Source organism: Sphaerisporangium sp. NPDC049457, from assembly GCF_055586705.1.
This window is the reverse complement of record NZ_JBVJHR010000033.1, coordinates 1-45,321: the sequence shown is the minus strand read 5'-3', so window position 1 is coordinate 45,321 and position 45,321 is coordinate 1. Positions and strand designations below refer to the sequence as shown.

Genomic DNA, 45,321 nt, shown 5'->3' with positions numbered 1-45,321 from the left:
GCGGCTCCGCAGCACGTGGCCGACGTCCGCGACGTGCTCATCGATCATCTCACTGAGACAGAGATGGCGACGCTCGTCACCATCGGCGACAAAGTCGCCGAACGGCTGGCCGCACTGGAACACAAGCACTGACACCCGATCCCGGACCTCATCGCTCACGAAGTGCGTGCGTGTCAGACCGCTGCCTACAGAATCCCGCGGGCGCCGGCATAGCCTCTCCCGGTGCTGGTCGCCAGGCCCCCAGACCGGAGAAGAGCTAGAAGCGGGGCCAGGCCTGGGGATCCACCAGCAGGGACCAGACCGTTTCAGGAGACGCCGCGACCTCAAGCTCGTTGGTGAAGTGGATTGGGGGGCGGCTGGGGACCATGGCCTCCGACCAATTTACTGCTTCGAACACATCAACCTTCAGATGGTGAATGGAACGGGCGAGCGCTCATCAAAGCTCGCCGGGCACCGCGAATCGATAGAACACGCCTCCTATCGGGGCCACACCCATGAGGAGCCAGACCGCGTTCTCGAAGTCGCGGGCGCGGGAGAGGTCCCCGACGCGTACCGGGTCGTAGCCGGCGTCGCGGATGAGACGCTCGGTGATCTCGCGGGCGGCCTCGTCGGCGATGTACCAATTGCTCGGCCGTACTCGCTGCTCGCGCACTGCGCCGAACAACGATCCGAAGTTCATGTTGAAGCTCTTGGCCACCGGGCCGCGCGTGAAGGATTTCACCTCCTCGGCGTACGACGGAAAGTCCCCGTGGCGCGCGGGCAGGATGTTCGTCGCGTCGATCGCGATCTTCCCCTCAAGCCCCGTGACCTTGCTCAAGGCGGGCGAGATCTGATCGCCGGGCACTGCCACCAGGACGACGTCCGCGTCCGACACATCCCCGCCATCACGGCCGAGCTCTTCGACGCCGTGTCCTGCGGCCCGCCACAGGCCGGCCAGCCCGCCACCGATCGTTCCTCTTCCGATCGTGACAATCTTCATTTCAGTCTCCTTTTGGGATTGAACGGGTGTGAAACCTTCACACACCGCTGAGTGCCACCGAATCCCTGACAGCGTCGAGACCGGCGGCATGCGAAACAATGGGCTCATATCCGAGCTCGGCTGCGGCCTTGTCCGTCCGCAGGATGCACGGCTGCCCGAGGAACCACCGAACGGGAACCGGAACCTCGCGATCCGCCGTCTCCGCATCGAGGTCGGGGATCGGCGCATCGACGCCATAGATCGCGAACAAGGTCTCCATGAACTCGCGCAGGGTGACGCGGCGCCGGTCGGTGATGAAGTAGGCCTGGCCTGGCCGGCCCCGCTGCCATCCGAGCATGAGCCCCTCGACGGCGTTGTCCACGAACGTGACGTCGGTCGTGTGCCGGCCTCCGTCGACCCAGGCGAACTGCCCCGCCTTCGCCGCCGCGACCAGCCCTTCGATGAGGATGCTGCCGGGACCCCAGACGAACCTCGGACGGATCGACACCGTGGCGAAATCCGGGGCGTTCGCGTCGAGCACGATCTTCTCGGCAACGGCCTTCGCCGCACAGTAGGCGGCTTCCGAATCCGGCCGCAGCGGCGCGGTCTCGTCGATGTCCACCAGCGGGTCGCCGGCGAGGAGCGCAGCCTCGCTCCCGCAGTGGACGAACCAAGGAACCCGCGCGAAGCGGGACGCATCGACGGCTGCCTGGGTGCCGCGAACCGACACAAGCTCATGACGCTCACGGTCGGCCGCGACGTCCGTCTCGGCAGCGAGGTGAAACACCACGTCACTGCCCGTCACCCTGTCCCGCCACGTGGCCGGGTCGGTCAACTCGCCCCGGACGGGCACCGCGCCCAGCGCCGCCACCCTTGCGGCCGACGCCTCACTTCTGACCAGAACACGAACCGAGTGCCCCTCGTCGAGGAGCCGACGTACCAGCACCTGGCCGATGAACCCAGAACCGCCCGTGACGAACGCCTGCGCCATGAAACTCTCCTTCGCCGAGTGCGGGCCCCCTCGCCCGCCTTGGACGAGAAGGTGTCGTGAGGTGGAGCACTCGATAGCCCTGAAGGCATTCCCTCGGAAATATTCATGTTTTGCGGCCATGCCATAAAATTCTTGAATGGCTTCTCTTCGGGCGCTGGAGTGTCTTGTCGCGGTCGCGAACTCCGGGTCGATCACCCAGGCCGCGCGGCTGCTGCATTCGTCGCAGCCCGCCGTCTCCCATCAGCTCGCGACGCTGGAGCGCGAGGCAGGAACGCCCCTGCTCCGCCGCGAGCCCCGAGGGGTCAGGCTCACTCCCGCCGGGCGGGCCGCCTTAGCGGATGCCAGACGGGCGATTGAAGCGGCCGCCTCTGCGGTGAGGTCGGCTCGTGCCGCCGGCGAAGCGACCGGAGGGTCGCTGCGGCTGGCTTGTGCGCAGAGCCTGGTCTCCGTGCTCGCCCCGGTCATTCGCGAGTGGCATCGCCGCCACCCGGAGGTGGCGATCACCCTGCGTGAATCCACGTCGCCGGACGAGCTCCACGGCTTCATCGACTCCGACGAGGCCGACCTGGCCCTGATGCCCGCTCCCGTGCCCGGCCGCTTCACGACCGCCGCCGTCGCCGAGGAAGAGATCGTGCTGACGGCACCCACCGGCCATCCACTGGCCGCACGGCCGGCTGTGCCCTTAAAGGATCTTGAAGGTGCGCCGCTGGTTCACTTCGCACCGGAGAACGGCCTCAGCGCCTGGCTCGATCGCTCGTTCGCCCGCGCCGGGGTCCGCCCGGAGCCCGTCATGAGGACTGCGGTGACCACCGCGGCACCGCAGCTCGCTGCCGCCGGTCTCGGAGTCGCAGTGTGCCCCGTGAGTGCGGTCAGCGATGGTTTTCCTGGCGCAGTGCGATCGTTCTCGCCACGATGGGTCAGACAGTTGGTGGCGGTGACGTCCGCGGAACCGGATCCACTCGCCGCACGATTCATCCGCAACCTGCGCAATCACGGCGTGCATGTGCCTCGCGGCGTGCGAACCCAACTCGCAGCGGACAACTCGACGTGAGCGCGGGGACGTCGAGCGCGGCGCCGGTGTCGAAGTCGGCCTGCTCGGGCAGCGGTACGGCCCGGTCGGCGGGCACGACGGCGAACTCGGCGGCGGTGCCGGCGGGTCGACCGGCGGCCGCCATGAACACCGCCTCGCGATCACCGGCGCCGCCGGCCCCTTCACCGACCCCGACGGGTGCGCCTGGGAGGCACGATCGAACGCCGGCTCCCCGGCCGGTCGGTAGCCCCCGCATCCTGGCCCGCGATCCGCGTCCCACGCAGCGCTGAACCGGCCGATCAGCCGGGGTTCGCCTCAGGGGCCTTTGGCGGCGGAATGAGGATGGTGCTGATCGTGACCGATGGCGAACTCCGCGACGAGCTCGAAGCGGCCGCCCACCTGTGATCCGGCGGTGAGCCGGCCCCCGGTGCGTTCCGCCAGGCCGGTCAGTCCTGATCCGCCGGGGCCTGGTCGCGGAGCCGAGGGTTCGGCGGCTCCGTCGTTGACGACGCGCAGCCGTACGGCGTGGTCCGCCGGGGAGATGGTGATGGCGCAGGTCCGGGCGGTGCTGTGCCGTACGACGTTGGTGACCGCCTCGCGCAACACCGCGGCCATCGCGGTGTCCACCTCCGGCGGCAGAGGGCCGGTCTCGACGGTGACGACAGCCCGTATTCCGGCGGCCTCCAGAACGGTGTGCGCTGCGGCCAGTTCCTGATCCAGGCGCAACCCTACGGTCGCATTGGCCACCGCTTCCAGCTCGACCAGCGCCCGCTCGACCAGTTCGGGCAGCTCGGCCAGTTCGGCGCGGGCGCGTACCGGGTCGACGTCCAGCAACCGCTCGCACAGCTCTCCCTTGAGCGCCACCGCCGACAGGCTGAAGGACAACAGGTCGTGCAGGTCGCGGGCGATCCGGGTGCGCTCCTGGATGAGGGCTTCGCGAGTCAGGTCCCGCTGGGCCTGGTGCAGCAGGACCACCAGGTTCGACAGCCGGATCAGACCGTAGGAGACCCACGTGACGATGGCCATGGAGATCAGGCTCACCGCCATCCCCGCCGGGCCGGGCACCGGCGGCGGGTAGAAGAGAAGCGCGATGTACAGCGCCAACGTCACCCCGGTGATGACCAGGGAGCGGGGCGGCCGCATGCGGGTGAGCACCAGCCCGAGGAAGAAGGGCCACAGGCCGGCGAGGAAGACGAGCTCCCAGACCAGGTAACCGAACGGTATGACGGCGACACCCAGCAGCAGCCCGAGCAGGACGATCTGCTTGCGTGACGGCTCCATCAGCAGCTGGATCACTCCGGCCGCGCACATCAACGGCACCGTCAGGAGCAGCGTCCACGGCCGGTGGTAGGTCGCGACGGAGACGATCGACTGGAGCGAGGCCTGGCAGGCGAACAACGCGACCAGGGTGAGGCGCGCCACTTTCGGCGACTCGATCGGCGCGGGCGGAGGGGGCGAGACGCGGTAGCCGGCGGCCGTCGCACGGATGCCGGCCAGCGCCTGCCGGGCGGTGGCGACGGCCACGCGGAGCCGGTCACGTGCGATCTCCGGTTCGGCGTCGACGGCTTGCGCGAGCCGTTCCGAGGCCACCCGCAGGTGCGCGCCAACGGCCGCGCCCAGCTCTCCGCCGAGCCGTCGCCGTTCCCGCAGCAGCTCCAAGCGCGCCAGATCTCCGCGCGCCGCGTCCACCCTGGCCGCCATGACCGCCAGGGCGTACAGGCCGAAGACGATCAGTCCGTTGGTGGCCGTCTTCTCCGCTCTGATGACCGCCGTCAGCGGGTCCTCTCCGATCAGCAGTCCGGTCACGCCCGTGGCGGCCAGAATGAGCCCGAACAGCGGCCAGGCCGTCCGCCCTTGGAAGGAGCACAGCACCGCGACCGCGAGCGGCCACGGCAGCCACTCCCACTGCGTGCCCGCGACGGCGAACGGCACCGCGTACAGCATCAGCAGGGCTACCAGCAGGCCGTCGCGGACCCGGCGGCGGTGCCGCCCGGCCAGCAGCGCCACCAGCGGCGGATAGGGAGCCATCGTGAGGAGCCCGACCGGCCACGTCAGCCCCAGCTCCAACGCCGCCATCAGCCGGAGGGCCATGATCAGGCCGAGGGCGGCCCACATCATCGCCCGCACCAAACGCAGCTGCGTATCCCGGGTGTCGTCCGACCCGTCGTCCACCGGGTCGTTCTTCGCTGCCGAGGCGGCGGAGATCCCGAGCACTTACTTCCTCCATGCGGCCTGACGTCGCCGGATCGCCGGCAAGACGGACAATAGCGAGTCGATCACCGGTTACCACCCGCTTCACCTCAGACGGGTGGCCGAAAGGCCCGGTGGTACTGTTCGGCGTGATCAGGATTCTGCTCGCCGAGGACGTGGCGCTGCTGCGTTCGGCGCTGGTGGGACTGCTGTCCTTGGAAGACGACCTCCAGGTGGTCGCGGAGCTCGCCTCGGGCGGGCTCATCGTGCCGACCGCGCTGGAAGTCCAGCCCGACGTGGCCGTGCTCGACATCGACCTGCCTGACCTGGACGGGTTGACCGCCGCTGAACGGCTCCACGAGCGGCTGCCCGGATGCCGGGTGCTGATCCTGACCGGTCTGAATCGGCCGGGCCAGCTTCGCCGGGCGCTCGCCGCTCAGGTGGCGGGGTTCCTGCCCAAGGATGTGCAGCACGCCGAGCTGACCGGTGCGATCAGGACCGTCGCATCGGGTGGCCGGGTACTGGACCCCGCGCTCACCGCCGCGGCGCTGGAGGCGTCGGCGAGCCCTCTGTCGCACCGGGAGACCCTGGTGCTCCGCATGTCGGCCACGGGCGCCTCCCCCGGGGAGATCGCCGAAAATCTCTTTCTCAGGCCGGGGACCGTCCGGAACTACCTCACGTCCGCGACGGTGAAGCTGGACGCTCGGAACCGCGTCGACGCCATCAGGATCGCCACCGAGGCCGGCTGGATCTGAGAGCCGGAAGACATTCCCGGCAGGCGGTGACCGGACCGGAAATGCGCGTCGCTCCCTATGAGAAATTCACCTCTCAACCGGTGACGAACACGCTATCTGGCGATATGTCGCATTTGGAAATCTTCTCTCCAGGTCCTGGAACGACATCCAGGCCGGTGCTCCGCAGGTGCCGCCTGCGCGATCGTGAAGGAGATTTCGTGACATCAATCGAGAAGGTCGAGTTCAGTAGCGATGGGTATCGGCTGATCGGTGACCTGCATCTGCTCGAACCGGGGACCGGCCGCGGCGCGGTGGTGCTGACCGGCCCGTTCGCCGGGGTGCGGAACCAGGTCACCGGTTACTACGCGGAGCGGTTCGCGCGGCGCGGCTATGTGGCACTGTCCTTCGACCATCGCAACTGGGGTGACAGTGCGGGTGAGCCTCGCCAGCACGAGGACGCCTCCGCGAAGGTCTCGGATCTGCGCAACGCGGTCGGCTTCCTGGTAGCCCGGCCGGAGGTCGACGCCGGCAAGATCGCGCTGTGCGGGGTGTGCCTGGGCGGGATCTACTCGGTGCAGCTCGCCGCCTTCGATCCCCGGGTCAAGGCCGTGGCGTTGATCGCGGCCGCCTACAACAACCCGGTGCTGATCCGCGATCGATTCGGCGCCGAGAACTTCGCGGCGCTGATGACCTGGTTCGCGCAGATAGCGCAGCGGCAGTCCGACACCGGTGAGGTCGAGTACTGGCCCGCCGTCAACCCCGACGGCATGCCCGCGGGGAATCCAGGACCGGAGCCGTTCGAGTATTACGGGACCGAACGCGGGGCCCGTGCAGGCTGGGAGAACCGCTGCACCGCGCTCTCGGTGCTGCAGGAGCTCACGCTGGACGTCGACTCCTATCTGCCGCTGGTCTCCGCTCCCTTGCTGATCGTGCACGGCCGCGGTGACCAGGCCATCCCGGTGGCCGACGCGCAAGCCGCCTTCGCCGCCGCGCCCGAACCCAAGGAGCTCTTCCTGCTCGACACCGGGAACCACATCGAGTTGTACGACGACGACCGCTTCGTACTTCCTGCGATTGACTGGACCGTTTCGTTCTTCGACCGGAGCCTGTGATGCGTTACCGGCCGCTCGGCCGCACCGGGCCGCGGGTGTCGCACCGGCCGTGGATCCACCCGATCCTCGGTGCCCGCGATCTGGACCGGCTGACCGGCAACCTCGCCGCGATCGACCTGGAGCTGCCCGAAGAGGCGGTGAGCCGGCTGGAGAAGGCCGCCGCGATCGAGCTGGGTTTCCCGACGGACTTCATCCTGAACAGCACGGACTTCGTCTACGGGGCCGGCGGGAAACGCGTCGACGGCCGCCAGGTCGGATGAACGTCACGCCGGACCTGGCAGGGACGCCGGGTTCCGCTCGTTCCCGCTGACCGATCAACAATGCAGAGGAGCCTCACATGAGGTCTGTTCGTCATGCCCTCCTTACCGGAGTCCGCCGGCTGTCGGCGGCCACCACTATCGGTGCCGTTCTGGTCATCGCGCCTGCCACGGGCGCGTATGCCGATGATTGCGACCAGGCCTGCCAGATCGACTGGGCCTGGAGCGCCCAGCGACAGAACGCCCTGCCTCGCACCGCCTTCTACGACGCACCCAACCCACTGCCGTGGGCACCGAGCGGGACCCTGATCCGCGCGGAGGCCACCTCCGAGTACGTGGTGCGGAACAAGCCGGTCAAGGCCGTCCGCGTGCTGTATCACTCCCGTACCTCCCGGGGCGGGGACGTGGCGGTCTCCGGCGTCGTCCTGGTGCCGCAGGACCGCCCGCGCCCGGCGGGAGGCTGGAAGGTGGTCGTGGACGCGCACGGCGCCAGCGGCATCGCGACCGGCTGCGCACCATCACTGATGCGGGATCTGTACCACGGCGACCAGATGGTCCGATTCCTGGAGCAGGGATACGCGGTCGTCGCCCCGGACTACGCGGGCCTTGGCACGACCGGCCGTCCTGAACTGGTCAACAAGACCGCCGAGGCGGAGGACATCGCCGGGGCGGTGCGGTCCGCACACCAGGCGGTGCCGGGCTTGTCGGGCCATTGGGTGTTGTGGGGCCATTCCCAGGGCGGCGGGGCCGCACTCGGCTTCGCCGAACGCCAGCTGACGCGTCCGCTGCCGGGCTACCGGGGCACGGTCGTCACATCGCCCGCCGCCGATCTGCCCGCACTGGCCGCGCACGTCGCCACCACCGTCCCGTACGGCGGATTCGCCCCGCTGCTGGCCCAGGGCGCCGCGTACAGCGACCCGAAGATCGACATCACGAGGCTGCTGACCCCGGTCGCCCAGGCCCGCCTGGACTCGGCCCGGAACGGCTGCCTGGGTGTGGTCACCGCGGCGTACGGAGATCTGACCGGGCCGGCCCTGACCGGGCCGGGCTACTCCAGCGACCCGCGCTTCACCCGATACCTGCGCGACAACAGCCTCGGCGAGCAGCGCGTCGCGGGCCCGGTGCTGTTCCTGCAGGGCGGCGCGGATACCGTCACCCCCGAAGCGATCAATGCCAAGGTGGCCGCCGAACTCCGCAGGAACGGCTCCCATGTCACCTACCGCGTCTACGACGGCCTGGAGCACGACACCTATGGTGCCGTGACCGGGATCGACGACGGCGCGATGGACGACATCCTGGCCTGGGTCAAAGCCCGCTTCGCCACCTGAGACTCAGGGGCCGGCCACCCGGATCAGGCTGCCCCCCAGCCCCACCTCCCTGCTACGACAGGGCAGGCGGCGAAGGTCTCTCACCTCCACTCGAATCCACAGCGCCTCACGGCGCAGACCGAAGACCGTACAGTCCCACATGGCGGAGCCCGGTCGAGACCGCGATGTCGCGCGGGGCGGCCGCACGTTCCTCGGGGCGCCGGCTCAAGAGGTCGTGGTTCGCAAGGCGGTGCCGGCACGTACGATCTCGGCGGAGCACTGAGCTCGATTTATGCCACCGCAGGGCCCATACTGGAACGTAATGAGACGCAACCAAGCCGCGGTCCGGCGAGTCCTGCCTGGAAGTCCCTTCAACGTTCCTGTGCCCCCTCCGCCGCCTCTTGAGTGTTTCGTCGTACAGGACCTGGTGAGCCACGACAGATACGGTCTCGGCCGGGTCGTCGGAGTCGACGACGATGTCGCTGTTGTCGTCGACTTCGGGAGCGAGATATATCGCATCAGCGCTCCCTACGCCAAGCTCGTCAAGCTCTGAAGCCGCTTCCACAAGTTCCGCAGGGACGTTGAACCGTTCCCCGAGGTGTGGCGGGAGCCGGTCGAGCGCTGGGCGGCAGGGCTGTTTCCCGAACTGTCCGCGCGTCATCCATCGCTGCGGCCGACGATCGCCAAGCTCCAGCAGGACCACGTGATGATCGCGTTGCTGCTGGGGCGGTCGGACTACGCCATCACCTCGGGCGCCACACCGAGCAAGCCGGCCATGCACCTGGACGGCCTGTCCGCGATCATGGCGTCCCACTTCCGGTACGGGGGAGCGCGAACTCCTGGGCGTCCTGTCGACCCTGGGCCTCGACGTCGATCCGCGCGACCTCCTCGGACCACTCTGATCGCGGCCCTCCACCCGTTGTACCGCCCGTGATGCAGCCTCCCGGCTGTTCTCCATCACCTGCTCGCGCGGCGGGCGCGCCCATGGTGAACCGGACGCGCCCGGCGGCGAGCACGTCATCGTGCTCGGCATCGAGCCCTCCATTGCGCTCTCGATGCGAACACGGCCGGATGCTCTTGCCAGGGGTCCTGAGGCCCTGCCGCCCCAGCCGGCAGGCATTTAGGTCATCCGAATTAACACCATTTACATCAGCACAAAACGCGCCCTAGGTTTTGCGAAACGTTTCGGCCACCGTATCGGCCCGGTTCGGGCCGATCGCCCCAGGGCCGGAGTTCTATGACCTCGCTACGTGATGTCGCCGAGCGCGCACAGGTCGCCGTCAGCATCGTGTCCGCCGCGCTGAACGGCACCCGCCCGGTCGCGGCGGAGACCAAGCGGCGCATCGAGCAGGCGGCCGTCGATCTCGGCTATCGGCCCAACCTGCTGGCCCGCGGCCTGCAGAGCAAGCGAACCAAGATCTTGGCGCTGTTCTACCCCGCTCCGCGTGAGGGCTTCGGCGTGACCGAGATGCAGTTCGCCACCAGCGCCGCCGAGGCGGCCAGCGAGCTGGGCTACCACCTGCTGTTGTCGCCCGAGAGCGCCGACCCGGTCGAGGAACTGCGGCACATCACCGGCCTGGGGCTAGTGGACGGCGTGCTGCTGATGGAGGTGCGGCTGGACGACGAGCGGCCGGACTTCCTGTCCGAGGCCGGGGTGCCGTTCAGCATGGTCGTGCGCACCCGCGACCCGGGCACGATCGACTACGCCGACATCGACTTCGCCGCCACCGCGCGCGAGGCCGTGGCGCACGTGGCCTCGCTCGGCCATCGCAAGCCGGCCTCCTTCAACCACTCGACCGGTACGTAGGCCGCCCAGTACGGCCCCACCATCCGGGCGGGCGAGGAGTTCGCGGTGGCCGCCCGGGAGGCCGGCATCGCCTACGTGGCCGACCACCGCGCCGGCTCGGCCGAGGAGGGCGGCGAGGCGTTCGAGCGGCTCCTCGCCGCGCATCCCGACGTGACGGCCCTGGCCGTGATGGACCACGCGGCCGTCGGCGTGATCGCCGCTGTGGCCCGGCGTGGATGGCGGATCCCCGATGACCTGACGCCGATGCTGGTGCTCTCCTCTGAGCGCGTGGCGGAGATGTTCCACCCTAGGCTGACGGCGCTGGAGCCGCCCAGCGCTGAGCGGGGACGGCTCGGGGCGCAGATGCTCATCGACCGGTTACGGGGCGACGGCCCGCCGCGGCAGCGGCTGGTGCCCTGCCGGCTGGTGGCCGGGGACAGCTCCGCGCCGCCGCGTGCGGGGTCTGACATGGAGCTGGGCATGCACACGCTCACTGAGGGCCGTGGCCTGCTGTTCGGCGGGAACTACACCCCCGAGCAGTGGCCGGAGCACATGTGGGCGCAGGACGCCGAGCTGATGCGGGCGGCTGATCCGGCCTACCTGGGCTACGCCTCCGGCGTGCACGCCCCGGCGCGGACCGAGCTGGCCGCCGCGCTGGCCGCCGTCCACCACCTCAACCTGGGTCACGGCCTGGCCGTGCAGGCGCTGCGCTCGACCGCCGCCAAGGACGCGCAGATGTCCGTCACGCTCAACCTGCACCACGTGCGCGGGGTGTCCGAGCGGGACACCGACGCGGTTCGGCGCGCGGACGCGCTGGCCAACCGGGCCTTCCTCGGCCCGATGCTGGAGGGCGCCTACCCACGCGACCTCATCGCCGACACCGCCTCGGTGACGGACTGGTCGTTCGTGCGGGACGGCGACGAGGCCACGGCCCACCGGCCGCTGGACGTACGTGGGGTCAACTACTACAACCCCACCCTGGTACGCCAGTGGGGACGGCGCGGGCCCCCGGGAGACCGCCGACGGGCACCAGGACGGTGCCGCCTCGCCGTGGATCGCGTGCGAGGACGTCGAGTTCGTCAAGCAGCCCGGCCCGTACACCGAGATGGGCTGGAACATCGACGAGACCGGCCTGACCGAACTGCTGCTGCGCCTGCACCGCGACTACCCGGACATGCCCACGATGATCACCGAGAACGGCGCGGCGTTCGCCGACCCGGTGGCCGCCGACGGCCGCGTCCACGACGCGGACCGCATCGACTACCTGCACCGCCACCTGGCCGCCGTCAGCGAGGCCATCACGGGCGGCGCCGACGTGCGCGGGTACTTCGTGTGGTCGTTGATGGACAACTTCGAGTGGGCGCACAGGTACGCCAAGCGCTTCGGCATCGTACGCGTGGACCGCGAGACGATGGAGCGCACCTGGAGGGACAGCGCCCACTGGTACCGCGACGTGGTCGCCACCGGCAAGCTGCCCGCCTAGGGTTTCGCGCGCCACGCCCGACCCGAAGGCGTGGCGCGCGAGAGCCGGACCTCGACCCTGATGGTGTACCTACGTTCTTCGGCGCATTCCGAGCAGGCCGGAGCGATGCCTCCGAACACCGGCCAGCGACCGCCATGGTCCTCACAGCCGCTTCGCGATACTGGACCCGGGCTCCGACGAGGCACACCTGGAGTCCGACGGCTGCCGCGACCTGCTGCGCCATGACGGAAACCTGAGCCGTGTCGCCCCGGGTGCTGTGGCCCTTCTCGGGGCGTGAACCCGTCGGACGGATCAGGGCGTACGCGATCCCGCGCTTGTCCTCATGATCGTGCAGCCCCGTATGATCGCGCTCCGCATAGGCCGTGAGTGCCCGCTGCGGGGTGCTTCAGCGGCATGTGCTGCAGGTGGCGATGATCGCTGATCAACATAGAAGTCCAGGTCATATGAGTAGATGACCTGGTCTGGAGGGCGCGCCCTGCAGGATTCGACCTGCGACCGTCGGATTAGAAGTGGACCCCCACCCGGAGGGCCTATCACCTCTCCAACCTGCACAGAAACTTTTCTCCAACCTGCACAGAAACTTTTCGGCAACCGGCCGGCGGCCAGCCCCATCCCGCGCATATCCCACAACGGCCCCCAGCCCCGTCACCCGGTGGGCCGGGCCGAGGAACGAGGCCCGGCCCGTCGATCGCCCCCAACCCCGCACCGCCCCCAACCACCGTGGGGCGATCGTGAGGGCGGTATGTAGACGGCGGCCTGGTGGAGGTGCTACCAAGACCGCATTCGAAGCTTGATGATCGGCGGTGTAGACGCTCAGAACGGATCAGTAGATACGGCCGTGAGCCGCTGCTGTTGATCACCCGAGAGCCAGAGCGCCTCAGGCGGAGGCACTCTGGCTCACGACCACTTACATCAGATCTTGCATCGACCGAGTCTCAGAGTGATCCCGCACCGACGCCACTGCCAGGAGAGATGCCCCTCAGGAGTGAGGCGCCGGATGTAGCGACGAACGCGAGTCATCAGCAGGTACAGACTGTGCAGCAGCGCCAGGAGGAAGATGAGCGAGGGAAGGGATGGCAGCGAGGGAATGGACGGCATGGATGTACCTCCGTGAGGTAGGGGGTCCATCCGGGAGCAGCTCCTCGCCCCTTATGCACAGCGATGCCTTAATGCTTATGCTCTGCGCATACGATTAACGACGCCGATCGTTAATCGTATTGCGTTGCGCGTGCGCTAAGTACCTGTGCTAACGTAGGGGTGCTTAAGGTATCCGTTTCCCGGGTGGACCGGATGGTTGTGCAGGCGTTACTGAGCATTGGGCCGTTACCCCTAGCTCGGTAGCGCCTACACGTGTTTGTCCGACATCGTAGCGTAGAGCGCGTCTGCGTGCGCTTGATCTCACCGGATCGATCTAGTACTGATGCGAGAGTGCCTGCCACCGCCGGCCGGGACCGGCCTCCAGGCCGCATGCCCGGCCGACGGTGGCAGAGGCGGCGCGAAGCGTCGCCGTCTTGATCACCTATAAGCCCAACTCGGCAAGCCGCAATGCGCTTAGGCACTGAATCTCCTTTTCACTGCACCTTTCCTGTCAGACTCACGATGACGCGAGTCGTTGCCAATATTCGCAGGAACCCTATCGCAGGGGGGCCCTTTCGTCGAATGGGGAGATCGTGTCTAAACGGGACGTCGCACACATTCGTGCTGCCCGCCGATTATTGGGTTGTATTGGGCCGTATTGCTTAGCTGAACGCCCCCTTGCTTGGCCGTGTAGGGCAACCCCCTCGAAGGCGAGCCTCAGGGGTGCCTTCGCATCGTTTTCGCAGCTGAGTGGCCGGGTTCACCCACGGCTACGCCCCAGTCTCGACGCAGGCGTGGGCGGCGAGCATCATGGTGAATTGAGTGAAGGTGCTCAGTTGATACACCAGGCAGGCCGTGCGAGCTCCTGGCTGCGAACGGGCTTGTCATCCCGCCTGTCAGAAGAAAAGTTCAGTGTTAATCGAGCTACCAGCGATTATCCGCACCGGCCGCACAGAAATCGCCATGATGTTGATTTTTCACTCCAAGTGTCAATGCTCGCGTCAAGGTGTCGGGTGGGATGATCGTCTGTGATCAGGATGGCAGCCTTGGGCCGCACGAGCAGGTCGCAGCCCACGGATGCCTGTCCGCCGCGGAGCGCTCCTGCGCTCCGGGAGGACGGAAGGGGGCAGGTAAAGGGCTGGGGCACCTCCAAAAGCGATTAGTTTGCGCAAAGCCTCGTTTCGCTACGCTTAGTCCACAGTGCTTACATCGAGTGACATGACATCTAGGTCGACGCCGTCCTCAGTCCGTCGGGCCGACATGGCCTTGCCTCACCGTGCACACCGCAACTCCGATGGGAGGAACCTATCCCTGCCGGGGCAGGCCTGTTGAGTGCCACTCGGTTGCGTCCACGGAGGTGGTGTACAAGTAGTTTCCGCTGGTAGTCAGGGTGACGTCGTGAAATGCGGTGGCGTGTCGTCTTGTCGCTGCTGGCTGGGATGGGCTGACGCGGGCCAGAGCGGCGAAGGCTGCTTCGTTGCGGAACCGGTCGGGGTCTGACCAGGAAACCCAGCATTGAGCGGCGGTGATGACGCCGACTTCGTGCATGACCAGCAGGTGGCCGATGTGGTGCTGGACGAGTCCGGCAAGTTCTAGGTCGGCGGTGTGGACTTCTTTGGTCAGGTCGCGGATACGGCGGGCAGGCGCTGCATGACGGTACGGAGAGCACGCTCTTCAGGGTCGGTGGCGGCGGAGGGGCGCAGGCTGAGGCAGGCCTGGATCAGCGCGTGGCGGGTCAGGTTGCGTAACCGCTGGCGTTGCTGGTCGCGTGCGGTCAGGACCAGGGCCTTGAGCTGGTTGACCGCGGCGGTACGTGCCTGGATCGCGCTTTGCCTGGCGACAAGCACCAGGCGGGCGGCCTCTCGCGGGCCGTTGGTCCGTGGGGCAGCGGTGTGCTGCCGACCCAATGCTTCTCGAGCGGCCCGCCGTGCATCCAGCGCGTCGCTCTTGCCGCCGGGACGTCGTGTCAGGCGCTTAGGGCCGGTCGGACTCGATGACCTGCTGGCCGGCACGGCGCAGTGGACGGTCAGCCCTGCGCCATGGCTACGAGTACCTTCGATCGCCCACACCAGCCGCGGTCCGTATGCATAGGCGAGGGCCCGTTCCAGCAGCTGGGCGTAGCCGCTGGCGTCGGCGGGGACGGTGATGGCGGCTAACTCGCCGCCGACTGGGGTGACCAGGCTTGCGCTATGGCTATCACGGTGGGTGTCCACCCCAATGATGGCATCAACGGTCTCTGACAACATCGCCATGGCGACTCCTGTTCGCGCAGGTCGTTGCGGTGGGGCGCCGATCTGGAGACCACGCGGACACATCTGTGAGGAGTTACACCGGCAACGGCGGACAAGCTTCTGATCAAGTCAGCGAGGCGGGCCAGACCGGAACCGGTGATCTGGGCGACGAGTCACGCGCAGGGCACATTCGCAGGCGGCCAGATCCTTCCAGAGTCAGCCACGACCACCGGCACCGAGGCCTGGCAGTCCTCCGCTGGAGGCGCCATCGAAAGACCCACAGATCCTTCGGGTTGCTAGACCAAGATCGAAGGAGAAAGGCGATGGCCGTGGATGACAGTGTGGACCCCGCCGGCTGGCTGGCGAAGCAGATCGAGCAGGGCGCCCCGGATCTGTTGCGATCCATGGTGAAGACCATTGCCGAGACGTTGATGTCGGTCGAGGCCGATGGCCCGTGCGGCGCCGGGTACGGACGGCGTAGCAGCGAGCGGACGGACCGGCGTATTGGCTACCGGACCCGCGAGTATGAAATACCCGCGCCGGGACCGTGGAGCTGGCCATCCCACGTTCAAACGAGTTCGTGCTTCCCGACTGGCTGCTGTAGCGCCGCTGGCGGGCCAAGCAGGCGCTGATCAGCGTGGTGGCGACGTTGTACCTGCTGTGGGAGTATCCACCCGCCGGGTCGACAAGCTGGTGGAGTAGCTGAGAATTGAGCACATTCTCAACAGCCGGGTCTCGCAGATGGGGACGGTGCTGGACGAGCAGGTGGAAGCTTTGCGCAGGCGCGCCCTGGACGCCGACCCGTACAACTTCGCCTGGCTGGACGCGCTCGCCCGGCGCTGACCTGTTCGGCGGTGAGCTGGGCGGATTTGAGGACGATGGTGAGCGGGTTGCGCAGTAGTGGGCGCGGCCCGCCGCTGCCAGCAGGCACATGGGAGGGCAGCACCGACGGCGCTGACGAGGCCGCGCGGTGTGGGCGTCGAGATCACCAGGCTGGCCCCCGGGACAGGCGACGGGCGACCAGGCTGCGCGGCAGGTGCTGCCAACCAGCGCCGCACTCGGCCGCGATGACCTCGACGCCGATGACCGCGCGCCGTCTGCCGGCGTTGACTGCGGTGGCGACCAAAACTTGCAGGGCGTGCACCTAGCCCGGAAGCGAGCGTAAGGACCATAACGACATCCGCCGGGAAGTTTAGCGTCCGAAGCTACAAAGGTAGCGCGGCACAGTAGAAAAGCATCCAAGTTCCTGAAGGAGTGAGCTCGGCGGATCTGCACTCAAAAGGAGCTTTGCCTATCTACCAGTACCGCCCATCTGTAGCCGTCCGTGACCTACGAGATAAGGAGAAAAGGGCTCGGCCGCTATGCAACGTTGATGATAGGGGCCTCGCTTCGCGATTTGTCGCGCGTGGTAAACGTGACGAGTCGGCGATCAGGATCGGTCGCCGATTTAGGAGCCACAAGATGGAACGCGACGACAATGAGCCCCGATTCCATCTCCGTCGGAGAGCCAACAACTTGACCTTTCTCGATGACGGGGTAGATGATTGCTGCTCCTCGTTCGGGTGTCGTTAGGGCATCTGTCTCGCTATCCCCGATTGACGGTTCCGACCCCGCGATCCTACGAGCGATAGGCCGGTGCCTGGATTCGCTGATAGCGCTGAAGTATGAAGGCCGAATACGCTTCCGTTCAAAGAGGCTAAACGGCCCCATTTCGAAGATCGCAGATTGCGCTTGTCCGGATCGTACGTGTTGAGGGAACAGTAGGGCCCAATCCTTGACCTGCGCGCTATCGAGCCTGCTCAACCATCGAAGGTCCGGTCCTATAGTCTCACTGTCAGCCCAATAGAGAGCCGAGAGAATTTTCACCAATTCTTTGTGATCCATATGGCCGACGAAGCTCTCGAAAGAGGTGATCTCTGAGCTGCGGAAGTGGACCTTTTTGTAGATGCTCTCGAAGAAGTGCTTGCACTTATGGAGATTATCGCTTATATGCTGTCGCTCGGCAGTGCTTGGGTAACCGCGGGGCTCGATGGGGAGGCCCGGAGATCGTCGCTCTGTGAGGACCGCGTTGTACATCTTGTTGGGAGTCGTTGGCTTGAGTCCAGTCAGATGTTGCGCTACCAGCGGCGGTATATGTTTTGGCGTTACCTGTGGCCGCCCATCTATCATGTCCGCATAGCGACGTAGCTCGGCACGAAAGTAGTCCTCATCGAGTACGATCGCTTCGAATGCCTCATAGAGTTCGGGAGTGATGTACAGGCGAACCAGATCCTGGAACCCCTTCCGATAACCGAACCACCTGCCCATCTGCATAAGGGTGTCCGCTTGTTTGGTTAACCTCCGATAGTACGAAACGGTCAACCCTTCGACGGTAAACCCTCGCGCCAACTTGTTACCGCCGATCAGGATTCGCCACACGTGGTTTCGATCGAAATCGAGAGCATCCTGTTCGATGTCTTTGTCACTATTCACCACGATCACGGGATTGCCTGTATGGCCGATCCGCGATACGGCCTCCCCTAGATGCGGGAGTAGCTCGTCGAAGGTTGCCGGCGCAGGTATTCCTTTGCCTATTGCTTGAATGACCGGAGTAATATCCGCCTCGTATAGGGCGCGGAGACGCTCGCGCGAGCTGCTTGAGAAGTAGCCTGCGCGCCTCCAGATCCGCTGAACCTTCTCAGCCTGTTCACGGTGCACATCTCGCTGCATAGCTTCGTGGATCAGCATTGTATGATGACGGAACAATGGGAAACCGCAGTGTTCCCTGTAGACCTTAACTGCGCCTGTGAGGACATAGGTGTCCATCGCGTCGAGAATCTCCGAATCGTCACCCTCTGCTATGTCCGCAGTGAGCAAGCGAACGTGAGCCTTTTCATTTGAGTTAGCAAAGGTGCGTTCGGAAGGATCCAATTCGCTGTCGAGATCATGAAAATCAGAGGCGCCCATATAGCCAGGTGTGCGACTGAGGGATATCAGGAAGTCTTTTGGAAAAATGTCTTCGGCATCGCTCGGATCGATGAAGACGTTCGCAAACGGCGTAGCGGTGTAGCCCACATACTGGGCGCGGGGTAGCATTACCAATAGCCTTGAAATAAGTCGATTTATGGCAGTGCGCTGAACCTGATCGGCCTGCCACTTCCTGGGGTTACTGGTATTCACCGAAGCTTGATCTGATTCGTCGTCCACTATCAAGGTCGGGATTTCGCCTAGGCGTGCGGTTATCTTGTTCAAGTCATCAACCAGCTTGCCGAGAACCGTTGCGTTCTTCTTGACTACCAAGAGTCTTGCATCGCTATGAAATAGGTTCTCGGGCGCGAAGAACCGCCGATTGCGCTCTCTTTTCTCGAAGTCGAGCGCAGCGATGCCCTGACGAAGACTCTTGTAATCGAAGCGGTGGGTTGTTAGGCGGTGAACATCGGGGAATCCTGCGTCAGATGGACGGGTACCGTGTCGGACGAGCTTTTCGGTGAGCCAGTCCGGGTCGTCTTGATAGTCGACTGTGTCGAGGGCTTCCTGATTGGTAGGATCGATGCCCCGAAGGATATTCTCGTAGCCAACGAGCTCTAGGTCCAGACGCCTCTGTGTCTGAGCGCGAAGGAGGTCCGTTGTGCCAGTCAGAACAATGATCAACCGATATCCCACGTCGATCGCCTTGGCGAGGACCCCTGTGAAGTTCGCCGTTTTGCCACTTTGCACGTATCCGACGACGAGGCCTTTAGCTTGATATGCATCTTGTCGAGTGGGGTCCGAAAGGCGCTCGACCACGCGGTCGGTTGCGATATCGAGGGACGCGATGGCCTCAGGAGCCCATCCACGCTTCTCGTTGAGAAACCGGCTGTAGTGATCCCAGTAGAAGGATCGTTCTCGGCGGATTGACTCGGTGTACCAGGGATCCCACTGTTCGGCGATGGTAATAGGCTCTTCCACGCCAGCGATAGGGAAGCGCTCGCGAAGAAGGGCGGCCGTCTGGACGTCGACTTTCAACCGCAGAGCAACCTCTGCCCTGCGTTCTTCAGTGTTCGCGCTGGTGCCGTTCGCCCAAGTTTCGTTATCCTTTGCGCTGTCCCATGTGGCTAGGCGAAGGTGAAGTCCCTTACTCAGTGCATCGTCGGGGTGTGCGCCGACTAGATACGCGCGGAGCGCCACATCGTTACATACAAGTGAAGAATCCTCGTTAGCGAAGGTTGCTGCAGCGTGGAGGTCGCGGGGTCCGGTGGTGTCCATGAGGGCTAGTGCGCCCAAATAGGCCTTCCGAAATGCTTCGGTCATACGAGTTTCTCCCAGTTCAGGGCTTTAAGGAGGAAGTTGGGTACAGCATCGCCGACGGGCTGGTTCGTGAGATCCACTCGGTAACGGACATCGGGAATACGTTCCAGCGCCACTCCGATCAACCGTGTCGGAGTCAGGCTGGGGAAGTCATCGTCGACTGTGAAGACTGCGGAGACATCTCTTGGACGCCAACGAGTCCGGCAGGTCGCCCTGTATGGCTCACGCCATCCCGCGTCGTATAGGCGGGCGTCAAGGGCGAAGCGGTAGCCGTCCAGATGGTGTCGAACCAGGTCTATGAGTCCGGGCAGGGTGAGGTCGTCCGACGAGCCGGCTTTGGTCAGCTGATGAGAGACCAAGCAGAGTGGTCGGTCTCCGGTTGGACGAAGCTGTGTTAGAGAACCAATCCAATGAGTGCGTCGCTCAGCGCTTGTGGTTTTTACCTCGATGTCGTGACCACGCAGTCCGAAATCATGTTCCTCGCCTTCGGTGCCGCGCCATGCAATCAAGGCCTCTTGCGGTCCCACTTCTCGGCTTAGTCCAAGGAGCAGCATGAGCTCGCCGTACAAGCCGAGTTCTTGCTCAACTGGCAGTGTGTCCGTACGTGCGAGGAGTCGTCCGAGGATGCGAAGTGTCTCGCTTAATGCCGTTTCGATGCTCAATCCTTGGAGTTGAACCCGATCAGCGACTGCGCACAGCATCGGATAGGCATCGGTGAACAGGCGTGGATCGGTGACCGCGACCTCCCAAAAACGATCGACGCCTCGCTGAACTGACCGTAGCCGTACATGCTCTAATCCGGTCTCGAGATGTGGCTGACTGGTGCCAGCCAGAGCTCGGACACCAATCTCTTGTCGGTGGGGATCAATGAAGAGGGTCAGCTGCGGTTGTCCCGGTATCCAATGTTCGAACGGAATTGTTCGCTGAACGAATTCCTCGAAGCTGTCAGCGCTGATGTGCCGACTCGAGGGTATCACGGCTGCTCGCTTTTGGCCGCTGCAGTAAGGATCTCTTGATACAGTTCGACGTTGTCCTTATCCCTGGCGCCCAGATACTCGCCACGGAATAGATCTTCCGCGACGAGGTACAATAGCGCTTTTAGCAACGGGGCGTCGTTCACGCTTCGCCGCTCGCCTCGCGTTGGCGGGCGGTACTTTTCATTTAGCCATAGTGATCGCCGGTCCCGGTCGATCTCGAAGAAGTCCTCGGTGGAGAAGCGCTTCCAACGTATGTCGATTGGCTCCGCATCCTCGTCGAATGGGACCTCTCGCTCGATGGTCTTTCGTAGCTCAGGAGCGATACCCTTCCCGAGTGGCGCCATCCTCCGTCTCTCGGTGCTACGCTTCCGCGACTCGCGGAATGTCTGCTCGGCGACATCCAAATAGTCATGAAAGGTCGAACCATCATGTGCCGCCGCTCGCTCGGCCAACTGGGTGAATTCAGGACCGACATTGACTCTCGACTTTTCCGGGTTCATGGCGAATAGCCGAATAATGTCGTCGTCGATCTCCACCTCAACTCGAGCTAGCTGTAGCCGTCGGTCCATAGAGTGGATGCCGTGCCAGCCTCCACCTGCCTGAAGCAGGCGGTCGCGTCGGTAGAAGTAGATACCCTGGCGGGTTTCTGCGCCTCCGGGTAGCTTGAACTGAGGGGAGGTTGATCTGCCTGTCCAAATGTGACATTTGAATGTCAGCCTGGAGTCACCCAGTTCCGTCGAGAGTACCTTAGGGTAGCCTGCCCTTCCGGATCGCACGTAGCCAAACGGATTGATGCTACTCACAACTATCCTTGGTCCGGGAGCATCGGCATCGATGTCCTCGACGTCGATGCCGATCGAGATCTTTCCAGCCTCGATTATCCGATGGAAGACGAGCCCCAGGTGGTTTCGTAGAAGATTAGTCGTGCGAGAGATGAAGTCCTCGACCCGTGCTTGGTGGTTGGTAGCTGGGAACCCCGTGACATCGTCCCAGCGGACCACTGTTCCAGTTTCCATCCCTGCAATCTGCCAATCCCGCTCTAACTCCTGTTTGGCGAAGTCGGCGGGGATGATGTCGCAGAGGAAACCTTCGCGCTCCTCGTTCAGGAGCCAACGTCGGCCAACAGCGGCTGTACCGAGCTTTTGCGATACTACGGTCAAGCTGCGGGCTTGGCTGAAAGAAGCCGCCTTCAAGCCTAGCCCGAACTTTCCGAGATCATTGGAACCATACGCACGTTGTCCCCCCACTGTCATCGCCGCGTCGATTGTTGACTCGGACATGCCGTGACCGTTGTCGACAACATACAAGGCCCGTAGCCGGCCTTCCACCCGGACTAGGCGTATCAGAACGTAATTCGCTCCCGCATCGACTGAATTGTCCACTAAGTCCGCGATAGCGGTTTCCAGGGAGTGGTTGCGGCCGAGCCCAGCGAGGGCGCGAGGATCGGGGGGCAGGTTGATGGAGCCGACGGTCGGGATCTGATCGTGCCAGGTGGACATTGCTAGAACTCCCGCTTTGGACTGTAGAGGTTGACGTGCCGGAACGGCAGCCCGAGCTATGTCGACTCGGCCGCTCATGCCACACGACTTCCTCAAGCACATTGTGCGATGACTCGTCGCTGATCGCCGCCGGTTCTACGGACCACGACGCGACGCGCCTGTCCACAAGCTGGCGGAATCGCGAGCGATGGCGGATGAGACCAGATGATCCACCGTGTGGGAGGTCAGGCTGACGGTTCTGATGACACGCCAGCTCGCATGTCGTGGCAGGTGTACGGGCATAGCTGGGCGAGCTACTCGGCGCAAGGGGCTTCTGACGGGCACATTGAGCTGGACGCTTCCCTAGGTCAGATGGTTGTCAGACAAGCTGGCGATGCCATAGCTAGCGGTTGCCTCTGAGGCTAAGAAGTGGGATGGGAAGGAGCTAGGGGTGACACGACTTGCCACGTACCCGGGACTCGTCAGAGTCAGAGGCGAGGACTTGGTTGGAGCGACTACGCACTGCGAGGGCGATACGGTCCGCGGCCTCGGCAGGGTCCTCGTGTTCCCACACCCGGATGACCAACCAACCAGCCTCGGAGAGCTTCGTGTCGGTATCTCGGTCTCTAGCCTGGTTCTTAGCGATCTTGTCGCTCCAGAATTCGTCGTTGCGGCGCGCTGCTCTGTAGTGGTCAGGACATCCGTGCCAATAGCAGCCGTCGGAGAACACGGCAACTCTCGCTTTGGTGAAGACCACATCCGCACGCCGGTTCAAATGTCGCACGGGGGGGACATCCACTCGGTACCTAAGCCCCAGGTGATGAATAGCTGAGCGCAGCGCTAGTTCGGGCTTGGTGTCCCTGCTTCGATTGGCTTTCATCACGGATCGTACGGCGGGTGAGCTGGCCCACGAGGCGTTCTGGACATCGGGGCTGATCACAAGCTGCTGTTCATGAGCCAGGCGCCAAGCCTGAGCTAGATTCAGCGCCCTAGACGTCTCAGACACCTCACCGAGGTACTGCTCACGGGTCCGCCCGCGATCGGACCAGCGCAGATAAGCCCGGATGCGGCGCGTTCTGGGGAGCACCTTCAACTCAACCGACGCCCGGGCGGTACGACCGGCACCGAGGTCCACCAGTCGACGATCATTTCCGCCCGCAGCCCGATCCTGCTCGGCGGTGCGCGCGGCCCGGTCTAGTCCAGCCAGACCTTTCCAGGCCTGCGGAGGCGGTGGCCCATCCTTCCACCGTCCAGAGTCCGAAGGTGTCGGAACGATCATTTCGAGCGCTCAGCCTCCTCCAGTACTGTGGCCACCGCGCTGGCGAAGATCCGTCCAAGCAAGACCGGGACCGCGTTGCCGAGCTGCCGCATCTTCTCTCCCCGCGGGCCGGCGATCGTCCAATCGTCAGGGAACGTCATGACTCGGGCCGCCTCGCGGACTGTCATATACCGATGCGTACCGTCGTCCAGGAGCATTACCGACTCGCCTCCCGGCACGCCATGGACGCCGGCCTTGACCGTCTTCGCGGGACGGTCCAGTTCGTTAGGCGTATGTCCAGGATAGATCCGCGCGTCCGGCCAGCCGATGTGGTCAGTGAACCCGCCGAGGTAGTGCTCCTTCCGATCGAGGTGCTCGACTGGTGGAAGAGGCCTCTGGCCGTCGATTCCTTGGATGGCGTCTCGTAGTGTGCGCCAGGGCAGTGGCCGATCCTCATCACTTCGCACTAGCGGTTGCTGTGGGATTCGGGCCATCACCCGCTTCCGTACCTCGTTGGGGACTTCAGGGTGCCGCTCCCAGTAGGAGCCGTCGGCCATGTCCTCATGCAGGCTGGCCTCGCAGAAACGTGGCCTCACCAAGTCCTTGAACCGCTCGCAGTCAACACCCGCATCGCGTCGGAAGGCGACGATGATTACTCGGTTTCTAATCTGTGGGACGCCGTAGTCGGCTGCGTTTACGGGGAAATGCATGACTTCGTAACGCTCGTGCGCGTCCACGCTGTCGGTATCCAGCAGTTGGCGCAGTACCTCGTCGTGATCTCGCCAAGTACCCCCATCCTTTCGTTCCTCAAAGGGCAGGGAGAGTTCCCGCTTGATGTAGTCAAAGTATGGCCGGAAGGATGGGCGTAGGAGCCCCCGCACGTTCTCGCAGATGACGGCCTTAGGCTCCATCTCCCGGATGGCGCGGAACATGTGAGGGAACCCGTTGCGATCGTCCTCATCGCCCTTGGCGATGCCCCCTAGGCTGAAGGGCTGGCAGGGCGGTCCGCCTGCCAGAAGGTCGACGCGTCCCTTTAGGTGGTCGAAGTCGACCTTGCGGACATCACCGACAATCAGGGGTGGACGCTCAGCGGGTGCCGGGATGGGTGGACGCTCGCCATCCACTTCGTAGGGGTCCGCCTTGTTGGCGATCAACGTTTCGCACGCTCGCCTATCGAACTCGTTGAACAGCAGTGGCCGGAAGCCGGCGCGCTCGACGGCCATGGCCAGCCCTCCGCCCCCGGCGAAGAGTTCGACGCTGGTCCAGTCCTTCGCAGTGGATTTAGGCTGTTCAACCATGGCCGAAGCGTACCGCGGAGTTGACGATCTTGCAGCTCTTGCTCAGGACTCCCTTGGTGCTCTTTTACCTCACCAACGTAGTAGACCCCGAGAAGTACCAGCCCCGTGCGTATGCGACCGCAGGTTCAAGAGGTGCGAAGAGTTCGTGTCACAACCGACGGGAGGCGCCAGCCGCAGTGGCGACGCTGCCGTTCTCGGCATCCTCAGCGGATGAATCCCCTGCCCCGGCCGAGTGGCTGGGGAGAGCTGGCTGCGAGAGGGTGCCCTGGTCCCTTGCCGCTCAAGTCTATTCTCGACCTGCGTTCGTCGGCGGAGACTGAGAACGGCAAGGGAGCTGTCGGCGTAGTGGTGGGCGATTAGGGTTGGGAAACGCGTATTAGCCGTAGAACGGTGTGCCGGACATCGAGCCCAGCAACCTGGCCCAGACGGATGTGGCGGCGTTTCTCGCCTTCGTCGAGGCGCTGGCCTTGAGGGGTCGCCACGATGAGAAGCGGCCGGTGGTGCGCGTCTACCAGGGCGTTGATGCCGGCCCAGACTAGGTCGCGAAGAGTTTTAGGCGGGCCCCACATCATCAGTCGCCGCTCTTGTCCGTTGGTGACGAGGCATCGGTTCGGCTTCTCCTGGACGCTTCCGGCCACCATGCTCCAGCCGTCGCCGAGTACTTGTTGGGCGATCTGCTCAGGGCTGGGGAGGCGGACAGTGACCAAGCCCGCGTAGACGCCGATCCCGCTGCGCGCGCGGGCGTACTCCTTCATAGGGACGTCTTTGAGCCACACGCGGGCGCGCTCACGAGTGAGAAAGCGTGTGAGCTGATGGCCGATATGAGGGTCGTCGAGCCACCGGTCGTAGTGCATGGAGCGTTGCTTGTCAGTGAGGCCGTCCCAGTCCAGCTCGCCAGCTTGGCGGTAAACCTCGGCCACTACCTGCCGTCGTAGGTTGTCGGGGAGTTCGCTCATGTCAGTTGGTGAAGACCTCGGGGGCGGGGAATTGGAGGCGTGCTTGATCGAGCGCGGTCTCAAGGCTAGCGGCATCTTCGATCCACTCGCGCATGAGGCTTTCCACCCGTTGGTCGCTGAACTCGAAGCTGGTTCCGCGTTCGATCAGTCGCAGGGTCTCTATCTCGTCGGCGGCCGCCTTGCCGCTGAGGTTCAAGACGGCGGCGACGCGTCGGATATCGCTGACGAAGTCGAGGACTTCAACGTGGCTCTTGCCGGGGCGCAGACGCAGCCCGCGGCCCAGCTGTTGCACGAAGATACGTCTGCTGTGGGTGACTCTGGCGAAGCACAGAATATTGACGTCAGGTACGTCCACGCCCTCGTTGAGGACGTCCACAGCGGTGATGATGGGTATGTCCCCGTTGCGAAAGCGCATCAGGCGCAGTTGTCGTTCACGCTTGTCCAGTCGGGCGTGTACGGCGTGGGCGCCTTTCCATTGCGGGACCTGGCCAAGCAGGGAGGCCATCCGTTCGGCGTGTTCGATCGTGCGGCAGAACACCACGGCTCTAGGTTGGTGCGTAGTGCGCCAGACATCGATAAGTCGGTCGCGGATCGCCTCGTCACGTTCGGGGAGGAACAGCCGGGAGTTGAGGTCTCTGATCGTGTAGCTGTGTCGGCTCGCGGCGCGGACAAAGTCCCAGTCGATGTTGTCGGCGAAGAGGCGATAGCGGACCTCGGCCAGATAGCCCAACCGCATTCCCTCCTCGATACCAAGAGTGAAGCTCGGTTCGCCGAACCTGTCACGAATGTCGAACCGGTCGCCGCGCCAGGGCGTAGCGGTAACGCCGAACTGCGCGCTGCATTGAAGGAGATTGAGCAGTTCAGCCAGTTCCCCCGCTTGCCCGACATGGTGAGCTTCATCCACCATGAGCAGGGTGGGGCGATATCCGCTCCGGGCGAAACCCAAGGCGCTGGTGACGGTCGCGCAGGTGACCCCTCGGATATCGTCGGGTTTGTGATCTCCGGTCAGGAGCTGCGTGCGTGTGGTCTTGGGCAGGTGATGCCACAGCGCCCGTTCAAGTTGTTCGACCAGATCCTTAGTGGGGGCGACGACGAGCACCTTCGCAGCGGGGTCTCGCGCGAGGTGACGGGCGATCAGCTCACCGGAGACGATCGTCTTGCCGAGGCCGGTGGCCAGGATCAACAGCGATCTTCCGGTGTTGTCGATGTCGCCGACCATGTTCTCAAAGGCCTGGATTTGATAAGGCCGCAGCGTACGCGTGGGTAGACGGGGCAGGGTGAATCGCTCGTTGTCGTACAGGTCGAGCAGTTCCTTACCCGACCACAGTTCGACGCGTATGCCAGCCCTGTCGAGTTCGCGCTGCCGTTTGCGGGTCTGTGGACCGAAGTGGGCGTTGGTGACGAGTGCCGCATAGTCAGCCCCGTAGTACGCCTTGGCTCGGATGACCTCGTCGATCGCGCCCGGTGGGACCGGTCCACAGGACTTCCATTTAGCCTGGAACACCCACCGGTGGCCGGCCCTGGTGCCGATTAGGTCGCCACCTTGGTCGTTCGGACCGTCGATGTTCAGGACGTCGGCGAATCCCAAATGCGAGGCCAGCCGCTCAAGCTGTCGGGTAAACCCGTAAGGTCCGAGTTCCCGCAGAAAGGTGGGGTCGACGAATGACAGCGCCATGGCGGATTCACTCATTCCGGGTCACGATCTCATCGAGCATGTCGATCGCCAGGCGGGTCATCGACAGCTCTTTGCGCGTCTTGTGGCCGGTCTCGGCCAGGAACTCGCCGACGGTCTCCAGCAGCCGGGCCACTTGCGCTACCTGCCGGTCGCGGGCTTGGGAGTCGCTCCAACTCGCCCAGGTCGTCGAGAAGACCGCTCCGTCCAGGAAGATGCCCGGCTCCAAGCGCACCAGGACGCCGATAGCCGCAGCATCCAAGTAGTCGGCGAACCGCCCGTCGACCGTGGCTGCCATCCAGTCCAGTCGAGGGTCGACTCGGGACGCGTCCCGTTCGGCGCGGGTCTTAGCGTCGGTTGGCAGCGACGCCCACATCTCCCCCGGCCGGGTCGCGATGATGGGCAGCGCCAGTTCACGCACCCGTCGCAGGCAGGCCTCGGCACGGTCGCGCAAGGCCGAGTCAGTGGTGCGCTGGTCGGGGAACTGACGTGTGACCTCCGCCGCCACTGCAGTGATCTTCATGTCGCTGTTGTCGAGTACCTGCAAGACTTGTGCGATCTCGATGATCGCGTAGTCGCGGGGATCTTTGCCGTACTCCCGGAAGACCTGATGGTTGCCGTTGACGTAGACCTCTAAGTTCATTCCAGCGACCGTCCTGGAGATCACTGGCACGGTCTTGCCGTATGCGTCAGTGAGGCCGACGGTGGTCTCGAACACCCGGACACGACGCCTTCCAAAGTTGGCTAGATGAACCTCACCCTCTAGGTCGTGAACTGGCCGAGCGTGTTCGCGGTAGCGCGCGTAGCGCTGTTCCTCGGTCTCCACCGGGTCCGGTTCGAGATCGGGGTCTGCGGCGGTGCCTGGAGTGAAGAGGGGGGTCGGTGTCGCTGGGGGCAGCGGGTCGAGACCGGTGCGGGTACCTAGATCGTCACCTTCTCCAGCCGGCGCCGACCCGCCTGCGGGGCCTAGAGGGAGGGGTCGAGGTTTGCGTTGCCCGCCCCCAGTCTGCTCCCGATCCTTGATCTCGTCGTGCGCGGCCGCCGCCTCGTACCATTTCTCGTCCGTCTGGAACTCCGGCAGTCCGCGGTGGAAGTTTGTCCCCCACTCACGTGCCGTTTGGTGGGTGGCGTGCCGGCCGTCGCCGGGGATCAGGCACCGCAGGCCCGGGTCGTTCTGCTGGAATGCCCTGAACAGAAGACCCAGCGGGGAGTCGTTCTCTCCATACCCGCGTTCCTTAGCCTTGTTCTTTCGCATTGGTCCCTCACCGCGCAGATGCAGCACGGCGTCTCGCCACTCGCGGGTGTCTCGCTCGAAGTCGGTCTTCTGATAGACAGGCTCGACGTGGTCAAGGTGAATCTCACCTACTAGGCGTCCCTGGCTGTAGGGGAGCTCGATCGGGTACTCGTAAAGCGTCTCGCCGGTGTCGGGATTCTCCCAGGTGAACAGTGATTTGTCGTCGATGAGCAACTTGCGGCCGTGACGCAGGAAATCGATGCCGAACTCGGAGTCGTGCAGGTATCGTTGGACTCCCAGCCATCCGTGTACCCGACGGGGCCGAAGCTCCAGCTCCTCACTGTCACATCGCACGCACCGCTCCACGTCGAACTGCCGGTGCCATTGGCCGCACCGCATGCAGGCATAGGCGTCGCTTAGCTTGTGGTTCACTACCTGGACCGCACTGATCTCCAGCCCGCGCTGGCTGACCGTGCGGGACTTAGACCAAACGCACGGCAGCCTCGGCTCGATTCGCCTGCCGTGCAGATACAGTGGGATCCCCCTGCCAGCCAACTCGGCGTCGGGAATCTCGGGTATAGGACTCTTGTCACGCAGCAGGTAGGAGTAAACCCGCCCTAGCTTCTGCCGGACCGTCGAGACAGTGGTCGGCTTCTTCAACGACTCCAGCATCTTCTCGTTGAGTTCACGTACGGTGATCTCCGTACCATGCAGGGCCGGATCGTCCTTTGGCGCGTAGCGTAGGGGGACGTGGAAGCTGGCGCGCCGCTGCATCTCCCGAAAGTCGATCTCGGTTACCACCCAGTAGCTCTCGCCAGCCCGGGTGGTTCTGATCTCAGTCCGATTGCCCAGGCGGGCGGTCGCGATGTTGAAGCCCATGCCGAACATCCCCAGGCTCCCGAACCGCCCCTTCCCGCTGTAACCCGCGCGCAGGGCCTTCTCCAGCGCGCTGCGGGTCATCCCACGCCCGTTGTCCGCCACACACACCAGGGCGTCCCGTTGGGAAGTGCCAGCTTTGGGCAGCGTGATGTGGATTGCTGGCGGATCTGATGGGTCGCGATCGGGATCGGAGATGAACTCGTCGAAGGAGTTGTCGACCAGCTCGGCCAAACACTGCCAGGGCTGGTAGGGAATCTCGCCCAGGACCTCCAGAATCCGGGGATCCGGGGTGAGGTCCAGACTCTCCGATCCTCCCTCCTCGGGGTAGTCAGTCATGGTTCCTCCGTGCTCTTGGGCTTGCCGTGGCGTGGCCGCTGCTTTACGTGCGTCTATAGTGAACACGACGGCGCCGACATTTGAGGTCAAGTCGGCAGGGATGTGATTGCTCCCTGCGGCGCCTGGACCGAGCGCCGGGGGCTGTTTCGCTGCCGCGAGCTACAGGTTGGCTCGGGACGTCCCCTGCGATGGTCGGTTGAACACTGCGCCGTGGCCGTGCTGGCCAGGAGGGCATCCGCTATGGCGCGACCCGCTATGTCGAGAAGCTCTGAATGGCGGTACGACAGCGCATGCCGAGCTGTTACGAAACGTTCGTGGCAATCTTTAGCCTTGGCTTACCTCTGATGGCGGTTCTGGAGAAGGTGATCGAGGTTTGCGGCTCGGTCCACGAGGTCTGTTAGAGACTTGCGTTCGATGGCGGCGACGGCAACGCCCTAGTCTATGGCGGCGTCGAGGTCGTCCCGGCGAGCGTGGAGATGCCCAGGTCTATGTGGGCGAGTGGGCGTTGCTGGTGCGGTCGGGGCGGGTGTGGATTGGATGGTTTCGGTGGCGTGTTATTTGGCGCGGTCGTTGTCTTCGAGCCAGGTGAAGGCGGTGGCGGTGTAAAAAAGCCATTTGGTGTGGTCGAAGACGAAGTGGTGTCGGGGTTGCTGGGGTATGGGGAGTTTGGCGAGGGTGTCGGCGCCCCTCGTCAGGGCTTCGTCGGCTTTGTGGCGGTGGCCGATGCGGGCCAGGCCGCGGGCTTCTTGCAAGGGTGAGTTGGACTATGGCGCTGGTGTGGCCGGCGATGGCTGGGCCCCATGCGGGCGGCGGTGACGACTTCTTCGTGGCAGCCTTCGATCAGTGCGAACCACGCGGACGTCTCGTAGGCCCAGGCCATGAGTTCGCCGTGGCCGATCTGGCGATCCATCTCGTAGGCGGTGCGGCGGGCGGTTTCAGCTTCTTCTCGCTCGCCGAGGTCGTAGTGGACGCAGCCGAGGAGAGCGGTGAGCCAGCCGGTGATGACCAGGAGTTCGCGGTGCTGGTCGACAGTGATGTGGCGGAGAGCAGCCGTGTGATCTGGGGTCACGCGCTCCGAGATTCGGCGAGGCTGGCACCGAAGTGCGAATTAGTGGGGCACGTGATTAGCATCCGCAGACTTGCTCTATATATTAAGGGCAGCCCGCGTCATCCTGTGCTTGTCGGTGCTAGTGTTCCGCTACGACTACTGCTATAGAAGCGCCCTGAGATTGACCTCGAGGCCAACGGCTTCGAGTTCTCGGGCGACTGCGTTCTTCCAAGCCCCTGCTGGGTCGATCTCAATGTAGAGCATCCCATTGAGATCGCTCGGCAATTCGACGCTGGGCTCGTAGAGAATCACAGTCCTCGCTCTACCTAGTTTTCCGATGAAGAAGCCCAGTTCCAATATCACATTTTGTCTTGCGCGCAGTGAAGTGGCCCCGCTAACGGGTCCTCCCACATCATCAGCAGTCAGCAGTACGATTGCAGCTGTTGCGCCGGACACGTGCTTCTCGAACTTCTCGATTATCGTACTGCCACGATCCGGCTGCTCATGTAGGATGACTGGGGTGTAGCCAAGCAACCGCTCAGAAAAGCGGGCAACCTGCTGCTTTACGTGCTCGTTGTGGCCATGGACGATGAAGACGTCTCGCTGCTCGAAAAATTCATCTTGCTTGGCTATAGACATTTCCCTGCTCCGCCTCTGGTTGGGCGACGCAACACTTTGGACGATGCCTTCGTGGACCTTTTCGGCGCTTGGGAGAAATCGAACTACTCCACGCCCCGCAGGAGTGATTCGGTACTCTTGGTGCGAGATTTTCTCGACGAGGCCGCAGTCACGGAGTAGCCCCAACCGCACTCTAACCGCTGGGACGGAAAGGGGTTCACGGCCGTATGTTGAGCTCGTTTGGGCCAGACGGCTTGCTGTCATCGGACCAGGTTGGAGCTCGCGGAGAATCTCGCCAATGAACCAGACGTGCGTGTGCGCCACTACAGCAAGCCACATTGGATCGTCGCTGTCGAGCCAGGCTTGCGCAACCTTTGTGGCAGCCCAAATTTCAGAACCAGTGCGAGTGATCAATCCGAGCGTTCGAAGTGAATTCCGTGCTTGCTGAGCTGATGTTTTTGCAATACCACCCTCATGTCGGATGAGCAGATCAAGGTCTTTGTCTGATATTGACGGAATCGCTGAAGCTACAATATCGCGGATCAGTCTTAATGGTCCTTCGTCGCTACGTGGGCAGGGAAAGAATAGGCCTCGGGCTTCGGTTCTCGCATCATGTCCATGCAGCTTCAGCTTCAATAGCAGTTCCCCGACCACGCCCGTCGGCTGCTCAATGACTGCAGGCTCAGGATCGCTGTGTTCTGGTATTCCCAATCTGAGGCTTGCGAGCACCTCGCGGCCATGCAGAGTCAGGTGGACTGCGCCATCGTACTTCTCTACGCAGCCGAGCTGCTGCAGCCAGTTGGTTCGCTTGCGGAGCTGATCAAGGGCGGTCCACCCAACGCCGTATCGCTCATTTGCCAACTCGAGGAGAGCTTCGTGCGATTGTGGCTGCTCGACGATCATTTGGAGCAGCTCGCCGATAAGTCTCACGTGCCGATGGAGAAGCCGTATCAAATTATCCGGACTGCGTTCACCCAGCCACTCTCGTGCTTCAGGTGTAAGAAGGACTTGGGTGGGACTGCGTACCAAAAAGGTTTTCCCTAGGAACTTGATGAGATCTTTTGCCGGCACAGGACCTTCGACCCCCTCGATAGTAATCAGAGAGGAGCTGTCCAACGGGGTCCCGTCGATGGCTACCAAGATGCTCGGAAGTCGGGCAAGCCAGGTGTCCTGCGGCCCGGGTACTGATGGTGCCGACTGTGCCCGCAGATGCCAGGGAAGAGGGTCGAAACTCGGAAGGCGAGTCATGGGATGAGGTTAGCAAGTGGAAGAATTAATGTCCATATCCATCGGATTAGTGTCGGCAGCACTGTCATGTGCGCCTGCGGTCGGCCTATTCGTGCGCGAGATGTCGTTCCTGCTGAGCGCCTGTGCGTAGGTTGCAAGCATGGTAGAACGCTCGGTGTGGAGGAGCGGCGGGATCGGTTGCGGGCGCTGGGGGAGCTGTTTCGGCGGCTGCGTCGGGAGGCTGGGTTGACAGGCAAGGAGTTGGCCCAGCGGGCGCAGGTCGGGCAGCCGACGATCTCGCGAATCGAGACGGGGCAGCTTCTTCCTACACCGGAGACTGTTGAGCGGGTTTCGGCTGCTCTGGAGCTCGGCGAGAGGGACCGCGGCGAGCTTGATGCGCTGCTGGCGCGGTTGCGAGATGAGGTGTCGCGGCTGCGGGGTGGGCTGGCCGGCCGGGAGGCGGCGAATGCTGCCCGGGTTCGTTCGGCTCAGTGGATCGCGGTGTTCTCCTCGGCGATGATCCCGGCGCTGCTGCAGACAGCGGAGTACGCGCGCTTGGCGTTGGCGGTCGGCCGGGATGTGGATGAGGAGGACGCGGCCAAGGCGGCGGCCGTGCGGGTCGAGGCGCAGGCGGTGCTCTTTGAGGAGAGCCGGAAGTTCGCGTTCGTGCTGACGGAGGGGGCGGTGCGAACATGGCCCGGGTCCCCGTCGTTGATGCTCGCTCAGCTTGATCGGTTGGTTCAGGTGTCGACGTTGCCGCATGTTCGGCTGGGTGTGGTGCCTTGGAGGACTGAAGCGCCGGCCTTTCCGTTGCATGGGTTCACGCTCGTCGATGGAGCCGTGAGCGTGGTGGAGAGCCTGACGGGTGATCTCACGTTGACCGAGCCGGGTGAGATTGCGACGCATGAGGACGCTTTCGAGGCATTCGCGGCTGCTGCGGTGTACGGGGATGCTCTGCGGGATTTTCTGGGTGAAATCGGGGCGGACTTTCGGAAGTTGGCGGCCCAGTTAGAGTAGTGACGCATTTATGCGTCGAATTCCTTGAGGATGACCAAGGGCAGGTCATACGCTCGTGACGTGGGTGTATAGCCCTCTAGACGTTTGGAGCGTAACCATGAGCGCATGGCGCATGTCCCGGTCCTTCCTCGGCACTTCCCCATCGGTCAGGGAAGCCCGCCGATTCGTCACGACCTTCCTCGCGGGCTGGCCGATCGTAGAGTCGGCAGAACTCATCGTCAGCGAGCTGGCCGCCAACGCCGTCCGTCACACCGCCAGCGGCAGGTTCGGCGGGCAGTTTCAGGTGATGATTCACGCCCAGCACGACCGGGTCTGGCTGGGCGTCGTCGACGCCGGCGCCGCGCACGGCCCCAGCGTCTTCTCCCCGGAGGACGATGAGGAGGGCGGCCGGGGCTTGATGATCGTCGGCGCCCTGGCCGACACCTACGGCATCCGCGGCGACGAACGAGGTCGCACCGTATGGGTGCTGCTGCTGGTCAATGCGGGCAAGAACGCTCCGGCCGCACCTCTGCCGGGCTCCGAGGCGTCACGTGCTTGATCGGCTGCCCTCCCGTTGTGAGCGTGGTCCTTGTCGCGTGCGGCTCGCTGAGCGGGGTCTACGGTGAGTCCGCGCGGCGTGCCCAATCGCAGGTGGAACATAAGGGCGGTAAGCCTTCAAGGTGATGAACAGCTCAAACGCGTACTGTCTAGGGGAATAGACGACAAAGCGTCTAGGGGCCTAGACTCGGTGGAGCATCACCGAGAGGAACCGGCCGTGCCATCCAGCGAGCTTGAGCGTATCGCCGCGATCGAGGACCCGTACGTCCTGCTGCGCGCGGCCACCGAGCGGCTCAACGCCGCCCAGCAAGAGGTGACCGAGCTGGCTCGGCTGCGCCGCCGGGTGATCCAGGACCTACACGCCCAAGGCATGTCCTACGCCCAGATCGCCGAGGCCGCCGGCCTCACCCGGGGCCGGATTCACCAGATCCGGCACACCGGGCCGGCGCCGGAAGGGGCGTTCTTCGGTACGGGCGCAGTGACGGTGGTGACTCCGCTTCGGCTTGATCCCGCGACCGGGCGATCGGTGGTGGCGTTGGACGACATGCGGGCAGGGAGCCGGTTGGAGAATCTTGTCCGCGGCTACGGGCTCAGCGTGGTTTCCGACAACGTCTCGGTGGACGGTGACATCGACCTGAACCGTCCTGGCCTGCTGGTCATCTGCGGGCCGCGCATGTCCGCGGCGGTAAGCGAGTGCTACGACAAGGACCCGGTGATCCGGTGGGACCACGATGACAAGGGTTGGCTGCTGCGCGACACCCGCACCGGGACTGTCTACCGCTCGGGCACGCAGACCGACCCGCCTCGCGCCACGGACGCTGCGTATCTGGGACGCCTGCCTCGGCCGGACGGTAACGGCAGCCTTCTGATCATCGCGGGGATCCATCCCAATGGGTCGCTCGGGGTGATCCACCTGCTGGCTAGCGAGACCGTGACGCTGTGGGGGCAGGTGGGGGACCAGCGGTTCTCCACGGTGGTGGGGGTGGAGTACGACCCCGACAGCGGGGAGCCATTGAAGGCTGAGCTGGTCAGTCCGCTGTATCGCCACGACGAGGACTAGGGGTTACGCGACGTGCAGTTGACCTTCGCCACCGAGCCCGCCTATCCCGGCCGCTTGAACGAAGACTTCATCGCTGCCACACCGGATGCGGTCGTGTTGCTGGATGGCGCTGGAACGCCGCCGGGCGTGGAGTGCGGTTGTCATCACGGTGTGGCCTGGTACTCCCACACGCTCGGCTCCACCCTCGTCGCGTCGGTGACCCAAAGCGCCGGCACGCTGGGCGAGATCCTGGCCGATGGGATCAAGGTCGTGGCCGGTCTGCACGCGTCCAGCTGCGATCTAACCCATGCCGGCTCGCCTTCGGCCACCGTGGTGATGCTTCGCCGGACCGGCGAGATGCTGGAGTGGCTGGTGCTGGCCGACTCTGTCCTTGTCTTGGACGTTGCCGGGTCACCCGAGCCGGTGGTCGTCTGTGACGATCGGGAAGCGCGGGTTGGTGCGCGTTATCGAATCCTCATGGACTCACTGCCCGGCGGCAGCCCGGAACATCAGCGAGCGCATGTCCAGTACGTCGAGGCGATGCGCTGGCACCGTAATCGTGAGGATGGTTTCTGGGTCGCCTCGGTGGACCCTTCGGCCGGAGATCAGGCACAGAGCGGCGCCATGCCTGTTGGCGAGGTTCGTGCGGCTGCTGTGCTGAGTGATGGGGCTTCTCGGTTGGTCGACCGGTTCGAGTTGGCCACCTGGTGGCAGCTGCTGGATCTGCTCGACTCCTCCGGTCCCGGTGAGTTGATCGGCCGGGTGCGGCAGGCCGAGCGTTCTGATTTGGAGGGGCGTCGCTGGCCTCGCGGCAAGGCGTTTGATGACGCTACGGCCGCTTATGTCACAGCTCTCGGCGACGGTTAGTAAGCGACACGCCACTTTGCGTCCATGCCCCTAGACAACCGGGCTTCACGCTGCCTATCTTCTTTTGCATAGCCCCCTAGACGGTTCGTCTCAGCGATTCCGCTATAGCTGTCTAGGGGGATCGACAGGAGATGAAGCGATGGGTATCCGAGGTGCCATCCCGATCCGGTTCGAGGATGTGTTCCCCAACGGCTGCTTCATGGTCGGTGAGGTCGACCAGGTCAAGGACTTTGAGGCCTCCACCGCCACCAAGCCGGTCTACGCCCGCGACAAGACCACGGGCGAGTTCGTCTGGCAGGTCACCGTGATCGACTGCGACCCCGATGCTCGGGAGAAGACGGTCAAGGTCAAGATCACCTCGCCGGTCCAGCCGGTGCCTCCGGCGCCGATGCCGGGGTTGCCGTTCATTCCGGTGGAGTTCGGCCAGCTCGCCGTTACGCCGTACGTCAACGGCAACGGTCGGCTCACCTACTCGGTCAAGGCGCGCGAGATGCGCGCTCCGCGCAACGTCAGTTCGACTCCTGCGGCTTCGGCCGCGGTCAAGCACACCAACGTCTCTGGAAAGGAAGCCGCCTGATGGCTCGCCGCAGGACTGCCCGCATCAGCACGATCACGCTCAACACCGGCAGCGGTGCTCAAGCGATCAACCACCCGTACCCCGCCCGCACTCCGGTCCTGGCCCTGGACTTCGGCGCTCTGTCGGTCCTGGTCACCACTTCCACCGGCGACGAGGTCACCGCCACCGACCTGAAGTTCGCCCGCCAGCTCGCCCACCAGGCCCACCAGTTCGCCACCTCGGTGGAGCGCTGCTACCACGGCCTGCCCAACGGACGCGGGGCGGCTGCGTGAGGGACAACCAGCACCAGCCCTACACCCACCTGCGAGCCGCGATCGACGACGGGATCACCTGCCTGGACGTCTCCTTCTATACACCTGACCTCGCAGTATCGGTCTTCTGCATCGACCATGAGCGGGCCTGCCTGGACATCTCCAGCGCCGATGGCCAGGTGAGTATCTCCAGCACCGGCGGCGGCCCTGTCACCCGGGCCGACATCGCTCTGGCCCGCGAGCTCGCCCACGCGGCGGCGCGCTACCTGTCGGAGTGCGAGCGGCTGCACGCCAAGCGCCACCTGCCTCCAGCCGCCCGCGCCGAGGCCTGACATGTGGTGGGGCCGCTGGAACTGGTACTTCCGGCGGCCCCTCATCTCCCTGGACACAACATCAAGAGAGGGCTCTAGCCTAATGTTCAAGAAGCTTCCCGGCGATGAGACGGCACGCCTGGTCTCCACCACGCCGGACACCGCCGTCGTTTTCCGCCCGGCCGTTGTTCAGACTCCGGCCATCCTGACCGTCGCCATCGCCGTCTGGCGCATGCTCACCGGCGTGATCAGCCTGGTCTGGCGTCATCCGATCGCGCTGACCATCACCGTCGGCCTTGGCGTGATCTGGACCCGGTACGGCTACCTGCACGTCCTCGCGCTCGCGGGCCTGGCCGTCGCGGCTTGCGTCTCCTGGGCGCTGGTCGACCGGCCATCGTTCCTCCGGCTGGTTGGCTGGCCACTGCTCGCCTGGTGGCGGTTGGTTTCGGTCTACCGGCGTCACTGGCAGCCGGTGATGATCGTTTCCGGTCTCGGGCGGTATTTGCGAGGGCGCGACTGCCTTCCCCGGCTGCTCGCCGTCGCATGCACGCCGTGGGCGGACCTGGTCACGGTGAAGATGCTGTCGGGGCAGGCCGTCACCGACTGGATCGACCGCACCGAGCATCTCGCCCACGGGTTCGGTGCCATCTCCTGCCGGATCACCGTCCAACGCTCCGGCAGACTCCTGCTCACCTTCCCGCGCAGCGACCCACTCGCCGTCCCGCTTCCAGCCCTCCCCATACCTCAGACTGCCTCGGCAGGGCCGGTACAGGTCGGCATGCAGGAGAACGGCCACCCGTGGCTGCTCAAGCTGCACGGCACCCACGTCCTGGTCGCCGGAGCCACCGGGGCAGGCAAGGGCTCGGTGATCTGGTCAGCGATCCGCGGCCTGCTGCCCGCCGTCCGCGCCGAACTGGTGCAGGTGTGGGCGCTGGACCCCAAGCTCATGGAGCTGTCCTACGGGCGAGAGATCTTCGGCGACCGCTACGCCGCCGAGCCCGACGCGTGTGCCGATCTGCTGGATGCGGCGGTCAAGGTCATGCAGGAGCGGGCGGGCCGGTTCGCCGGCGTCCAGCGCAACCACACGCCTACCGTAGAGGACCCGTTCGTCCTGGTGGTCGTCGACGAGGTCGCCTTCCTGACCGCCTACCAGCCCGACAAGCACCTTCGCCAGCGCATCACCGCTGCCCTTGCCACCTTGACCACTCAAGGGCGAGCGGTCGGTGTCGGCGTGCTGGCCGCGCTGCAGGACCCGCGCAAGGAGGTCATGAACATCCGCAACCTGTTCCCCGACAAGATCGCTCTGCGGCTGGACGAGTCCGAGCAGGTGGACATGGTCCTCGGCGACGGAGCCCGCGATCGGGGCGCGCTGGCCGACCTCATCTCACCCCGCCCGGAGGTTGGGGCTGGCATCGGATACGTCCGCCTGGAGACCAGCCCCGACCCGGTACGCGTTCGCGCCGCGTATGTCTCCGACGCCGACATCCGCACGATGGCGGCCGAGTTCGCCCCGGTGGGTGAGGCCGTATGACGCTGACTCACTTACTCGACGGCCTGCGTTGCGAGGTGTGCCGCTGCATCAACGTCTTGTGGCTGGACCCGGCCTGCGGGCTGGTCGAGTGCCAGGAGTGCGGACAGACCGCCGTGACGCTGCCGGCGGAGGACGGTGGTGATGACCAATGACCAACGCCAACGACCGGTCCCTGCCTCGGGCGGTGCGGATGGCCATGCCGCTGGCGCGGGATGTCGTAGAGCAGATCGCCAAGCAGTACGGCGTGTGCATCCGTCCCGTCGCGCTCCAACGGCTGGACCTCGCGACCGGCAAGTCCGAGATCATCGATGTTCCCTGCGGCGCGACGCTGGAGTCCAAGTGCCCTTCCTGCGCCAAGCGCAACCGGCAGCTTCGGATGGCGCAGTGCCGGGAGGGCTGGCACCTGGAAGCCGAGCCGATCCACACCCCCGATGAGGCGGACGACTATCAGCGCTGCCTGGTTGAGGTACGGGCCGACGCTCAGGTGTGGCGGGATCAGGCCGAAGCTGCGGGGCGGTCCACCGACGAGTTGGATGCGGCGATCGCCGAGTTGGACGAGGAGATCAACAACGCCGGGATGCGCGGCAACGTCCTGGGCCGGACGGCGGGTAAGCGGTGCCGGTCCACCAAGCGGCGTCAGGATGCCCCGGATCTGCCCAGGCGCAAGATGAGCGCGACGACCCTCGGCCGGGTGTTCCACGCGCCCGACGGCAAGGTCTTCCGGCCGTCGATGTTCCTGACCCTCACCCTGCCGTCGTACGGGCGGATTAAGGACGGCGTCCCCGTCGACCCGAGCACCTATGACTACGTCCGAGCTGCTCGGGATGCGCTGCACTTCTCCAAGCTGGTGGACCGGTTCGTGCAGAACCTTCGCCGGGTGGCCGGCTTCGACGTGCAGTACTTCGCCGCCGTCGAACCGCAGAAGCGGCTCGCCCCGCACCTGCACATGGCCGTCCGCGGGACGCTGCCGCGTGCGGAGATCAAGCAGATCGCCGGGGCGACCTACCACCAGGTCTGGTGGCCGGCGATCGACGAAGTGAAGTACCAGGGCGATCACCTACCGGTCTGGTCCGATGGCATCGGTTACCTCGACCCGGCAACCGGTGAGGTCCTGCCGACCTGGGACGAAGCCCTCGACCAGCTCGACGCCGATGAGGAGGCGGACCCGCTGCATGTGGTCCGATTCGGCACCCAAGTTGACGTGCAAGGCGTGCTCGCCGGGACCAAGGACGCCGACCAGTGCATCCGGTACCTGTCCAAGTACCTCACCAAGAGCCTCGGCGACACCCTCGACGCCGACAATCCCGCCCAGCGGCTTCACGCCGAACGACTGGCGGACGCGTTGCGGTTCGAGCCGTGCTCGCCGACGTGTCCGAACTGGCTGCGGTACGGCGTCCAGCCCAAGAGCGCCAAGGCGGGCATGGCTGCGGGCCGGTGCCGGGGCAAGGCACACAAGCCTGAGCACTTGGGCTACGCGGGCCGGCGGGTCCTGGTGTCGCGGAAGTGGTCCAACAAGACGCTGAGCGAGCACAAGCAGGACCGGCGTACCTGGGTGCTGGAGGCCCTCGGCGTCGCCGACGAGCCAGCCGACCCGCACCGCTACGTCTGGCGTCCCGTCCCGCATGGCGATGCCAATGTGCCACCCCTGGCCCTACGGCTGCTGCGGTCGGTCCATGAGCGGCAGCGGTGGCGCAATCACATGAACCAGCTCCAGGCGCAAGGAGACGGACACGATCTTTCGGCAACCGAGGGGAAGGCCGCATGAGGAAGCGCGACGAACTGATGAACGTTCCCGAGATCCTCGCCGAGCTGGGCGGGATCTCGCTCCGTACCTTCTACCGCTGGCGGGAAATCGGTAAGGCGCCCAAGGGCTTCAAGCTGCCCAACGGGGAGATCCGTGTCTACCGCAGCGACTTCGATGCCTGGCTTGAGTCGCTACGGGAGACCGACCCCCGGAATGGCAGGGCCGCGTGAATACCAGCTATGACGTGAAGTTCTGGGACGTCCGCCGGAACAAGTCCAGTAAGACGGCGTCGTACGAGGTCCGTTGGAAGGTCGGTGGCCGGGAGAGGTCCAAGACGCTGCGCACCAAGGCCTTGGCCGAGAGCTTCCTGTCAGACATGCGGCAGGCGGCGAAGGCTGGTGAGGCCTTCGACGTGGAGAGCGGCCTACCCCTGTCGTTGGTCAAGGCCAAGGCCGCGCGGACATGGCTGCAGTTCGCCCAGGCGTACGTGCTGGCCAAGTGGCAGCACTCGGCGGCAAAGTCGCGCGAGGGCATCACCGACACGATGACCGGCGTCACGCTCGCCTTGCTGCGAGACCGGCCGAGTAAGCCCGACCTTCGGGTCTTGCGATCGGTTCTTCGAGGGCATGTCTTCCTGCCTGATGGCCGGCGGGGGAGTCTCGACCATGAGCACGCCGCAGCGCTGCGCTGGCTCGCCACCGCCTCGCTGCCCATGGTCGAGCTGGAAGAGGCCAAGACCGTGCGGACCGTGTTGGAGGCTCTGTCGGTCACCCTCGACGGGACGCGGGCGGCTGACTCGACGTTCCGGCGTAAGCGGGCGGTCTTCCATCACGCGCTGGAGTACGCCGTCGAGCTGAGGGATCTTTCGGCAAATCCCTTGGGCCGGGTGAACTGGAAGCCCGCCAAGGTGTCCGGAGAGGTGGACCGGCGAGTGGTGGTTAATCCGGTGCAGGCTCGGGAGCTCTTGGTCGCGGTGACGTACGTCGGCCGGTCTCGCGGAGCGATGCTGGCGGGCATGTTCGCCTGCATGTACTTCGCCGGCCTGCGGCCAGCTGAGGCGGCCGGGCTTCGGGAGAAGGACTGCCATCTTCCGGCAACTGGGTGGGGCCTGCTGACCTTGGAGGAGACGCGGCCGGAGAGCGGGCGGCGGTTCTCCGACTCGGGAAGCACTCATGATGTCCGTGGGCTCAAGCAGCGTCGGCGCAAGGCCATCCGGGACGTGCCCATCCCGCCTGAGCTGGTGAAGATCCTGCGCGAGCACATCGAGCGGCATGGCACTGCGGGTGATGGTCGGCTCTTCCGGACCGCGACCGGCGGCGTCTTCTCCACGACGGCGTACGCCAAGGTCTGGAAGGAGGCGCGGACGTACGCGCTGACGCCTGATCAGGTGGCGTCGCCGCTGGCTGGCAGGCCGTACGACCTGCGGCACGCGGCGGTGTCCCTGTGGCTCAACTCCGGGGTGCCTGCGCCGGATGTAGCCGAACGGGCCGGACACAGCGTGGACGTGCTGCTCAGGGTCTACGCCAAGTGCATCGACGGCCAACGCGAGATGGCCAATCAGCGGATCATGGACGCGCTAGCTGTATAAGGACAGACGGAGCATTGTCCCTTGTCCAGCCGACCCCTACGATCCGGGCATGTCGATCACCCACGAGTACGCCTATGCCTCTCCCTCACGTCCTCCGGAGAGCGTGTGCGTTTGGTATCGCTCGGCTGACGAGGCGTACGACCTTGTCAGGGCCGGGAGGCAACGCCCCTACCGGTGGCACGTCTTCGATGCGCAGGGACAGCACCTGCAAGAGTTCGGTACCTACGAGGACGGGCTCAACTGGATCAAGACGCAAGTTGGTGGGAACTGAAGGCAACGCCGAAGGGTCTCGGATCAGTCCGAGACCCTTCGGCGTTCTCCGGGTGGGTCTCATCCCGCAGAGGGCCGAAAACTGGCCTCTGACCTGGGCAAACGTCGTGGTTTCATCCCGCGTATTTCCCGTGAGCACCCGCTGAGGGCTGCTTCTGGTGGCATTCGGCTGCGGGTGGCGTCATGGGCTGATCAAGAGAAAAGACCAGGTCAGCAGGGGTGCGACCTGGTCCTGAGGGCGCGCCCTGCAGGATTCGAACCTGCGACCGTCGGATTAGAAGTCCGATGCTCTGTCCAGCTGAGCTAAGGGCGCTCTCGGATAATTGTGCATGATCTGTGGAGCGCCCGCGTACAGCTTGGGATGCGGCGCGCCCCGCCCGTGTGTCCTCCGTACCGGATTGTATGGCCGGTGGGCGGCGGGTGGGTGATCGGGCATGTGGGTGGGTGCCGCCGGTGTCCTGAGAGACCGTCGGTGGCGGCGTGTTGCCGAGGCTGGGGTCGTGGAGGGGCGGTCCGGGGAGGCCCCGGTGGTGGCGTGAGGAGGAGTCGGCAGTCGGGGAGCGTGGAGGAGGGCCTGTCTGGTTCTGTTCTTCGTCGCCCGTCGCCCGTCGCCCGTCGCCCGTCGCCCGTCGCCCGTCGCCCGTCGCCCGTCGCCCGTCGCCCGTCGCCTATGTCCTGGAGGAGCCCGCCGCTGGACTGGATGGAGGGCTTGTTGGAGGTGGGTTGGGGTGTCGGCCTTGTGGGGGTGGTGGATTTTGGGGTAATTGTGACGGCGTGCGTGGTGGTGGGAGAGCGCGGATCGCGGTGGTGTCTTGAACACGGCGTGGTTGGTGTGGGGTGGGCTGGTCCTCGGGTCGTTCGCCGTTCTGGAGACGATCGCGCTCCTGAACCACCGCGAGGGAGACACGTTGTCGGAGCGGCTCCGAGAGTGGCTGGGCATCTATCCGGTCAAGCACTGGAGGCTCGCCGCCAGCGCGGCTCTGCTGGGGTTGTTGGTCTGGTTCGGTTGGCACATCGTGTTCCAGCAGTAGCGATCAAGTTGGATTTGTTCTTCCTCGAACGGTTTGAGCGGTGCCCTGGGGGAATCTCACCGATCTTCGGGTGCTACCCCAGGGGGCGGGATACGTCTGTCGTCGGCCAGTGCACCGCTCATGCACGGTGACGGGTGTTGGGCGGGACGTGTCTTGTCTGCGGCGGATCCGCTTGGGTCAAAATGTGCCGGTGACGATCTCCGCTGACGATTCCGATCCGGTCCGGATTGTGACGGCCGTGCTTCGTGACGGCGATCGGGTGTTGCTGTGTCATCGAAGTGCCGGACGCCGTTGGTATCCCGACGTATGGGACCTGCCGGGCGGTCATGTGGAGGAGGGGGAGGACCCGAAGGAGAGTCTTGTCCGTGAGCTTCGGGAGGAGTTGGGAATCACGGCATCGGAGCCGTCCAGCCCGCCGATGCATGAGATCCGGACCGCGGCGTTCGACATGCGGATCTGGTTGGTCGACAGGTGGACCGGAACACCCGTCAACGCCGCGCCGGACGAGCACGACGCTGTGGCGTGGTTCAGGGCGTCCGATCTTGACAGCCTGCGTCTCGCCCATGAGTCGTATCTCTCGATGCTCACCGCCGTGCTCGTCACGTGACGTCGCTCCGGAAGCCAGGGGGGCGCGCTCATCGGCGGGTCCGCGCACTCGCGCTCCGTGTTCGGGCGTCTCGCGGAAGCGATCCGCCGTGACCCGCTGGGAAGCGGGTCACGGCGGATTGAGGTCGTCCGGTATTTAGAAGTTCTTGGTGCGGACGTACCAGGGGGACTTGGTGGCCAGCTCGGACAGGATGTACGAGCGTGCCGTGGCGTTGCCGTTGAGGGTCATGTCCAGGAAGTGGACCACCGCCGTCATGCCGTCGATCCTCTGGCTGCCGGTGATGAACCCGGTGTGACCGGCCTGCGGGTGCTCGGCCAGTACGGCGGGCACCTGGACCAGGTCGTAGTTGGCCCGCGTGTTGTCATAGGCGATGTCGGAGCTGCCGCCGTCCATGAACATCACCGGGGTGTGCAGCTTGTTGAGCTCCGAGCGGGAGTACCCGAAGGAGCCGTCGGCGAACAGGCCGCTGTCGAGGGAGATGACGCTCTTGACCCGCGAGTCCGCGCCGGCGATCAGCGCTTCGAGTCCGCCGCAGGAGTGGCCGGCGGTGGCGACCTTGGACAGGTCGAGGCGCTGGTAGAGCGCCGAACCGTTGCGGGCGTTCTCCTGCTGGGCCCAGCTGATCGCGTCGGTGAGCAGTGACGGGATCGGGTTTCCGCTCGCCACGCCGTTCGACGAGCCGTCGACCGACGCGGTGTCCACGACGACGAAACCGCGGGCCGCGATGAACGTCAGGATCTGGACCACTTCGCTGCCGTCGGTGTGCGCGCAGGCGCCGTTGCCGAAGGCCAGCACGGGCATGGTGCCCGCCACGGCCGACGGGTTCGACGGCCGGTACACGGTGTAGCGGTTGGTGCCGTAGGCGCCTTCACGGGTGACCGAGTAGTTGTTCTCGATGGCCGGACGGCCTGGCGACGTGGGGGTGGGAGTCGGCGTGGGGGTCACCGTCGGGGTGACGGTGGGGGTGGGCGTGGGGGTGCTGGTGCCGCCGCCGTTCCAGGTCCACTTCTGGTTGTTCCCGCCGTGGCAGGAGTAGAGCTGGATCGCGGTGCCGTTGCCGGTGCCCTGGCCTACGGCGTCCAGGCACAGGTTGGACTGCACGCCGGTGATGGAGCCGTCGGAGTTGTAGCGCCACTTCTGGTTGTTTCCGCCGTGGCAGGAGTAGATCTGGATCTTGGCGCCGTTGCCGCTGCCGGCGGCGTCCAGGCACTTGTTGCCGTAGACCCTGATCTCACCGGACGAGGTGGCGGTCCAGGTCTGGTTGTCCTGCCCGTTACAGTCCCACAGCTGGACGGCGGTGCCGTCGTTGGTGGAGCGGTTGGGCACGTCCACGCAACGACCCGAGGCCACGCCCTTGATCTCGCCGTTACCGCCGCCACCGGGGTCGGTGGGGGTGGTGGTCGGGGTGGGCGTCACCGTCGGCGTCACTGTCGGCGTGGGGGTGGGGTTGGGCGTGGCGTTGTTCAGCGCGTTGAGGACGGAGTTGTAGGCGGACTTCTTGTTGCCGTTGCCGTCGAACAGCAGCGCGCTGGCGCCGGAGCCGAGCCA

The 45,321-nt window shown here is 64.9% G+C and carries 40 protein-coding genes, 1 tRNA gene and 2 pseudogenes; 26 read left to right on the top strand and 17 right to left on the bottom strand.

The features are described from left to right. Window positions 1–436 precede the first annotated feature (436 nt). Together ACZ6QO_RS36415 and ACZ6QO_RS36410 are read right to left on the bottom strand one after the other, a co-directional pair. A complete protein-coding gene (locus ACZ6QO_RS36415; RefSeq protein WP_465857832.1) occupies window positions 437–1,024 on the bottom strand; it encodes an NAD(P)-binding domain-containing protein in 588 nt (195 codons plus the stop codon). Further along, a complete protein-coding gene (locus ACZ6QO_RS36410) occupies window positions 1,017–1,949 on the bottom strand; it encodes an NAD-dependent epimerase/dehydratase family protein (RefSeq protein WP_465857830.1) in 933 nt (310 codons plus the stop codon). The genes ACZ6QO_RS36415 and ACZ6QO_RS36410 overlap by 8 nt, the downstream gene beginning before the upstream one ends. 136 nt (window positions 1,950–2,085) lie before the next feature. Between ACZ6QO_RS36410 and ACZ6QO_RS36405 the strand changes: the two genes are divergently transcribed. Continuing rightward, window positions 2,086–3,000 (top strand): LysR family transcriptional regulator, encoded by a 915-nt coding sequence (locus ACZ6QO_RS36405; protein ID WP_465857828.1) that lies wholly within the window; start codon window positions 2,086–2,088, stop codon window positions 2,998–3,000. Window positions 3,001–3,294: 294 nt separating this feature from the next. On the opposite strand, the gene ACZ6QO_RS36400 is transcribed toward ACZ6QO_RS36405, so the two are convergent. Beyond that, window positions 3,295–5,193 (bottom strand): sensor histidine kinase, encoded by a 1,899-nt coding sequence (locus ACZ6QO_RS36400; protein ID WP_465857826.1) that lies wholly within the window; start codon window positions 5,191–5,193, stop codon window positions 3,295–3,297. 125 nt (window positions 5,194–5,318) lie between these two features. On the opposite strand from ACZ6QO_RS36400, the gene ACZ6QO_RS36395 reads away from it, so the two are divergent. The 9 genes and pseudogenes from ACZ6QO_RS36395 to ACZ6QO_RS36355 all read left to right on the top strand — a co-directional run bounded on the left by ACZ6QO_RS36395 (window position 5,319) and on the right by ACZ6QO_RS36355 (window position 11,848). Then, the gene (locus tag ACZ6QO_RS36395) at window positions 5,319–5,924 is read left to right on the top strand and encodes a response regulator transcription factor (protein ID WP_465857824.1); all 606 of its coding nucleotides are present in this window, start codon (window positions 5,319–5,321) and stop codon (window positions 5,922–5,924) included. A 197-nt stretch (window positions 5,925–6,121) separates the two neighbouring features. Continuing rightward, window positions 6,122–7,015 (top strand): alpha/beta hydrolase, encoded by an 894-nt coding sequence (locus tag ACZ6QO_RS36390; RefSeq protein ID WP_465857822.1) that lies wholly within the window; start codon window positions 6,122–6,124, stop codon window positions 7,013–7,015. Next, window positions 7,015–7,275: a hypothetical protein gene (locus ACZ6QO_RS36385; protein ID WP_465857820.1), complete on the top strand. Its 261-nt coding sequence runs from the start codon at window positions 7,015–7,017 to the stop codon at window positions 7,273–7,275. Before ACZ6QO_RS36390 ends, ACZ6QO_RS36385 begins: the two co-directional genes overlap by 1 nt. Before the next feature lie 77 nt (window positions 7,276–7,352). Further along, window positions 7,353–8,600: an alpha/beta hydrolase gene (locus ACZ6QO_RS36380; protein ID WP_465857818.1), complete on the top strand. Its 1,248-nt coding sequence runs from the start codon at window positions 7,353–7,355 to the stop codon at window positions 8,598–8,600. A gap of 406 nt (window positions 8,601–9,006) precedes the next feature. Then, window positions 9,007–9,132 carry a hypothetical protein gene (locus tag ACZ6QO_RS36375; protein ID WP_465857817.1) on the top strand — a complete coding sequence of 42 codons (126 nt, stop codon included), beginning with the start codon at window positions 9,007–9,009 and terminating at the stop codon, window positions 9,130–9,132. A gap of 45 nt (window positions 9,133–9,177) precedes the next feature. Next, on the top strand, window positions 9,178–9,513 hold the full coding sequence (locus ACZ6QO_RS36370; protein ID WP_465857815.1) for a hypothetical protein: 336 nt from the start codon (window positions 9,178–9,180) through the stop codon (window positions 9,511–9,513). 303 nt (window positions 9,514–9,816) lie between these two features. Then, complete coding sequence (locus ACZ6QO_RS36365; protein ID WP_465857813.1) at window positions 9,817–10,386, top strand: LacI family DNA-binding transcriptional regulator; 570 nt, start codon at window positions 9,817–9,819, stop codon at window positions 10,384–10,386. Window positions 10,387–10,407: 21 nt separating this feature from the next. After that, window positions 10,408–11,295: pseudogene (locus ACZ6QO_RS36360) on the top strand (family 1 glycosylhydrolase); the annotation flags it as partial. Window positions 11,296–11,317: 22 nt separating this feature from the next. After that, window positions 11,318–11,848: a family 1 glycosylhydrolase gene (locus tag ACZ6QO_RS36355; RefSeq protein ID WP_465857811.1), complete on the top strand. Its 531-nt coding sequence runs from the start codon at window positions 11,318–11,320 to the stop codon at window positions 11,846–11,848. Between the two features lie 2,382 nt (window positions 11,849–14,230). Here ACZ6QO_RS36355 and ACZ6QO_RS36350 read toward each other — a convergent pair. Together ACZ6QO_RS36350 and ACZ6QO_RS36345 are read right to left on the bottom strand one after the other, a co-directional pair. Further along, window positions 14,231–14,473, bottom strand: a complete 243-nt coding sequence (locus ACZ6QO_RS36350; RefSeq protein ID WP_465857809.1) for a transposase — start codon at window positions 14,471–14,473, stop codon at window positions 14,231–14,233. A gap of 71 nt (window positions 14,474–14,544) precedes the next feature. Further along, window positions 14,545–15,177, bottom strand: coding sequence for an IS110 family transposase (locus tag ACZ6QO_RS36345; RefSeq protein WP_465857807.1), 633 nt, complete (start codon window positions 15,175–15,177; stop codon window positions 14,545–14,547). A 302-nt stretch (window positions 15,178–15,479) separates the two neighbouring features. On the opposite strand from ACZ6QO_RS36345, the pseudogene ACZ6QO_RS36340 reads away from it, so the two are divergent. Beyond that, window positions 15,480–15,996, top strand: a pseudogene (locus tag ACZ6QO_RS36340) (transposase); the annotation flags it as partial. 519 nt (window positions 15,997–16,515) lie between these two features. On the opposite strand, the gene ACZ6QO_RS36335 reads toward ACZ6QO_RS36340, so the two are convergent. From ACZ6QO_RS36335 to ACZ6QO_RS36290, 10 genes are all read right to left on the bottom strand, one after another. Beyond that, window positions 16,516–19,425: a Z1 domain-containing protein gene (locus tag ACZ6QO_RS36335; protein ID WP_465857806.1), complete on the bottom strand. Its 2,910-nt coding sequence runs from the start codon at window positions 19,423–19,425 to the stop codon at window positions 16,516–16,518. Beyond that, entirely contained in the window at window positions 19,422–20,399 is a 978-nt protein-coding gene (locus tag ACZ6QO_RS36330; RefSeq protein WP_465857804.1) for a PD-(D/E)XK motif protein, read from the bottom strand. Before ACZ6QO_RS36330 ends, ACZ6QO_RS36335 begins: the two co-directional genes overlap by 4 nt. Continuing rightward, window positions 20,396–21,898, bottom strand: a complete 1,503-nt coding sequence (locus ACZ6QO_RS36325) for an ATP-binding protein (RefSeq protein WP_465857802.1) — start codon at window positions 21,896–21,898, stop codon at window positions 20,396–20,398. Before ACZ6QO_RS36325 ends, ACZ6QO_RS36330 begins: the two co-directional genes overlap by 4 nt. Before the next feature lie 424 nt (window positions 21,899–22,322). Beyond that, complete coding sequence (locus ACZ6QO_RS36320) at window positions 22,323–22,757, bottom strand: very short patch repair endonuclease (RefSeq protein ID WP_465857834.1); 435 nt, start codon at window positions 22,755–22,757, stop codon at window positions 22,323–22,325. 395 nt (window positions 22,758–23,152) lie between these two features. Beyond that, window positions 23,153–24,433 (bottom strand): DNA cytosine methyltransferase, encoded by a 1,281-nt coding sequence (locus ACZ6QO_RS36315; protein WP_465857800.1) that lies wholly within the window; start codon window positions 24,431–24,433, stop codon window positions 23,153–23,155. A 356-nt stretch (window positions 24,434–24,789) separates the two neighbouring features. Beyond that, the gene (locus ACZ6QO_RS36310) at window positions 24,790–25,389 is read right to left on the bottom strand and encodes a hypothetical protein (RefSeq protein WP_465857798.1); all 600 of its coding nucleotides are present in this window, start codon (window positions 25,387–25,389) and stop codon (window positions 24,790–24,792) included. Between the two features lies 1 nt (window position 25,390). Further along, window positions 25,391–27,079 carry a DEAD/DEAH box helicase family protein gene (locus ACZ6QO_RS36305; RefSeq protein WP_465857797.1) on the bottom strand — a complete coding sequence of 563 codons (1,689 nt, stop codon included), beginning with the start codon at window positions 27,077–27,079 and terminating at the stop codon, window positions 25,391–25,393. Further along, on the bottom strand, window positions 27,072–29,510 hold the full coding sequence (locus ACZ6QO_RS36300; RefSeq protein ID WP_465857795.1) for an ATP-binding protein: 2,439 nt from the start codon (window positions 29,508–29,510) through the stop codon (window positions 27,072–27,074). Before ACZ6QO_RS36300 ends, ACZ6QO_RS36305 begins: the two co-directional genes overlap by 8 nt. Before the next feature lie 691 nt (window positions 29,511–30,201). Continuing rightward, window positions 30,202–30,579: a hypothetical protein gene (locus tag ACZ6QO_RS36295; protein ID WP_465857793.1), complete on the bottom strand. Its 378-nt coding sequence runs from the start codon at window positions 30,577–30,579 to the stop codon at window positions 30,202–30,204. Window positions 30,580–30,720: 141 nt separating this feature from the next. Next, on the bottom strand, window positions 30,721–32,079 hold the full coding sequence (locus ACZ6QO_RS36290) for a TIR domain-containing protein (protein WP_465857791.1): 1,359 nt from the start codon (window positions 32,077–32,079) through the stop codon (window positions 30,721–30,723). A gap of 501 nt (window positions 32,080–32,580) precedes the next feature. On the opposite strand from ACZ6QO_RS36290, the gene ACZ6QO_RS36285 reads away from it, so the two are divergent. From ACZ6QO_RS36285 to ACZ6QO_RS36225, 13 genes are all read left to right on the top strand, one after another. Beyond that, window positions 32,581–33,420: a helix-turn-helix domain-containing protein gene (locus ACZ6QO_RS36285; protein ID WP_465857789.1), complete on the top strand. Its 840-nt coding sequence runs from the start codon at window positions 32,581–32,583 to the stop codon at window positions 33,418–33,420. A gap of 97 nt (window positions 33,421–33,517) precedes the next feature. Next, window positions 33,518–33,958 carry an ATP-binding protein gene (locus ACZ6QO_RS36280; RefSeq protein WP_465857787.1) on the top strand — a complete coding sequence of 147 codons (441 nt, stop codon included), beginning with the start codon at window positions 33,518–33,520 and terminating at the stop codon, window positions 33,956–33,958. Window positions 33,959–34,174: 216 nt separating this feature from the next. After that, complete coding sequence (locus ACZ6QO_RS36275; RefSeq protein WP_465857785.1) at window positions 34,175–35,017, top strand: sigma-70 RNA polymerase sigma factor region 4 domain-containing protein; 843 nt, start codon at window positions 34,175–34,177, stop codon at window positions 35,015–35,017. A 12-nt stretch (window positions 35,018–35,029) separates the two neighbouring features. Then, window positions 35,030–35,863: an integrase gene (locus ACZ6QO_RS36270; protein ID WP_465857783.1), complete on the top strand. Its 834-nt coding sequence runs from the start codon at window positions 35,030–35,032 to the stop codon at window positions 35,861–35,863. Window positions 35,864–36,002: 139 nt separating this feature from the next. Then, complete coding sequence (locus ACZ6QO_RS36265; RefSeq protein ID WP_465857781.1) at window positions 36,003–36,440, top strand: plasmid replication, integration and excision activator; 438 nt, start codon at window positions 36,003–36,005, stop codon at window positions 36,438–36,440. Continuing rightward, a complete protein-coding gene (locus ACZ6QO_RS36260) occupies window positions 36,440–36,712 on the top strand; it encodes a hypothetical protein (protein ID WP_465857779.1) in 273 nt (90 codons plus the stop codon). The genes ACZ6QO_RS36265 and ACZ6QO_RS36260 overlap by 1 nt, the downstream gene beginning before the upstream one ends. Next, on the top strand, window positions 36,709–37,023 hold the full coding sequence (locus ACZ6QO_RS36255) for a hypothetical protein (protein ID WP_465857777.1): 315 nt from the start codon (window positions 36,709–36,711) through the stop codon (window positions 37,021–37,023). Before ACZ6QO_RS36260 ends, ACZ6QO_RS36255 begins: the two co-directional genes overlap by 4 nt. 82 nt (window positions 37,024–37,105) lie before the next feature. Beyond that, window positions 37,106–38,533, top strand: coding sequence for an FtsK/SpoIIIE domain-containing protein (locus ACZ6QO_RS36250; RefSeq protein ID WP_465857775.1), 1,428 nt, complete (start codon window positions 37,106–37,108; stop codon window positions 38,531–38,533). Beyond that, window positions 38,530–38,685 carry a hypothetical protein gene (locus ACZ6QO_RS36245; protein WP_465857773.1) on the top strand — a complete coding sequence of 52 codons (156 nt, stop codon included), beginning with the start codon at window positions 38,530–38,532 and terminating at the stop codon, window positions 38,683–38,685. The genes ACZ6QO_RS36250 and ACZ6QO_RS36245 overlap by 4 nt, the downstream gene beginning before the upstream one ends. Next, complete coding sequence (locus ACZ6QO_RS36240; RefSeq protein ID WP_465857771.1) at window positions 38,682–40,298, top strand: replication initiator; 1,617 nt, start codon at window positions 38,682–38,684, stop codon at window positions 40,296–40,298. Before ACZ6QO_RS36245 ends, ACZ6QO_RS36240 begins: the two co-directional genes overlap by 4 nt. Then, a complete protein-coding gene (locus ACZ6QO_RS36235) occupies window positions 40,295–40,507 on the top strand; it encodes a helix-turn-helix transcriptional regulator (protein ID WP_465857769.1) in 213 nt (70 codons plus the stop codon). The genes ACZ6QO_RS36240 and ACZ6QO_RS36235 overlap by 4 nt, the downstream gene beginning before the upstream one ends. Before the next feature lie 14 nt (window positions 40,508–40,521). After that, window positions 40,522–41,865 (top strand): tyrosine-type recombinase/integrase, encoded by a 1,344-nt coding sequence (locus ACZ6QO_RS36230; protein ID WP_465857767.1) that lies wholly within the window; start codon window positions 40,522–40,524, stop codon window positions 41,863–41,865. Window positions 41,866–41,914: 49 nt separating this feature from the next. Then, window positions 41,915–42,136 (top strand): hypothetical protein, encoded by a 222-nt coding sequence (locus ACZ6QO_RS36225; protein ID WP_465857766.1) that lies wholly within the window; start codon window positions 41,915–41,917, stop codon window positions 42,134–42,136. 238 nt (window positions 42,137–42,374) lie between these two features. Here the strand turns inward: ACZ6QO_RS36225 and ACZ6QO_RS36220 are convergent. Continuing rightward, a tRNA-Arg gene (locus tag ACZ6QO_RS36220) sits at window positions 42,375–42,448 on the bottom strand. Between the two features lie 499 nt (window positions 42,449–42,947). Here ACZ6QO_RS36220 and ACZ6QO_RS36215 point away from each other — a divergent pair. Both ACZ6QO_RS36215 and ACZ6QO_RS36210 read left to right on the top strand, forming a co-directional pair. Continuing rightward, entirely contained in the window at window positions 42,948–43,166 is a 219-nt protein-coding gene (locus ACZ6QO_RS36215; RefSeq protein ID WP_465857764.1) for a hypothetical protein, read from the top strand. A 190-nt stretch (window positions 43,167–43,356) separates the two neighbouring features. Continuing rightward, window positions 43,357–43,773 (top strand): NUDIX domain-containing protein, encoded by a 417-nt coding sequence (locus ACZ6QO_RS36210; protein ID WP_465857762.1) that lies wholly within the window; start codon window positions 43,357–43,359, stop codon window positions 43,771–43,773. Window positions 43,774–43,908: 135 nt separating this feature from the next. On the opposite strand, the gene ACZ6QO_RS36205 is transcribed toward ACZ6QO_RS36210, so the two are convergent. Then, window positions 43,909–45,321: ricin-type beta-trefoil lectin domain protein (locus tag ACZ6QO_RS36205; RefSeq protein ID WP_465857761.1), on the bottom strand; the 1,413-nt coding region annotated here is incomplete at its 5' end.

What these genes read in the sequence shown, in the direction of transcription:
- ACZ6QO_RS36410 (WP_465857830.1), bottom strand. Translation starts at nt 1,949, where the DNA reads ATGGCGCAGGCGTTCGTCACGGGCGGTTCTGGGTTCATCGGCCAGGTG.
- ACZ6QO_RS36405 (WP_465857828.1), top strand. Translation starts at nt 2,086, where the DNA reads ATGGCTTCTCTTCGGGCGCTGGAGTGTCTTGTCGCGGTCGCGAACTCC.
- ACZ6QO_RS36385 (WP_465857820.1), top strand. Translation starts at nt 7,015, where the DNA reads ATGCGTTACCGGCCGCTCGGCCGCACCGGGCCGCGGGTGTCGCACCGG.
- ACZ6QO_RS36380 (WP_465857818.1), top strand. Translation starts at nt 7,353, where the DNA reads ATGAGGTCTGTTCGTCATGCCCTCCTTACCGGAGTCCGCCGGCTGTCG.
- ACZ6QO_RS36365 (WP_465857813.1), top strand. Translation starts at nt 9,817, where the DNA reads ATGACCTCGCTACGTGATGTCGCCGAGCGCGCACAGGTCGCCGTCAGC.
- ACZ6QO_RS36350 (WP_465857809.1), bottom strand. Translation starts at nt 14,473, where the DNA reads ATGCACGAAGTCGGCGTCATCACCGCCGCTCAATGCTGGGTTTCCTGG.
- ACZ6QO_RS36345 (WP_465857807.1), bottom strand. Translation starts at nt 15,177, where the DNA reads ATGGCGATGTTGTCAGAGACCGTTGATGCCATCATTGGGGTGGACACC.
- ACZ6QO_RS36335 (WP_465857806.1), bottom strand. Translation starts at nt 19,425, where the DNA reads ATGACCGAAGCATTTCGGAAGGCCTATTTGGGCGCACTAGCCCTCATG.
- ACZ6QO_RS36325 (WP_465857802.1), bottom strand. Translation starts at nt 21,898, where the DNA reads ATGTCCACCTGGCACGATCAGATCCCGACCGTCGGCTCCATCAACCTG.
- ACZ6QO_RS36320 (WP_465857834.1), bottom strand. Translation starts at nt 22,757, where the DNA reads ATGAAAGCCAATCGAAGCAGGGACACCAAGCCCGAACTAGCGCTGCGC.
- ACZ6QO_RS36315 (WP_465857800.1), bottom strand. Translation starts at nt 24,433, where the DNA reads ATGGTTGAACAGCCTAAATCCACTGCGAAGGACTGGACCAGCGTCGAA.
- ACZ6QO_RS36310 (WP_465857798.1), bottom strand. Translation starts at nt 25,389, where the DNA reads ATGAGCGAACTCCCCGACAACCTACGACGGCAGGTAGTGGCCGAGGTT.
- ACZ6QO_RS36305 (WP_465857797.1), bottom strand. Translation starts at nt 27,079, where the DNA reads ATGAGTGAATCCGCCATGGCGCTGTCATTCGTCGACCCCACCTTTCTG.
- ACZ6QO_RS36300 (WP_465857795.1), bottom strand. Translation starts at nt 29,510, where the DNA reads ATGACTGACTACCCCGAGGAGGGAGGATCGGAGAGTCTGGACCTCACC.
- ACZ6QO_RS36290 (WP_465857791.1), bottom strand. Translation starts at nt 32,079, where the DNA reads ATGATCGTCGAGCAGCCACAATCGCACGAAGCTCTCCTCGAGTTGGCA.
- ACZ6QO_RS36280 (WP_465857787.1), top strand. Translation starts at nt 33,518, where the DNA reads ATGAGCGCATGGCGCATGTCCCGGTCCTTCCTCGGCACTTCCCCATCG.
- ACZ6QO_RS36265 (WP_465857781.1), top strand. Translation starts at nt 36,003, where the DNA reads ATGGGTATCCGAGGTGCCATCCCGATCCGGTTCGAGGATGTGTTCCCC.
- ACZ6QO_RS36260 (WP_465857779.1), top strand. Translation starts at nt 36,440, where the DNA reads ATGGCTCGCCGCAGGACTGCCCGCATCAGCACGATCACGCTCAACACC.
- ACZ6QO_RS36250 (WP_465857775.1), top strand. Translation starts at nt 37,106, where the DNA reads ATGTTCAAGAAGCTTCCCGGCGATGAGACGGCACGCCTGGTCTCCACC.
- ACZ6QO_RS36245 (WP_465857773.1), top strand. Translation starts at nt 38,530, where the DNA reads ATGACGCTGACTCACTTACTCGACGGCCTGCGTTGCGAGGTGTGCCGC.
- ACZ6QO_RS36240 (WP_465857771.1), top strand. Translation starts at nt 38,682, where the DNA reads ATGACCAACGCCAACGACCGGTCCCTGCCTCGGGCGGTGCGGATGGCC.
- ACZ6QO_RS36235 (WP_465857769.1), top strand. Translation starts at nt 40,295, where the DNA reads ATGAGGAAGCGCGACGAACTGATGAACGTTCCCGAGATCCTCGCCGAG.
- ACZ6QO_RS36225 (WP_465857766.1), top strand. Translation starts at nt 41,915, where the DNA reads ATGTCGATCACCCACGAGTACGCCTATGCCTCTCCCTCACGTCCTCCG.